The following is a 57,124-nucleotide window of genomic DNA, read 5'->3' on the forward strand; positions in this document are numbered from 1 at the left end:
CGATGAGCAACCTGGGCGTTCTACTTGCCAAGCGCGGTGATAGCCAGGAGGAGGCGGAGCAGTGGTTCCGACGTGCAGCCGACACCGGCCACACCAGGGCGATGTACAACCTGGGGATTCTGCTTGAACAGCGCGGCGATAGCCAGGAGGAGGCGGAGCAGTGGTATCGGCGTGCAGCCGACACCGGCCACACCGGGGCGATGAGCAACCTGGGCGTTCTACTTGCCAAGCGCGGTGATAGCCAGGAGGAGGCGGAGCAGTGGTTCCGACGTGCAGCCGACACCGGCCACACCGACGCAATGAACAACCTGGGGATTCTGCTCAAACAGCGCGGCGATAGCCAGGAGGAGGCGGAGCAGTGGTATCGACGCGCAGCCGACACCGGCCACACCGACGCGATGTACAACCTGGGGATTCTGCTCGAACAGCGCGGCAGCCAAGACGAGGCGGAGCAGTGGTATCGACGCGCAGCCGGCACCGGCCACCGGCCGGCGATGAGCAACCTGAGGGCTCTGCTTGAACAGCGCGGCGACGGTGAGCAGCCCGAGGGGTAACACCGGGATGGCATCGCGGCGGGCCTGCACAGGGTTGGGAACGCTGCGACCGCGCCATCCGCGCTGCCCATCTGTGCCACGCCCGTGGCAGGTCAGTGGCGGCTAGGTGCGTCTGGTGAACGATGGCCGCGCGGGTAGCGTGACCGAGGGCGATGTGGCCGCCTGCGGCGTCAGCGAGGACGCCGGGCTGGCGGGCGTCGTCGACGCCGGGCTCGGCCGCGAAGAGGCAGCACGGCGACAGCGGGCGTGGTGGTCAGCAGGGTGAGCAGGGCAGTGCCGACGTCGCTGCTCGTGGCCGCGTAGACGGCGGCGAGCAGACAGCCGGCACACCGACGGTGCGGTCTTCGTCGGCGACATCGGGGTCATACCCCGGTGGCACCCGGCACCCGACCCCAAGCCGATTCGCGAAGTTTGTGTGTCGCGCACAACTTGCTGCTAATCTGGGGAGCGCAGGAGGCCCTTTCGGGGGTTCCCGCAGCCGCCTTAGGGCCCGCTCACGCGGGCCCTTCGTGCATCTGAGGGGCGGTCGGGGACCAGCACCAGGAGTGGTAGCGGCGCGGCTCGACCCACGACCACAGCCGTTCGTTCGCGGCCATCTCGCGCGGGTCCGCTACGGTACCGCTGGCTATTCGGCGGAACAGGAATGTCACCAGGTCGACGGCCTGCACGAGCCGTGAGGCATGCGATGGGGCGAAGTGCAGTGTGTCGACGATGTGGGTGAGCCGGCGAGATCGGTAGCCGCCGGTTCCAGCAGTCCGGTAGCGGCTCAGGTCGGAACGATGGGTTGCCGGGTTGTCGACCTCGTCGGCGATGACCAGGACCAGCTGCTCGCGCATCGCCGCGTACCCGTCGATGCGTTCGAGCAGGTGTGACAGCACCACCTCGTGTGCCGGCTTTGGTGTGGCGTACCGACGGGTGAGGCCATGGCGGTCGACCCCTCGCAGGATGATCGTGACCTCGTGCGAGCCGATGGCCTTGAGCGCGGAGTTGTACACCGCGATTCGGGCCCGGGGCGGCAGACCTGTCCACGGCGCTCGGCCCTGGAACAGGTCGTAGCCATGAAGCTCAGACTCCGCCGCGACGCCGTAGGCCTTCGCCGCGTCGAGCATCACCTCGTCCAAGGCTGTGCTCAACGGGATGGCCACGACGTCGGGGACAAGTAGCGCGCCCATCCAGTACCAGCGATCGGTGTACGACTCGTCCAGGTAAGTCAGCAGCACCCGCAGACAGTAAGCGCGCGATCACCACACGCCGCGCGACGCGCCGGCGGATCCTCACCGCCGGCTGGGGTGCCGCAGAGGCACCGGTCACGCCTGGCTGAGGTCGAGAATGCTCCAGCCGGCGGGCAGCACGGCGGCGGCCGGATTGGGGTCGGTGGTGGCCAGATGGGCCTGGTGGGCGATGGCAGTGCGGGCGGCGTGCCCGAGGGCGATGTCGCCGTCTGCGGCGCGGGCGAGGACGCCGGCTTGGCGGGCGTCGTCGACGCCGGGTTCGGCTCCGAGGGGCAGCACGGTGATGGCGGGTGTGGTGGTCAGGAGGGTGAGCAGGGCCGTGCCGACGTCGCTGCTGGTGGCGGCATAGGCGGCGGCGAGGCAGGCCGCCGGCACGCCGACGGTGCGGTCTTCGTCGGCGACCTCGGCGATCAGCTCGCCGACGGCGAGCTGCCCGTCGACGTACGCGGCGAGGGCGGTGGCGTCCAGGACCACGGCGACCTGGTTGTCGCTCACGCGCCCTCGTCGAGCATCCGCTGCCCCTCGGCGAGGGCGTCGTCGGGGATCGGCGCGGCCAGGCGGTCGCGCCAGCGGGCCTTGCCGGCTTCGGTGACCTCGATGCCGGCGCGGCGCAGCACTTCGTCGAGTTGGGTGCCGGCCATCTGGGCCCGGACGGCTGCGGTGATGGCGGCGCTGACGTTGGGCTGGCCGTCGAGCCACTCGGCGACGTCGTCGGGCACGCTGATGGAGCGTTTCGCGGTCATGGTGGCAGCGTACTCCCGCTGGTAGCACCGGCGGTGCTACCGGCCACTCCAAGCGGGTAACAACCGGCAGTAACCTCAGGTCAGGCTGCGGCGTCGTGGATGACGTGGTCGATCGCGCGGCGTAGGTCGGCGGCTCGGACGGTGACGGTGGTGTCGTCGGTGGCCGGGGTGAGTCCCGCGTCGACCAGTTCGCAGATCAGGGCGCTCGGGGTGATCCCGCGTCGGTGGGCTTCGGCTTCCAGGCGGGTGGACACCTCGGGGGCGCCGGGTCGAGTGGACCCACGCCGGGGTCGCTGGGTCACGGTGGCCCCGGACAGCAGGTGGCCCCCGACCGCCGTCCGGCCGGGGCCCCAACGCCTTGTCTAGCGGGATGCCTTCGCGAAGGTCACGAACCCACGCCACGCGCCGGGAGCGAACATCAGCGTTGCGCCGTCGCGGTCCTTGGTGTCCCGTACGAGGACGACGCCGGGCAGGTTGTCGGCCACCTCGACACACGCCCCGCCGTTGCTGCCGCTCTTGGTGCTCTTGTGCCACTGCGCGCCGGTCATGTCCATGTCGCTGCCACTTCCCTGATGAGTTTGAGCGATAGCATCCGAGGTAGAGCCTCGCCCACTATGCGCGCCCACCTGCTCTCCAGGGTAGCAATTTCCGCCGCATCTTCCGTGATGTGAGCCCGGACCTGACCGTCCTCGTGTGCGACCCGGGCCCCGTCCGGAAGCTCGGCCATGATGAACGGCCCGCCCATCCCGAGATACATCGGAGTATCGAGTGGAACCACGTGCACCTGCACGGAGGGCAGATCGGCGCACGCGGCGATGTGCTCGCACTGCTCGCGCATGATTGCGCGGTCGCGGCCGACGCGTCTCCGGAGGGCAGTCTCGTCTACGACCGCGATGAGGTGCGGTGGCCGGCCCCGCTGCAAGATCGCCTGGCGTGCCATGCGCGCCGTCACCAACTCGTCGACCTGCTCGGGTAACAGCGCCTCCATCGACAGCGTCGCCCGCGCGTACGCCTCGGTCTGAAGTAGACCCGGCACCCACGCCAGCTCGAACCACCGCAGCTCGACCGCCTCGCGCTCGATGTCCGCCCACCGCCGGAACCATGCCGGTTCGCGGCGCTTCAACGCGTCCGGCCAGAGGTCGAGCACGTCCCGCCCGAGGATCGAAGCGACCCGCACCCGGTGCCGGGCGCGCGGGATGCGTCCGTGACTCACCCACCGCGCCGCTGTCTTCGGGTCGACGCCCACCTGGGCTGCCAGGCTTTCGGCGGTCTCGCCTGCGTCGAGCATCGCGACCTTCACCGCGTGATTCATCCCCGTTACCCCTCTGTAGCGCACTCGGGACGTCCCGACGGTCCCGTTGCCATGATCTAACGCTGTGTACCCGTCCCGCAACTGCCTGCAAGAGTCGTGTGTAGAGCGACGCCGCCGGTCGAAGAGGACACCCGCCGGTCGCGTTTGCTGGGGGGCCGTCTCTTTCGAGGGGTGAGAGGCGGCCCCTCTCCAACGCCACGACGTCAGGGGAGCACCGTGCCCGATAAGCCGAAGCCTGCCGACCCGCCACCGGCACCGGAACCGAAGCCGGCCGCCGAGCCGCCGCCCGCGCGCCCGTACCTGCCCGGTCCGATCGGCCCGGTCGTCCCGCCGTGGCGGGGTCCCGGCCGCCTGGCGAACGTCACTCCCGGGCACCGCTGGCGGGAGCGGAGGCCCGCGCGGTGACCCCGCCGCTGGTTCGCTCCGGCGACGTGCTGCGCCTGTCCCGCGCCGCAAGCGTGCAGTTCGTCCGGCCGATCACGGTCCGGGTCATCCGGGTACTGACCGACTGGCACACGTACGACGGGTGGGTGTGGGTCGACGCGTACGTGCTCGACGCCGCAGGCGACGCGGTCTCCCGGCGGACCCTGTTCCTCCAGCCTTCCGGTGCCGGGCGCCTGAAGGCCCCGGTCCGCACGCCGGCAGCCCGCACGCCGGTAGCCCGCGGGCCGGTCCCGCGAAGGGTGTCGACCTCGTGACCGGTGTGATCCCGGGTCGGCACACGCCCCTGCCCCCGACCTGGCTGTGCCGGGTGGACGCGCACCCGTGGCCCTGCGGGGAGGCGAAACTCGCCCTGCTGGCGAAGTACGCCGACGACCGGCCCCGACTGCTGACGCTGCTCGCGGGCTGGAAAGTGGAGGCGGAGGACCACCTCGCGCAGCTCGACAGCGGTCGCCCGGTCGACGTGACCGACCGCTTCCTCACCTGGGCCCGCCCGCCCACCGACTGACCTTCATCCGCCCGGGACCCGCCCGGCGTCGGCTGTCCCGTCCCCCCGGCGAGGCACCGGCCCGGGGCGGGGGCGTGCATCCGTTCGTGGCCCTGGCCTGCCCGTGCGCCCCGGGTCCCGCCCGGTCGGTCAGCTCTCCTCGATGCCGTTCAGCAGCTCGTCGGCCACCTCAAGGGCGATCTTCTTGCGTTCGTCGTCGCTGATGTCCGGTGTCCGCACGGCGAACCAACTGCTGTGCACGGCGAACAGGACGAGCGTGGCCCGCAGTTGGGCCCGGGGTGAGTCGTCGCCCTGGCAGATCGCGTCGGCCAGGCGGAACATCCGCTCGCGCATCTGTTGGCCGGCGACGAGGCTCTTGAGCACGGTCTGGTTCTGTTCGAAGAAGCGCATCACCACGGACTGCCCGGGGGCGAACATCGTGTCGGCGTACTGGCTGACCAGGGCGTGCCGGGTGGCCTGGGTGGCCGGCTGGTCGCGGGCCCAGTCGATCAGCTCGTCCATCCGGTGCAACCGGTCCTCGACGTAGCTGTTGACGATCTCCTCCTTGCTCTTGAAGTGGTAGTAGAGGGCGGCCTTGGTCACCCCGAGGCGCTCGGCGATCTCGCGGAGCGAGGTCTTCTCGTACCCCTGCTCGGTGAAGAGCTCCAGCGCGACAGCCTGAATGCGCTCCCGCGTGCCACCTGTGCTCTGACTCACCATTACCACCCAACTCGCTTGACGGGGTCCGGCTGTCCAACTTACCGTGCGGCTAGTAAGGTGACTAGCCGGGCGGCAAGTAAGTGCGACATATCTCGGGGGAGCTTACCCATGACTCAGGAAACCCAGGCGACGGCGAAACCCAACATCCGGGTGGTGCTGTTCGGTCTGATGATCGCGATGATGCTCGCGATGCTCGACAACATGATCGTCAGCACGGCGCTGCCGCGGATCGTCAGCGAGTTCGGTGGCGTCAACCACTTCACCTGGGTGGTCACCGCGTACGTGCTCGGCACCACCGTCTCCACCCCGATCTGGGGCAAGCTCGGTGACCTGTACGGCCGCAAGGCGATCTTCCTGACCTCGGTGGTCATCTTCCTGATCGGGTCGGCGCTCTGCGGGATGTCCGGTTCGGCGCTGCTCGGCGGCACCGGCAACGGGATGGTCGAGCTGATCGCCTTCCGGGCCGTGCAGGGGCTCGGTGCCGGTGGCCTGATGGTCGGCGTGATGGCGATCATCGGTGACCTGGTGCCGCCCCGGGAGCGGGGCCGCTACCAGGGCATGATCGCCGGCATCATGGCGATCGCCATGGTCGCCGGCCCGCTGGTCGGCGGCTTCATCACCGACAACCTCTCCTGGCGCTGGGCGTTCTACGTCAACCTGCCGCTCGGTGGGCTCGCGCTGCTGATCCTGGCGACCACGATGCACCTGCCGAAGTACCGCACCGAGCACCGGATCGACTGGCTGGGCGCGGGACTGCTGTCCGTCGGCATCACCGCGATCGTCCTGGTCACCACCTGGGGCGGGAACGAATACGACTGGGCGTCCCCGCAGATCTTCGGTCTCGCCGCGCTGGCGCTGGTGAGCCTGGTGGCCTTCGCTCTCGTCGAGCGTCGGGTCGCCGAGCCGATCCTGCCGCTCGGCCTCTTCGCCAACCGCAACTTCGCGCTGATCTCGATGATCGGCTTCCTGCTCGGCTTCGCGATGTTCGGCGCGATGAACTTCCTGCCGCTCTACCAGCAGACCGTGCAGGGTGCCTCCGCCACCAACAGCGGTCTGCTGCTGCTCCCGCTGATGTTCGGCATGCTGGTGGTGTCGCTGGTGGTCGGCCGGGCCATCACCCGGACCGGGCGCTACCGGGTGTTCCCGATCGTCGGTGGTGTGGTGATGGCCGTCGGCATGGCATTGCTGTCCCTGCTGGAGGTCGACACCGGCAAGGTCGAGTCGTCGCTCTACATGCTGGTCCTCGGTGCCGGCATGGGCTTCCTGATGCAGACCTCCATGCTCATCGCGCAGAACAGCGTGGAGCAGAAGGACCTCGGTGCGGCCAGCGGCGCGGCCACCTTCTTCCGCTCCATCGGCGGTTCGTTCGGCATCTCGCTGTTCGGCGCGATCTTCGCCAACCGGCTCGCCGACTCGCCGGCCGGCAGCGCGTTCGAAGGTGGCACCGGCGAGGGCCGGGGGATGGACCTGACCAAGCTCAAGGAGTTGCCGGCGCAGGCACGTGAGGTGGTGCTCGGCGGCCTCTCCGACGCCATCTCGCACGTCTTCTTCTGGGCCATGATCATCACGATCGCGGTGCCGGTGCTCGCCTGGTTCATCCGGGAGATCCCGCTGCGCACGGCGAACGCCGTCCCGCCGCCGGAGGCCACCGGCGAGGAGCAGGCCGAGGTCGCCCTCGGCAAGGCCCCGGTCTCCTGACCCGATCCCGTCCCGTTCGTCGCGGCCGGTCCATCCCCTCCCGGGGGTACGGGCCGGCCGCGTGGCGTCAGGGCCGGCCGCGCGGCGTCAGGGGTGGCGGCGGACCAGGGCGGTGAGGCGACGCCAGGCGCGGGCCAGGTGGCCGGTCCGGCGGGGGCGGGCCGGGGTGGCGAGCAGCCGGTGGGCCAGCGCGGTGGTGTCCGGGTCCACGGTCGGGGTGGCCAGCGCCAGGTGGGCCAGGGAGATGGCGATCGGCACCGGCCGGCCCTGGGCGACGGTCGCCACGTCGGCGAGGCGCTCGGCCACCAGCCCGGCCACGTCGGGGCGCACCGCCGGGTCCACCCAGGCGGCGGTGACCAGGGCGAACAGTGCCGCCTCGGTGATCCAGTCCTCGACGCCCCAGATCAGTTCCACCAGCACCCGACGGCGGGTCGAGGTGGCCCAGGGTTCGTCGGTGCGGTGGTGCAGCAGGCCCAGGCAGGCCCAGACCTGGACGCAGCGTACCCACAGTGACGGGTCCTGGCCGGTGAGCACCCGGCCCAGCGCGGTCGGCGGTGCCTCGGGCGGGTGCACCAGCAGGCCCAGCAGGTCGGCCAACTCCAGGGTGGCCAGCCCGACCGCCGCGTCGTAGGCGGCCGGTGGGTGCGGCCAGGCCGGGTGGGCGAGTTGGCGTACCCGGTCGGCGGCGACGGTGGACGGGGCCGGCAGGGTGGGCGCGGCGGTGGTGCCGTCGTAGCGCCAGAGCCGGCACTCGGTGGCCCGGCGTGGCTCGCGTGGGTCCGGCTCGGCGACGCCGGTGACCTCGACGTGCAGGCCGGGCACGGCGGCGGTGACGGTACGCATCGCGCTCGGCGGTTCGACCGAGTCGAGGCGGACCGCCGCGTCGGGGAAGCCGTCGGCGGCGAGCGCCCGGCGCAACGCGTCGACCATCGCGCCCGTCGCCGGGGTGACCTGCCCCAGCCAGGGGCGTCCCCGGCAGGACTCGGCGAGGTCGGTGTGCTCGTGGGTGTCGTCGGGGTGGTCGCGGGTGAAGTCGGCGAGGGCGACCAGGTGCCCGACGTCGCCGTCGCGCAGGAACCGCAGCCGGTGCGCGGTGTGCACCGCGCAGTCGAAGCTCGGGTCGCGGGCCAGCGCCCGGTCGATCCAGCCGAGGGCCTGGTCGAGCTGGCCGTGGTCGGCCAGGGTGCCGGCGATGTCGGCATAGACGGCGAGGTCGTCGGGGTCGTGCGCGACGGCCCGTTCCAGGGCGGCCAGGGCCTCCCGGGTGCGGCCGGCGCTGCGGTAGGCGTACCCGAGCCAGACCTCGCCGAGCTTGGACGGCGCCTCGCGTACCCCGCGGCTGGCCCAGGTGACCGCGAGGGTGACCTCGCCGAGCCGCCGGGCCAGCGCGGACGCCGCCCCGAGCAGCAGGGCGTGCCGGGGGTGCGCGGCGACCGCGTGCCGGGCCAGGGTGAGGTACGGCTGCAGGGGTGCCCGGCCGGTCCGGGGCACCGGGTCGGGCACGGCGGCGCAGACCTGCATGAGGATCCGGGCGCAGCGGTCCGGGTCGAGCCGTTGCGCCAGCTCGGGGTCGGTCACCCAGGGCACCCCGGCCCAGTCGACGCCGGGGGCGTGACCGGTGGCGGCGACCAGCAGGTCCAGCCCTTCGGCGGGCCGGCCGGCGGCGGCGAGCAGGTGGGCGCGGGCGACCACGGCCCCGACGTGTGCGCGGTGGCCGAGCGGGAAGAGGTCGAGGTCACCGCCGGCCGCGGTGGCGATCCGGGTGAGCGTCTCGTGGGTGTCGGGCAGGGTCGGTGCCAGCACCAGCGCGGCGGCGAGGTGGTCGGCGGCGTGGGCCAGGTCGCCCTCGTCGAGCGCGATCCGGGCGAGGGCGAGTTCCTCCGCCGCGGTCAGCGCGGGTGGCTCCTCCGACACGTCGGCCTCTCGCTCGCAGGGGGGTTGCCAGGGCTGGGCAAGCGTAGGGGATGCCGGCAACAAGTGTGGATCTCCTGCGCGTTAGTGCTCGCAGCAATGGTGAGAATGGCTCGTTCGTGCAAGACTGAACATGAAACGCGCGGCAAATGCGCAAGGAGGGGGAGTCTCCGTGACACATCCAGGGGCCGGGATGGCCGCCGACATCGCCGAGCAGCCGGCCGGTTACGCGCGGCTGCTCTCCGCCGAGCACGCCGGGGCGATCGCCCGGGTCGCGGCGGCCGTCGCGCGACGCCGCCCCCGGCACGTCGTCTTCACCGCCCGGGGCACCTCCGACCACGCCGCCCTCTACGGGGCGTACCTCACCGAGATCCGGCTCGGACTGCCCGCCGGGCTCGCCTCGCCCAGCGCGGTCACCGTCTACGGGGCCCGCCCCGACCTCTCCGACGCGCTGGTCGTCGGGGTCAGCCAGAGCGGCGGCTCACCCGACCTGACCGAGGTGCTGCGCACCGCCCGCGAGGCCGGCGCGCTCACCCTGGCGGTCACCAACGACCCCGACTCGCCGTTGGCGCAGACCGCCGAGCTGGGCGTCGACATCGCCGCCGGGCACGAGCGGGCGGTCGCCGCGACGAAGACCTACACCGCCGAACTGCTCGCCCTGCTGCTGCTGGTGGAGGGCATCCGGGCCGGGGGCGGGGTGCTGCCGGCCGACCAGCGGGCCGCCCTGGAACGCCTCCCCGAGCTGGCCGAGCACACCCTCGCCGACCCCACCCCGGCCCAGCTCGCCCCGCGCTACCGGTTCGCCGGCCAGCTCGTCACCACCGGCCGGGGGTACGCGTACCCGACCGCCCGGGAGGCGGCGCTCAAGCTGATGGAGACCTCCTACCTGCCGGCGCTGGCCTTCTCCGGCGCGGACCTGCTGCACGGCCCGCTCGCGATGACCGACCCGGACGTGCCGGTGCTGGCCGTGGTCGGCTCCGGCCCCGGCGGCCGGTCCATGGGTGAGGTGCTGCCCCGCCTCGGCGAACGCCGCGCCGACGTGGTGGTGGTCGGCTCGGCCGAGGTCGAGGGGGTCACCCGGATGGCCGTGCCCGAGGTCGACGAGCGGTACGCCCCGCTGCTGGACATCCTGCCGTTGCAGCGCCTCGCGCTCGCCCTGGCGCTGGCCCGGGGTGAGGACCCGGACGCCCCACGCGGGCTGAAGAAGGTCACCGCGACGATGTGAGCCGGGCCGGCCAGCGGGACGGGGTCGGGGTGGGCGTGGCACGCTGTGTCTCGTGTCCACGCTGCGCGACCTCGCCGAGGAGCACACCCAGCTCCGCCCGGCCGACATCGACCACCTGCACCGCATCGCCGGGGACTGGCAGTTGCTGTCCGACCTGTCCTTCGCCGACCTGTTGCTGTGGGTGCCGGTGGACGACGACGGCACGTTCCTCTGCGTCGCCCAGGTCCGCCCGACGACCGCCCCGACCGCCTACCTGGACGACCAGGTGGGGCGGATCGTGGGCGGGCCGGAGGTGGCCCACCTGGAGGTGGCGTACCGGCAGGGCCGGATCTGGCGGGAGGGCGACCCGGTCTGGTACGGCGACGTGCCCGCCCGGCACGAGGCGATCCCGGTCCGGCTGCGCACCGCCGACGGGGAGGCCGGCGAGGTGATCGCGGTGGTCGGCCGGGACACCAACCTGTCCACCGCCCGTACCCCCAGCCAGTTGGAGCTGAACTACCTCACCACCGCCGACGACCTGGCCCAGATGATCGCCGACGGCACCTTCCCGCCGCCCCGGCACCCGGGCGAGACCACCTCCGCGCCCCGGGTCGGCGACGGGCTGGTCCGCCTCGACGCGGGCGGCAAGGTCACCTACGCCAGCCCGAACGCGCAGTCGGCGTACCGCCGGTTGGGTTACGCCTCCCACCTGGTGGGCGAGGACCTGGCCAAGCTGCACCGCCGGCTGGCCAGCGACCCACTGGACGGCACCGAGGCGGCCAACGGCATCCTCGCCGCGCTGCGCGGCGAGGGCCCGCCCCGGCGGGAGATCGACGCCCGGGGGGCGACGATGCTCACCCGGGCCCTGCCGCTGATGCCCGCCGGGGTGCCGATCGGCGCGCTGGTCCTGGTCCGCGACATCACCGAGGTACGCCGCCGCGACCGGGCCCTGATCACCAAGGACGCCACCATCCGGGAGATCCACCACCGGGTGAAGAACAACCTGCAGACCGTCGCCGCGCTGCTGCGCCTGCAGGCCCGGCGGGTGTCGATGCCGGAGGCCCGGGTCGCCCTGGAGGAGTCGGTACGCCGGGTCGCCTCCATCGCCCTGGTGCACGAGACGCTCTCCATGTCCAGCGACGAGGCGGTCGAGTTCGACGGGATCGTCGACCGGGTGGCGAGCGCGGCGACCGAGGTGGCCGCGACCGAGGTGAGCGTCGGGATGCGCCGGACCGGCAGCTTCGGGGTGCTGCCCGCCGAGATCGCCACCTCGCTGGTGATGGTGCTCAACGAGTTGCTGCTCAACGCCGTCGAGCACGGCTTCCCGCCGGCCGAGGAGGGGGTCGACGTCCCGGAGTCGGAGGCCCGCCCGGAGGTGGTCGTCACGGCGCACCGGCAGCGTAAGCAGCTGCACGTCTCGGTGGCGGACAACGGGCGCGGCCTGCCGGCCGAGTTCGACGCCGCCAAGGGTGGGCGGCTCGGTCTGCAGATCGTCCGGGCGCTGGTGACCGGGGAGCTGCGGGGCAGCATCGAGCTGCGTCCCGGCCCGACCGGCGGCACCGAGGCGGTGCTGGTGCTCCCGCTGGCCAAGGCCTGAACCGGCCGCCCGACGGCCCGGTTGCCCGGTGGTGACGCCGGGATGAATGTGAGTAGAGCGACGTACGATCTGCGGCCCGGTGAGGCTTTCGGTCGATTGGCGGGCATTGACACCTTGCAGCCGACTGAATAGTTTTCTAGCTTCACCACCAAGCAGACACGGCCAGCTCACCGTGCCCGGCTTCCTGGACGCGTCCGGCGACATCCGCTCGCCCTGTCGGGGAGCGCGTGCGCCCGGTGGGCGGGGGAGACGAAGCGATGACCTCACCGCCTGCGGTCGATCCGGCTGCGGTGCTGTCGCCGACCGCCGAGTTCCGGGTGCCGCGTCAGACGTCGAAGTGGACCCCCCGCAAGCCCTCCGACGAGGCGCACCGGCCCGCGTACGCCCCGGTGCCGTTGCCGCCGACGGACGCCGAGCTGTTCTCCTACCGCAAGCGGCGACTGGCCGCCCTGATGGTGCCGTCACTGGTCAGCTTCGGCTGCCTGATCACCAGCCAACTGCTCTTCGTCCGGCTCACCCCGTGGCTGTGGCTGCTCGCCCCGCTGCTGTTCTTCACCGTCGTCTACTACCTCATCTCGCTGGCGGTGAACCTCTTCACCCCGGGCTTCGACCTGGCCCGCCACCAGGAACTGGTGCGCACCTGGCGGCCGGCCCGCTACCCGAGCGTCGACGTGTTCCTGCCGGTCTGCGGCGAGCCTGCGCACGTGCTGCGCAACACCTGGGAGCACGTGCGGGCGATGGGCCGCCACTACCGGGGCGAGGTCACCGTCTACGTGCTCGACGACTCGCCCAACGAGGCGATGGAACGGATGGCGCTCGCCTTCGGCTTCGTCTACCAGCGGCGACCCAACCGGGGCTGGTTCAAGAAGGCCGGCAACATGCGGTACGCCTTCGAACGCACCATGAGCGACTTCATCCTGGTGCTGGACGCCGACTTCGTCCCGCGTAAGGACATGCTCGACCAGATGCTGCCCTGGTTCGACGCCGAGCCGAACGCGGGCATCGTGCAGTCGCCGCAGTTCTTCCGGGTGCACCTGGGGCAGACCTGGGTGGAGCGGGGAGCCGGGGCGGTGCAGGAGCTGTTCTACCGGTCGGTGCAGGTGTCCCGACAGGCCCACGACTCGGCGATCTGCGTGGGCAGTTGTGCCGTCTACCGCCGCGACGCGCTGTTCTCCATCGGCGGGTCCACCCTGATCGAGCACTCCGAGGACGTGCACACCGGCTTCGACCTGCGGATGAAGGGGTGGAACCTGCGGTACATCCCGGTCGTGCTGGCCGCCGGGCTCTGCCCGTCGGACGTGGACTCGTTCTTCACCCAGCAGTACCGCTGGTGCGCCGGCTCGATGAGCCTGCTCGGGTCGAGGAAGTTCTGGTCGACGAAGTTGCGGCTGCGGGCCCGGCTCAGCTACATCTCCGGCTTCTGCTACTACCTGCACACGGGGCTGTTCACCTTCGTCGCGCCGGTCATCCCGGTGTTGATGCTCACCGCGTTCGCGCACCAGATCGCGCTCGCCAACTACCTGCTGATCCTGCCCAGCGTGGTCTACAACATGATCATCTTTCCGTTCTGGCACCGCAGCCGCTACGGCCTGGAGAGCTGGACGGTCAAGATGCTCTACGGCTGGGCGCACGCCTTCGCCATCATCGACATCGTCCGGGGCCGGCGGATGGGCTGGCAGCCCACCGGCGGCACCGCCAAGAAGAGCAAGACCCGACGGCTGTGGACCGCCATGAAGGTCTGGACCGCCGGCACCGGCCTGGTCTGGGCCGGTGTCGCCGGCTGGCGGATGCTCGTCGAACCCGAACCGTGGATCTTCGTACCGGCCCTGCTCAGCGCGGTCTTCTACCTGGCCGTCGTCGGGCAGGCGCTGCTGGTCGACCCGGAACGCGACGTCGAGGTCGTCCGGTGAGGACGAAATACCTCGTCACCTTCCTGCTGGTGGTCGCGCTGGCGTTCACCGAGTTCGCCGTGCTGCGCCGGGTCGACATCAAGGTCGCCGGGTCCGCCGGCGGGCCGGGCGGGGCCGCCGCTGCCGAGGAACAGATTCCGGCGTACGACGTCACCGCGCTGAAGTCACCCAAGGGCAAGTACCTCGGCGTCACCGTGACCGGCGGTGCCGAGATGGGCCGGGTCCGCGCCTTCGCCGAGGAAACCGGCAAGACCCCCAACCTGGTGGCGATCTTCGAGAGCTTCGACGACAGGTTCGCCGCCAGCGAGGTCCGCGAGCTGCACAACTACGGCGCGCTGGCGGTGATCCGCTGGGAGCCGTACGACGTGCCGCTGCGGGACATCGCCGCCGGCAAGCACGACGCGTACGTCAAGGAGTTCGCCGCCGCCGTGCGCACCCTGAACCTGCCGATCGCCCTCACCTTCGCCCACGAGATGAACGGGCACTGGTACTCCTGGGGGACGAAGCAGACCAAGGCCAGCGAGTACGTCGCCGCCTGGCGGCACCTGCACGACATCTTCACCCAGCAGGGCGCCACCAACGTGATCTGGACGTGGACCCCGAACGTCGTCAACTACCTGCGCAAGGTCAGCATCAGGGCGCTCTACCCCGGGGACGCCTACGTCGACTGGGTCGGCATGGACGGGTACTACACCAACCGTGGCCTCAAGACGTTCCAGGACCTCTTCGTCCCCACCATCACCCAGATCCGCACCTTCACCAGGCGTCCGCTGCTGATCGTGGAGACCGGGGCCGAACCGAGCAGCCGACGACCGGCCCAGATCACCGACCTGCTCACCAACGTGACCAAGCGCAAGGACCTCCTCGGGGTGGCGTACTTCAACATCAACGGCTCCGGGAAGTGGAACATCGACCGGGACGACGCCGCGCTGCGCGCGTTCCGCCGGTCCGCCGCCAAGGACACCTTCGGCTTCGACATCCGGACCGTGAAGTGACCGCGCCGGCTATCCAGTGGACCGGGCAGGCCGACCCGGCGGAGGTCACCGGTCACGCCGTACCCCGGCGGGCGGCGGGCCGGGGCGGCGGCTGGTGGGCGCTGCTGCCGACCGTCGTCGCGCTCGGCCTCGGCTGGTGGCGGCTGGACGCCCGGGACCTGTGGAACGACGAACTGGTCACCTGGCACGTCACGTCACTGTCGGTCGAGCAGTTCCGGATGCTGGTCGGCAACATCGACCTGGTGCACGCCGGCTACTACGTGATCATGTCGGTGCTGACCACGCTGACCGGGGACTCGACGACCGCCCTGCGGCTGCCGTCGGTGCTCGCGATCGGGCTCACCGCCGGGCTGGTCACCCTGATCGGGCGGCGACTCTTCGACACCCCGGTCGGGGTGCTGGCCGGCCTGGTCTTCGCCCTGCTGCCCACCGTCTCCCGGTACGCCCAGGAAGCCCGCTCGTACGCCCTGGTCACCCTGGCGGCGGTGGCGGCCACCTGGCTCTTCCTGCGCGCGGTGGACCGGCCGACCCGGGGCCGCTGGTGGGCGTACGGCGTGCTGCTGGTGCTGGTCGGCTGGCTGCACTTCGTCGCGCTGCTGGTGGTGGTCGCGCACCTGTTCCACCTGTGGCGGTCGGTGCGCGGCGAGGAGCCCCGGTGGCGGTGGGCGGCGTCCACCGGCATCGCCGGGCTGTTCGTCCTCCCGGTGCTGATCCTCGGCAGCCGGCAGTCCGGGCAGATCTCCTGGGTGGAGAACGACGGCGACGCCGTGCTGCGCTTCCTGGCGAACCTGACCGGCACGACGGCCGCGTTGGCGCTGGTCGCGGCGTTCGCCGCCCTCGCGGTGGCGGTGGCCGGCCGGCAGTGGCGGAACACCGTGCTGATGCTGCTGATCTGGGCCGTGCTGCCCCCGGTCGCCGGTTACCTGACGTTCAGCGTGGTGCACCTGTTCCTGGCCCGGTACTTCCTGTTCACCGTGCCGGCGTGGGCGCTGCTCGCCGCGTTCGCGGTCTGCCGCACCGCCCGGCTGGCGATCCGGGGGCGGGTGCCGGCGGCCTGGCTGGCCGGCGCGTTGGTGCTGCTGCCGGTGCTGGCCTGGCAGACCCTGCCGGCGCAGGAGCGGGTGCGCTCCAACGAGGCCGACGGGCAGCCCCGCTACCTCGACGCGGTCCGCTACCTGGGCAAGCAGGTCAAGCCGGGCGACGGGGTCGCCTACAACGACGGGTTCGGTGGCTCCAGCGACGTGGCCCGCAAGGCCACCGACTACGGGCTGCGCGACCAAGTGCACCCCCGGGACGTCTTCGTGGCCGTACCGGCCCGGCAGACCGGCTGGCTGACCGCCCGCGAGTGCCGGGAGCCGTTGCCCTGCCTCGGCGACACCAGGCGGATCTGGCTGGTGGAGACGGGCCACCTCAACGACCCGCTGGCCGGACTGCCACCGGCCCGTGAGGCCCTGCTACGGCAGCGTTTCCTCATCCGGCACGTCGAGCGGTTCGACCGGGTCCGGGTGGTCCTGCTGGAACGCAAACCGGCCTGACGGGGGAGCTGCGCCGGGCACCCGCCCGGCGTCCGCCGGGCCGGGCGGGTGTGGTCAACGCCGACGGACGAGCAGCGCCACCGTCACCCCCGGCCGGGGTCGGACCTGCTCGACGGTGAACCCGGCCCGCAGCGCGTCGCCCTTGCCGCCCGGCACCGCCGCGAGCGGATCGTCGTGTCGCCCGGCCACCACCAGCCAGACCCGGTCCACGCCAGCCAGGCACCCGGTGGGTCGGGGGCACTCGTCGACCCACAGATCGGCTCGGTCCCGCCGCCCGCTGGTGACCAGCACGTCCCGGGGTCGCACCCCGGCGGCGGACCCGGCTGTCCGGTCCCCGGCTGTCCGGGCCAGGTGGTAGTCGATGCCGAGGTCGAGGAAGAGCCAACCGTCGCGGGGCGAGTAGACCACCGCGTCACCGGGCCGCTGCCCGGCGGCGATCACCGCCGCCGCCCCCCGGTAGTCGACGGTCGCGCTGCGCGGCCAGCCGTGGCTGTGCCGTACCGCCGCCTGGTCCGGTAGCCCGAGCAGCGCGGCCAGCGCCACCACCGCCACCGCTCCCGTGCGGGCCGTGGGCGGCGGCGCGGCCAGGGCGGCACCGGCGAGCAGGCAGGCGAAGGGCACCGTGAAGAACAGGTAACGCGGCACCCACAGGGGTACGGCCAGCGCGGCGACGAAGAGCAGCAGGACCGGCAGCACCACGCAGGCGTCGGGGAGCAGACCGCGCCGCCCCGAGCGGGCGGCCCCGAGCGCGGCGAGTCCGACCAGCAGCCCGCCCACCACGCCGCTCTGCGCCAGCCCGCCCGGCAACGCCGCCAGGTCGGCCAGCCGGGCCGGGGCGACCCAGTCGAGCTGGTGGGACCGCTGCCCCTGCGCGGTGACCAGTAGCGGTGACAGCACCACCCCGGCGACCAGCACGGCCACCGCCCACCACCCCAACCGCCGGTCCCACCGCCCGCTGTTACCCGGTCCGCCTTCGCCTGGTCCGCCTTCGCCTGGTCCGCCTTCGCCTGGTCCGCCTTCGCCTGGTCCGCCTTCGCCTGGTCCGCCTTCGCCTGGTCCGCCTTCGCCCGGCCTGCTGTCGCCCCGCCCGCTATCTCTCGGACTGCTGTTGCCCGGTCGGTTGTTGCCTGGTTGGTTGTTGCCCGGTCGGCTGTTGCTGTTGGCGGGCGGACCGGTGGGGTCGGCGGTCGGACGGCCGTGGACCCGGGCGGTCAGCACCACCACGGCGTGCGCGGCGAGCAGGCCCAGGGCGAGCAGATGGGCCAGACCGAGCCCGGCGACGGCTGCGGCGTAGCAGGACCAGCGCTGCCACCCCGGGCCGTCCAACGCGCGGGCCAGCAGCACGGTGGCCAGCACCGCGAAGAAGGTCACCAGCGCGTAGGGCCGGGCCTCCTGGGCATACCGGGAGGTACCCGGCAGGACCGCGAAGAGCAGGCCGGCGACCAGGCCGGCACGTGCCCCGAACAACCGCCGACCGAGTACGGCCGTGAAGCCCGCCGCCCCCGCCATCGCCAGCACCGAGGGCAACCGCAGCGCCGCCACCGAGTCGCCGAACACCCCGGTCCAGCCGTGCACCAGCAGGTAGTACGCCCCGGTCGCCGCATCGACGGTTCGGGTGAGCCGGAACACGTCCCCGACACCTCGGGTGGCCGCGCTCCAGGTGGCCAACTCGTCGCGCCAGGGCTGGGCCTGGCTGATCCTGTAGCAGCCGGCGGCCAGGGTGACCAGCAGCGGAACCGCCCAGACCAGCGCACCCGTCCACGAACCCGCTGACGATCCTGCCGCCAACCGCCAATGCCGCTTTCCGGACATTGTGCCCACCGGTCGAGGGTCCCACATCCGTCCCGACGATGCCGCCGGAGCCGAATCCCACCGTGTCCGCTGTCGAGCGGTGATGGTGCCGCCCTCGGGGCTTGGCCCGGCCGGCGTCCAACGGGACGGCATCCTCCTGGCGGGCAGGGTGGTAGTGGTTCGCTTCCTTTAGAGCTGATGCCGTAAACGATTCACGGTCGCCGACCCCGCCGGCCCCGCCGACCCCTCGACCCGCCGACCCGCCGACCCGCCGACCCGCCGACCCCGGATTACATCCGCTCTCGATCCCTATCCCTTTCCCTATCCCGGTCCCGGTGACCGGCACCGATCCCGCCGTCAGCCACTGATCCCGATCCCGACCCGTCGGTCGTCGGCGGTCGGAGCGGACCCTTCTTTTCGTGGATGGTGTTCATCAATGCTCTGCATGGTCTGTCGGCCGGAGTGGCGATTCGTCTACGTCATCAGCTCGACAGGGCGTCCATGAGACATCAGCGGGGACGGCTATAGGGGGATCGAGCTGCCGATCTACCGCTCGCCGGCCGGCCCCCTGGTCTGCCCACCGGCCCTCCGCTGGCCCTGCCGGCCCGCCGGGAGCCGGGGAGGCGGGCAGGGGCGGTGACGGTGGGGATGCGGCCCGTGATGTGGGATCCCGCACGTGGTCATTGGCCCACCTCCGCAGGGTGTGGGAGCATGGCTGCATGACCGCCGCTGTCGTCCGCCGCTTCGTGGCCCGTCGCCACGTCGACTACGGCCGCGTGCGCAGCGCGATCTGTCCGGCCCACTGACGACGCCCGACTCATTCGTCTCGGGCGCGTGTTCCGCGCCGGCCGTTCCGACACCGTTGTCCTCGGCCCTTCCCGGGCCGGCTGCCGCCGCGAGCGCGCTCCCACCGAGGCACCGCAGAGACAACGGAGGACGCCGCGATGGCGGTCAGCAGCACCCCGGCCCGTCCCGGGACCCCGACGGCCACCGCCGTTCCCGCCACCCGTGCCCCCCGTCGTCCCCGTGGCGAGGGACAGTGGGCCCTCGGCCACCGTGAGCCGCTCAACCCCAATGAGCGGATCAAGAAGGACGACGACCCGCTGAACGTCCGGGCCCGGATCGAGAACATCTACGCCCACGGTGGTTTCGCCTCCATCGACCCACAGGACCTGCGCGGCCGGTTCCGTTGGTGGGGCCTCTACACCCAGCGCAAGGCCGGGATCGACGGCGGGCGCACCGCCGTGCTGGAGCCGCACGAGCTGGAGGACGAGTTCTTCATGCTCCGGGTCCGGGTCGACGGCGGCCAGCTCTCCCTGGCCCAGTTGCGCGTCATCGCCGACATCTCCCGGGAGTTCGCCCGGGACACCGCCGACATCACCGACCGGCAGAACATCCAGTACCACTGGATCCGGGTCGAGGACATGCCGGAGATCTGGCGTCGGCTGGAGTCGGTCGGCCTGCAGACCACCGAAGCGTGCGGGGACTGCCCCCGTATCGTGCTGGGCAGCCCGGTCGCCGGGGTCGCCGAGGACGAGGTGCTCGACCCGACCCCCGCGCTCGACGAGATCGTCAGCCGGTACGTCGGCGACAAGGCGTACTCGAACCTGCCCCGCAAGTTCAAGACCACGATTTCCTGGCTGGTCGACACCCCGTACGAGGCGAACGACATCGCCTTCCTCGGGGTGGAGCACCCGGAGCACGGCCCCGGCTTCGACGTCTGGGTCGGTGGCGGCCTGTCCACCAACCCGATGCTGGCCAAGCGGCTCGGCGTCTGGGTGCCGCTGGCCGAGGTGCCGGACGTCTGGGCGGGGGTGGTCGGCATCTTCCGCGACTACGGCTACCGCCGGCTGCGCAACCGGGCCCGGTTGAAGTTCCTGGTCGCCGACTGGGGCGTGGAGAAGTTCCGCGAGGTGCTGGAAAAGGAGTACCTGGGCCGTACCCTGCTCGACGGCCCGGCCCCGCAGCTGCCCGACAAGCCGGTCGACCACATCGGCGTGCACCGGCAGCGCGACGGGCTCAACTATGTCGGGGCCGCCCCGGTGGTCGGGCGGGTGTCCGGCGGGCAGTTGACCAAGCTCGCCGACGTGGTCGAGGCGCACGGCAGCGACCGGGTGCGGCTCACGCCGTACCAGAAGCTGCTGGTGCTGGACGTGCCGCCGGCGCGGACCGAGTCCCTGGTCGACGAGCTGCGCGGGATCGGCCTGGAGGCCCGGCCGTCGGCCTGGCGGCGCGGCACCATGGCCTGCACCGGCATCGAGTTCTGCAAGCTGGCCATCGTCGAGACCAAGGCGCGCGGCGAGGAGCTGGTGGCCCGGCTGGAGGAGCGGCTGCGCGACTTCGACGCCGACATCTCCATCCACCTCAACGGCTGCCCGAACGCCTGCGCGCGCACCCAGGTCGCCGACATCGGCCTCAAGGGCCAGCTGGTGGTCGGCCCGGACGGCCGGCAGGTGGAGGGCTTCCAGGTGCACCTCGGCGGCGGGTTGGGGATGGCCCAGGGCCAGACCGCCGGGTTCGGCCGCAAGCTGCGTGGCCTGAAGACCACCGCCGACGAGCTTCCCGAGTACGTGGAACGACTGGCCCGCCGCTACCTGGCCGGCCGGACCGAGGGCGAGACGTTCGCCAACTGGGTGATCAGGGTCGACGAGGAGGAACTCCGATGAGCGAAACCCGATCCGCGCCGCTGTACTGCCCGTACTGCGGCGAAGAGGACCTGCGGCCGAACGAGGCCGGACACGGCGCCTGGGAGTGCCACGCCTGCGCCCGGGTCTTCACCGTGAAGTTCAACGGCCTGCTGAGTCGGGCGGTGGCCCGGTGACCCGCCTGCTGTCCGCCACGGGCCTGGGCCTGGTCGGTTCCGGCGGCCCGAAGCTGACCGATCGGGCCCGCCGTGACCCCACCCGGCGTGACCCGGCCGAGTTGCGGGCGTTGGCCGAGCGGGCCGGCCGCGAACTGGAGGGCGCCCCGGCGCTGGAGATCGCCCGCTGGGCGGCCGACACCTTCGGCGACCGGTTCTGCGTGACCAGTTCGATGGCCGACGCCGTGCTCGCCCACCTGGTGTCCCGGGTCGCCCCCGGGGTGGACGTGGTCTTCCTCGACACCGGGCTGCACTTCCCGGAGACGTTGCGGGTCCGCGACGAGGTGGCCCGCCGCCTGCCGGTGAACGTGCGTTCGATCCGGCCCCGGCAGACCGTCGGCCAGCAGGACGGCGAGTACGGCCCCCGACTGTTCAACCGCTCCCCGGACGACTGCTGCCAGCTGCGCAAGGTGGAGCCGTTGGAGCGGGCCCTGTCCGGTTACGACGCCTGGGCCGCCGGGCTGCGCCGGGACGAGTCGCCGACCCGGGCGAACACGCCGGTGGTGACGTTCGACCCCCGGCGCGGCAAGGTCAAGGTGAACCCGATCGCCGCCTGGTCGCAGGCCGACGTGGACTCCTACATCTCCCGCTACGACATCCCGGCCAACGAGTTGCTCGGCCGGGGCTACGGCTCGATCGGCTGCTGGCCGTGCACCCGCCGGACCAAGGCGGGGGAGGACCCCCGGTCCGGCCGGTGGGCGATGTTCGAGAAGACCGAGTGCGGTCTGCACCTCTGACCGGCCCGGAGCGCGTTCCGGTGGCCGGCGTGGGACTCACCACGCCGGCCACCGGCCTGTCCGGTGCCGCCGTCGCGCCCACCGTGGTGCGGCCCGGTGCCGCCGTCGCGTCCGGCGCGGCGCGGCCCGGCTCCGGGGTGCCGGTGGTGCTGGTGGCGCACGGCAGCCGGGACCTGCGGGCGGCGGCGGCGACCCGGGCGTTGGCCGGTGCCGTCGAGGCCGCCCGGCCGGGCACCCCGGTGTTGCCCAGTTGGTTGGACCACACCGATCCGGGGCCGACGGAGGTGCTGCGGGGGCTGGCTGCCGCCGGTCACCGGACGGCGGTCGTGGTGCCGCTGCTGCTCACCGCCGCCTACCACCGTCGGGTGGACGTCCCGGCGGCGGTCACGGCGGCCCGGCAGGTCGCGCCCGGGCTGACGGTACGGGTGACCGACGTGCTCGGTCCGGCCGACGGGACGGTGGACGCGGGGCTGCTGGCCGGGCTGGCCGGCCGGTTGGCCGAGGCCCGACCCGGGCCGGTGGACGCGTTGGTGCTGGCGGCGGCGGGCACCCGGGATGCGCGGGCCCGTGGTTCGGTGGGGCGGGTCGCCGCCGCCCTGGCGGACGGTTTCGGGGTGCCCTGCACCGTGTCGTACGCCTCGGCGGCCCCGCCGACCGCCGACGTGGCGGTGACCCGGCTGCGCGGGGCGGGTGCCCGTCGGGTGGCGGTGGTGGCGTACTTCCTGGCCCCGGGGCTGTTCCACGACTCGGTGGTGGCGGCGGCCGACCGGGCGGGTGCGGTGGCCGTCAGCGGACCGTTGGACGACTCGCCAGAGTTGGTCGACCTGGTGCTGCGCCGGGTCGACGCCACCGCTGTGGAGTGATGTGCGTCACCGCCCGGGTGCTACTTTCCGTGATTGCGCCGACACCGGCATTTCGGTCCGTTTGATTACGCAGAGTGTGGAAAGCAGAACGCCCCGGCGGGGTGTGAACCCGGCCGGGGCGAACAGCGTGTGATGGTTTTCAGGCGGAGTGAGCGCGCAGCACCCGGAGCCCGCCACGGCGCTTGACCGCGCGGCGCTCCTCCTCGCTCATCCCGCCCCAGACGCCGGCGTCCTGACCGGACTCCAGTGCCCACTGGAGGCACTGGTCGGTCACGGAGCAGCGCCGGCAGACGGCCTTGGCCTGCTCGACCTGAAGAACAGCCGGGCCGGACGTCCCGATCGGGAAGAACAGCTCCGGGTCCTCGTCGCGGCAGACGGCATTGTGACGCCAGTCCATGGCGGCAACACTCCTCATTCTGGATGGATGGCAGATAACGCTGGTGCTTTTCTTATTTGCGTCCGCAGTGCCGGTCGTCACGGTTCGCGTACGACTATTCAGCATTGCGTGAGCAGACTCGTTCAGCGCCTGGGCCTGCTGGAACTGCTCAACCGGCCGAGCATGTCCTGGCAATGTCCCGGTAACTCAAGTTCGCTTGTGAATACTTTCACGAACGAACGCGATGTCAAGGGGTGACGCTCGGAAAAACTCCGCTCGGTGAGCAAGCTCACGACCCTTTTGTCGGGTTTTCAGGCTTCCCTGTTACCCGGCGTACCACAGTCGAGGATCAATATAGTACAGTCCGCGTGACATTGCTGACATTTCCGGCACTCCTCCTCGGTGTGGCGGCCACCGCGCCGCGCGGTGTCCCGACCGCTCGACCTAGGGCGTTACCCGAGACCTAGCAGATTACTCTCAGTGCGCCGGGAACGGAGGTGAATCTGACTTTGTGTCGCTCGCCGAGGTAGTCCCCGTCCAACTGGAAGGCCTGCGGGCGGGCCGAGACCAGCGTGAACTCGCCCAGATCGTGCAACCGCAGCACCTGCTTGCCGCGCGGATCGGGGTGTCGGGACAGCAACTGTGTCACTGTGCGTGTCGTGCTGGCGACGCGCAGCTGACGTAGCGCCAGCACGTCCAGCCCGAGATCGAACGACGCCTCCGGGTTCGGGTTGACCTCCCGGTCGCCCAGGTACGTCCACGGCGCGGTGTTCTGGATGATCACCGTGCCCAGCTCGCCCTCGGCTGGCTCCCCGGGCCGCTCCAGGCTGATCGCCGGATGCCGGCGGTGCGAACCGAGGAAGTAGTGACTGAGGGTGGAACGGAAGTAGAGCGACGGCGAGGACACCCGGCCCCGTCGCCGGGCCTGCTCCACCCGGTGGATCACCGCCGCGTCCAGGCCGAAGCCCGCGCAGAAGGTGAAGTAGCGGTCGTCGGCCCGCCCCAGCCCGATCGTGCGGGACCGGCCCAGCCGAAGCCCCTCCAGGATCATGCTGGTGCCGTCCGCCCACTCCCGGGGCAGCCCGAGGGCCCGGGCGAAGACGTTCGTCGAACCACCCGGCACGGTGGCCAGCGCCGGCAACCGCTCCGCCGGGGAGCCACCGGTGCGGATCGTCGGCGGATCGGCGGTCATCAGGCCGTTGACCACCTCGTTGACGGTGCCGTCACCACCGAGCGTGACCACCAGGTCGACGCCCTCCTGGGCGGCCTCCCGGGCCAGGTCGGTGGCGTGACCCCGACGTCGGGTGTACCGCACCGACAGGTCTACTTGGCTGCGCAGCGCCCGGACCAGCACGTCCCGGCTGCGTTCGCTGGTGGTGGTGGCCTTCGGATTGACCACCAGGACGGCCCGCATGGCCGGCACTTTACGTGATCGGGTGGGGGTATCGTGGCCCGCGTGACGATCGACTCCGCGCCGGTTCCCGACACCCTGCGCTGGGCGGTACGCCTGCTGCGGGCCGAGGCCGTCGCGCTGGCGGCACTCGCCGGCTGGCTGGTCTGGGCCGACCTCACCGCCACCCGGACCGACCTGGTCTCGGCACTCTTCGTGACGGGGTTCGCCGTCGGCGGGGCGGCGGCGCTCTGGGCGTTGGGTGGGGCGCTGGCGGGCCGCCGGGCCGGTGCCCGCGCCCCGGCGATGGTGCTGGAGTTGATGCTGCTGCCGGTCGGTTGGTTCATGATCTCCGGCGGGCTGGGCTGGCTCGGCGTGCCGCTGATGGTGCTCGGTCTCGGCGTCTGCGCGCTGCTGGTCAGCCCACCCACCACGAAGGCGCTGGGTTTCGGCTGACCGACCCGGTGGCGACGACCGGCACGGGCCCACCGGTCGAGAGCCGACTCGAACCGGGGTCCACCGTGCCGGGTGGGCCGCCGTGAGCGACCGGGACGCCCCGCCCCCGGCGACGGGCTCAGTAACCGGAGCGGCGGGTCAACAGTGAGATGGTGGCCCGGCCGTCGGTCGACTCGGCCGCCGCCGCCGTGGTCAGCGCGGTGAGCACCTTCCAGGCGAACGAGGACTCGCCCGGGAGGGCGGCCCCGCGCACGGTCGGCACCGTCACCTCGACGGTCAGCGCGTCCTCGGTGACCGCGAAGCGGCACTCCAACTCGGCGTCGCGGGTGGCGATGGCGAGCAGCATCGCGCACGCCTCGTCCACCGCGATGCGCAGGTCCTCGATCTCGTCGAGGGCGAACTGGAGACGGGCCGCGAGGCCCGCCGTGGCGGTGCGCAGTACGCCCAGGTAGCCGCCGTCGGCGGGCACGGTGAGGTGCACCACGTCGTCGTCGGTCGCTGGCTGGCCGGTCAGTTGAGTCACGCCTCATCCCCCCGGTCCGGGACTCTACCCGGCCGGGCATCCGGACGCGTGGCCGACGTCACCCCTACCGCGGCGAGCGCGCGCAGGGCCGCCCCGTCGAGCCGATAGGGCACCCACTCGGTCATCGGCCCGGCCCCGATCGAGGCGTAGAACCGGGCGGCCGGGTTCCAGTCGATCATCCACCAGTCGAGCCGCTGGTAACCGCGTTCGACGCAGATCCCGGCGAGGGTGGCGAGCAGCGCCCGACCGGCCCCGGTGCCCCGGTGGGTCGGGCGGACGTACAGGTCCTCCAGGTAGATGCCGTGCACACCGGCCCAGGTGGAGAAGTTGAGGAACCACAGCGCGAAGCCGACCGGCTGGTCGTCGTCGTCCACGGCGACGTGCCCGAACAGGGCCGGTGCGGGGCCGAACAGCGCGGTGTCCAGCTGCGCCGTGGTGAGCCGGCACCGGTCGGCGGCCCGTTCGTAGTCGGCCAACTCGTGCACCATCGCGACGACGGCCGGCACGTCCTCAGGACGTGCCGGCCGGATCGTCGGTGCCGTGGCGGGCACGGTCACGCCTGCTTGGTCTCCCAGAAAATCTTGGAGATCTCGTCGATCTTCTGGAGCAGCTCGTCGGCCTTGGCCGGGTCGGTCGCACCCTTGGCGCCGGCGGCGCCGGCCGCCTTGGTGGCCTCGTTGAACAGCTGGTGCAGGTGCGGGTACTTCTCGAAGTGCGGCGGCTTGAAGTAGTCGGTCCACAGCACCCACAGGTGGTGCTTGACCAGGTCCGCGCGCTGCTCCTTGATCAGGATCGCCCGGGTGCGGAACTCCGGGTCGGTGTTCGCCTGGTACTTCTCGCAGATCATTTTGACCGACTCGGCCTCGATCCGGGCCTGCGCCGGGTCGTACACGCCGCACGGCAGGTCGCAGTGCGCGCTGGCGGTCACACGGGGTGAAAGGATGCGGGCAAGTCGCATCAGGGTCCTCCATGGGATGTTTGCGATGATCCGAGCCGACACTACTCCTGAGCACGTCCCCGGCAGGGGCGGAGGGGAAACCTCGTGACGGTCGACGGGTCCGGTTCCCCCCCACGGCTGTCCGCCCCGCTCACCGCCGTGGGCGTGACCGGGCCGTCCATGTCGCCGACCCTGCGCCACGGCGACGCCGTCCTGGTCCGGCGGGGCGGTCGGCCGGTCCGCCCCGGTGACGTGGTGGTGGCCGTCTTCCGGAGCCGCCCGGAACTGCTGGTGGTCAAGCGTGCCGTCCGCCCCCAGGAGGGCGGCTGGTGGTTGCACGGTGACAACGCGCTGGTCACCGACGACTCCCGGGCGTACGGGGTGGCCGACGTGCTGGGCCGGGTGGTGCTGCGCTACTGGCCCCGTCCCGGCCGGCTGGCGACCACGCCGATATGACCCTCCTCACAACCGGGTACGGGTCGGCTGACTATGCTCGGGAGGTGCCCGGGTGACCCCCGTACCGCGTGTCGCCGCTCCGCCTCACCTCGCGCCCTCGCGCCGGCCGCTCCGTCTGCTCGACAGATCCTGGAGTCACCATGTCTGCGTCCACCGTGGATCCCGCTGATCCCGTCTTTCTGCTGCACCGGGGCGGCAAGCTCGCCGTCGCCCCGACGGTCCCGCTGAGCACCCGCGAGGACCTCTCCCTGGCGTACACCCCGGGGGTGGCCCGGGTGTGCGAGGCGATCGCCGCCGACCCGGCCCTGGCCGACGACTACACCTGGGTGTCGCACACCGTCGCGGTGGTCACCGACGGCTCCGCCGTCCTCGGGCTCGGCAACATCGGCGCACGTGCCTCGTTGCCGGTGATGGAGGGCAAGGCGGTGCTGTTCAAGCAGTTCGCCGACGTCGACGCGGTGCCGATCTGCCTGGACACCCAGGACGTCGACGAGATCGTGGCGACGGTGCGGGCCCTCGCCCCGTCGTTCGGCGGGATCAACCTGGAGGACATCAGCGCCCCACGCTGCTTCGAGGTGGAACGGCGGCTCGACGAGATGCTGCCCATCCCGGTCTTCCACGACGACCAGCACGGCACCGCGATCGTGGTGCTGGCGGCGCTGCGCAACGCGGCGACCCTGCTGCACCGCAAGCTCGGCGACCTGCGGGTGACGGTCAGCGGGGCCGGTGCCGCCGGGGTAGCGGTCACCCACATGCTGGTCGCCGGGGGAGTGGACCCCGCACAGGTGGTGGTCTGCGACTCCCGGGGCGTCATCGGGCCGCACCGCACCGACCTGACCGCGACCAAGGCGCACCTCGCCGAGACCACCAACGCCGAGGGCCGCCGGGGTGACGTCGCCGAGGCGCTGCGCGGCGCGGACGTGCTGATCGGCGTCTCCGGCGGGCGGATCACCGAGGCGGCGGTCGCCGGGATGGCCCCGGGCGGCATCGTCTTCGCGCTGGCCAACCCGACCCCCGAGGTCGACCCGGAGGTGGCCGCCCGGCACGCGGCGGTGGTCGCCACCGGGCGCAGCGACTACCCCAACCAGATCAACAACGTGCTCGCCTTCCCGGGGGTCTTCCGGGGCGCGCTGGACGCGCGGGCCACCCGGATCACCGACGGGATGAAGGTGGCCGCCGCCGACGCGATCGCCGGGGTGGTCGACGGGTCGCTCAGCGCGGACGCCATCGTGCCGTCCCCGCTCGACCCCCGGGTCGCCCCAGCCGTGGCGGCGGCGGTCGCCGAGGCGGCCCGCCACGACGGGGTCGCCCGCGCCTGAATCGACCGGTCGCGTGCCGCACGACGCGCCCCGAGCAGGTGCGAAGGGTCCGGGCCGACGGCCCGGACCCTTCGTGAACGATCGTTACGCTGTTACGGTGCGGATCATGCGTGCCGCCTATGCTTCCCGGTTCGACGCCGACAACCCGCTCGCCGCGCTCACCGTCGGTGACCGTCCCGAGCCCGCCCACCCGGCCGACGACTGGGTGACGGTGCAGGTGCGGGCCAGCTCGCTCAACCACCACGACCTGTGGTCGCTACAGGGCGTGGGGCTCGCCGACGGTCAACTGCCGATGATCCTCGGCTGCGACGCGGCCGGCACCGACCCGGACGGCAACGAGGTGGTCATCTACCCGGTGCTGCCCACCCCCGGCGACCCGCGCGGGGTCTCCATCCTCTCCGAGCACTACCAGGGCACCCTCGCCGAGCGGGTGGCCGTACCCCGGATGAACCTGCTGCCGCTGCCGGCGGGCCTGTCGGCGACCGACGCGGCCTGCCTGCCGACCGCCTGGCTCACCGCCTGGCGGATGCTCACCACCCGGGGCCGGATCGCCGACGGCGAGGCGGTGCTGGTGCAGGGGGCCGGCGGGGGTGTCGCCACCGCGGCGGTCGCGCTCGGCCTGGCGCTCGGCAAGCGGGTGTACGCCACCAGCCGCGACGCCGCCAAGCGGGAACGCGTCGCCGCGCTGGGGGCGACCGCGGTGGAGCCCGGCGCCCGGCTGCCGGAGCGGGTCGACGTGGTCATCGAGACGGTCGGTGCGGCCACCTTCGACCACTCGTTGAAGTCGGCCGCCCCGATGGCCCGGATCGTGGTCGCCGGCGCGACCTCCGGCCACCTGCCGCCGGTGAACCTGCGCCGGGTCTTCGCCATGCAGCTGGAGATCCTCGGCACCTCCATGGGCACCCCGGACGAGCTGACCGAGCTGCTCGCCTTCTGCGCCGAACACGAGGTGCGCCCGGTGGTGGACAGCGTGGTCCCGTTCAGCCGGGTGGCCGACGCCTTCGCCCGGCTGCGCTCCGGCGAGGTCTTCGGCAAGGTCGTCGTCGACCACACCGCCTGACCGCCCGGCGGTGCCGGGCCGCCTGACCACCTGACCGACGGGCGGTGCCGGGCCGCCGGGCCGCCTGACTGCCCGGCGGTGCCGGGCGGCCCGTGGGGCCGGCCGCCGGTCGGGCGACCGGCGCGGTCAGAGGCGGTCGTCGAGGACGGCGACGTCGCCCCGGGCCGCCGAGGCGGGAAGTCGCCCCTTGGCGGCCTCGTCGCCGTAGAGGGACCAGCGGAGGAACTCGATCGTGGTGTCGGCGACCACCCGCAGGGCCGGGCCGTCACCGAGCAGCGCCCGACCATGGTCACCCCGGGGCAGGCTGAGCATCGCCTTGGGCCAGGGCACCGCGTCATAGACGGCCTTGCCGGCGGCGTAGTCGACCACCTCGTCGGCCTCGCCGTGCACGAAGAGCTGCGGGGCGGCGGCCCCGGCGAAGGCGGTGCCCACGCCCAGACCCGTCCCGGCGAGCACCACCCCGGCCTTCAGCCGCTCGTCGCGGCCGGTGGTGAACAGACCGATGGTGGTCACCCCACCGGCCGAGTGGCCGGCCGCGCCCACCCGGTCGGTGGCGAGCCGGCCGCGCAGCGGGTCACCGGCCCTCGCGTCCAGGGCCAGCACCTTGTCCAGCACGTACGACACGTCGGCGGGCTGGTTGAGCACGTCGAGGACACTGCCGTCGGTGCCCTTGCCGGTGTGCGGGAAGGTCGGCGCGGCCACCACGAAACCGGCCGCCGCCCAGCGGGTCAGCAGCACCTGGTAGTCGACCGGCCGCCCGTCCAGGCCGTGGCTGAACGCCACCACCGGGAACCGTCCGGTCGCCGCCGTCGCGTCGCGCCGGGCCGCCTCGCCGGCGGCGCCCCGGGCCGGATACCACAGGGTCACCGGCAGCGGGCGGTCGCCGCCCCGGTTGAGCTTGAGCTGTCGTACGCCGACCGCGAACGCCTCGGCCGGCGCGGTGCCGGCGGGGACGCGCGGTGCCGGCGCACTGGTCTTCGGCGGTTCCGGTGGGGCGACGGCGCGGTCGGGGGTCTGCGTCGAGCAGCCGGCCAGGCCGGCGGCGAGCAGCGCGGCGGTCAGCAGGACCGGGGTGAGGCGACGGGACATGAACCCGATTGTGCCTCGCCCGCCGGGCCACCCGACCGGCTACGGCCGCCCCGGCGGGACGGTCAGCCCGCCGACCCGCCCCGGCCGTTCAGGGCCCACCGGTCGTCGAGGGTGGTGACGCCGGGACGGGCGGCGCCGGTACGCAGCCGGCGGCCGGCGTCCCGGTCGTCGTAGAGGGTCCACCGGAGGAAGTCGGTGGTGGCGGCGAGGACCTCGGCGAAGCCTGGGCGGCCCGGGGTCAGGTATTCGCCGTGGCCCTGCCCGAGCACGCTGAGGAACCCCTTCGGGCCGGTCGCCCGCCGGTAACCGGCCTGACCGACGGTCAACGGCACCACCGGGTCGGCGGTGCCGTGCACGAAGAGCAGCGGGGCGGCCGGCCCGGCGAAGGCACCGGCCAGTCCGCCCCCGGCGATGATCACGCCGGAGCGCAGTCGGGCCGGGTGACCGGAGGTGAACATGCCGGCGGTGGTGAAGCCGCCCGCCGAGTGGCCGGTCGCGGCGAACCGGCCGACGTCCAGGTGCCCGGCCAGCGGGTCACCGGCGCGGGCGTCCAGCCGGACCAGGTGCCGGATCACCCGCCAGGCGTCGGCGGGCTGGTTGCGGACGTCGGCGCGGCTGAACCGGGCCGCCCGCCGGTTGGTGAACGGGTAGGTCGGCGCGGCCACCACGAAACCGGCGGCGGCCCACCGGACCGCCAACGCGGCGTGCAGCGCGGGGAGGCTGTGCAGGCCGTGGCTGTGCACCACCACCGGGAACCGGCCCGGGGCGACCCGGCCACCCACGGTCGGGTACCACAGCGTCACCGGCAGTGGGCGCGGCCCGGACGGGTCGACGGTGAGGGTGCGGACCGCGACCGGCAGGGCCTGCTCCGGGGCGTGCCGGGCCGGCGGTGGCGGTGCATCGGTGGCGGCGGTGGCCGGGCCGCAACCGGCGAGCAACGCGGCCAGCACCACGGCGCACAGCCGCCTCACCCCCATGCCTGCACGGTAGGTGGTCGGTGGCCCGGTCCGGCCCCGCCGTCCGGACCGATGGTGGTCACCACCCCGGTCGGTCGGCCTCCACCGCTCAGCCCGCCTCGGCCAGCACCGCCCGGGTCTGCCGGGCGATCTCCCGTTCCTCGTCGGTGCCGACCACGCAGACGCTGACCTGCGCGCCGGCCGGGGAGATCACCCGGTCGCCGGTGCCGGTGTTGCGGTCGGGGTCGACGGCGATGCCGAGCCGCTCCAGCCCGGCCAGGGCGGCGGCCCGCACCTCGGGGGAGTGCTCGCCCACCCCGGCGGTGAAGGTGATCGCGTCCGCCCCGCCCAGCAGCGCGTGGTAGGCCCCGACGTAGGCGGTGATCCGCCGGCAGTAGACGTCGAAGGCGAGGACGGCGGCGGGATCCGCGGCGGCCCGACGGGACTGCACCTCCCGCATGTCGTTGGCCCCGGTCAGCCCGAGCAGCCCGCTGCGGTGGTTGAGCAGGTCGTCGATCTCGTCGACCCCCATCCCGCCCTCCCGGCGCAGGTGGAAGATCACCGTCGGGTCGAGGTCGCCGCTGCGGGTGCCCATCACCAACCCCGCAAGCGGCGACATCCCCATCGAGGTGGCCACGCTGCGTCCGCCGTCCACCGCGCAGGCGCTCGCCCCGTTGCCCAGGTGCAGGCTGATCGTGCGTAACCGGTCGTACGGCCGGTCGAGCAGCTCGGCGGTGCGCCGCGACACGTACGCGTGGGAGGTGCCGTGGAAGCCGTACCGGCGGATGTCGTGGCGGCGGGCGGTGTCCAGATCGATGGCGTACGTGGCGGCGGACGCGGGCAGGGTGTGGTGGAACGCGGTGTCGAAGACCGCCGCCTGGGCGACCTGCGGCAGCAGCTCCCGGGTGACCTCGATGCCGGCCAGGTTGGCCGGGTTGTGCAACGGGGCCAGCGGCACCAGCTCCCCGATCGCGGTGACGACCGCGTCGTCGATCCGGACCGGTGCGCTGAACCGGCGGCCACCGTGCACCACCCGGTGCCCCACCGCGGTCAGCCCGGTCAGGTCGAGCCGGCCGAGGATGTCCCGCACGGCGGTGGCGTGGTCGGCCGGCCCGCCACCCGGCTCGCCGACCCGTTCCACCGTGCCGGAGTCGAGCACCGACTCCCCGTCGTAGTGCCGGTACTTCACCGACGACGACCCGCAGTTGAGCACCAGCACCCGGTCGGTCACGACCCCTCCTCCGGCGATCCGGCCGCCTGGATGGCGGTGATCGCCACCGTGTTGACGATGTCGGCGACCTTCGCGCCCCGGGACAGGTCGTTGACCGGCCGGCGCAGGCCCTGCATCACCGGCCCGACGGCCACCGCCCCCGCCGACCGCTGCACCGCCTTGTACGTGTTGTTGCCGGTGTTGAGGTCCGGGAAGACGAACACGGTGGCCCGCCCGGCGACCGTGCTCTGGGGCAGCTTCGTCGCCGCGACCTGCGGGTCGATCGCCGCGTCGTACTGGATCGGCCCCTCGACCAGCAGGTCGGGCCGGCGCTCGCGGACCAGCCTGGTGGCGGCGGCGACCTTTTCCACGTCGGCCCCCGCGCCGGAGTCCCCGGTCGAGTAGGACAGCATCGCCACCCGGGGCTCGATGCCGAACCGGGCCGCCGTGTCGGCCGAGGAGATGGCGATGTCGGCGAGCTGGGCGGCGTCCGGGTCGGGGTTGACCGCGCAGTCGCCGTAGACCAGCACCCGGTCGGCGAGCAGCATGAAGAACACGCTCGACGCCACCGAGACGCCCGGCACGGTACGGATGATCTCGAAGGCGGGACGGATGGTGGCGGCCGTGGTGTGGGTGGCCCCGGAGACCATCCCGTCGGCGTGCCCGGTGGCCACCATCATGGTGCCGAAGTAGTTGGGTTGGGCCACGATGTCGTGGGCCAGTTCGGCGGTGACGCCCCGGTGGGCGCGCAGCTGCGCGTACCGGGTGGCGAACTCGTCCCGCCAGGCGCTGCCGGCCGGGTCGACCACCTCCGCGCCGGTCAGGTCGATGCCCAGCTCACGGGTGCGGCGGGCCACCTCGTCGGGGCGGCCGAGCAGGGTCAGGTCGGCGACCCCCCGGCGGAGCAGGATCTCGGTGGCCCGCAGGATGCGCTCGTCGGAGCCCTCCGGCAGCACCAACCGGCGACGGTCGGCGCGGGCCCGGTCGATCAGGTCGTACTCGAACATCAGCGGGGTGACCCGCTCGGAGCGGGTCACCCGCAGCCGGCGGGCCAGGTCGACGGTGTCGACGTGGCGCTCGAACGCGCCGAGCGCAGCCTCCACCTTGCGCGGGTTGGCCGGGCCGGGCCGGCCCTCGATGTGACTGGACGCCTCGACCGTGTCGTAGCTGTCGCTGGTCACCGAGAGCACGGCGAAGCCGGTGTTGAGCCGTTCGACCAGGCGCATCACCCGGGGGTCGGGCTGCTCGCCGAGGGTGAGCACCACCCCGGCCAGCGAGACCTGCCCGGCGACGTGCGCGGTGCTCGCCGCGACCAGCAGGTCGGCCCGGTCACCCGGGGTGATCACCAGGGCCCCCTCGGTGAGGTGGTCGAGCAGGATCGGCACGTGCGCCGCGCCGACCACGTAGTCGAGCACGTCCCGGCCGAGGGCGGCGGCGTCCCCGGCCAGCAGGGTGGCGTCGAGCGCCGCCGCCACCTCGGCCACCGTCGGCGCCGACACGCTCGGCACCTCCGGGATGGCGTACGCGGGGACCGGCAGCTCCGGCAGGGTCAGCGCCCCGGTCACCCGGTTGGCGATCACCGCCAGCACCGTCGCGCCCAGGTCGGCCAGATCGTGGTACGCCCCCCGCGCCGCCGCCGTGACCGCCTCCGGCTGCTGCCCGAAGCCGTCCACCACGGGCACCACCACGCTGCCGAACTCGGTGGCCAACCGGGCGTTGAAGGCCAGTTCGCGGGGCCCGGCGGTGTCCCCGCCGTCGGCGAAGTCGCTGCCCACCACGATCACCGCCGGGCAGCGTCGTTCCACCGCCCGGTACCGCTCGACGAGCCGGGAGATCAGCTCCTCCCGCCGTCCGTCGGCGACCAGGGCCGACGCCTCGGCGTACGTGGTGCCGGTCAGCTCGTCGTCGGGCAGGTCGATCCGGTAGCGGTCGTGCAGCAGGGCGAGGATCGGGTCGGGGCCGGCGTCGGAGACCAGCGGCCGGAACACCCCGATCCGTTCGACCTGCCGGGAGAGGAGTTCCGCGAGGCCGAGGGCGATGGTCGACTTGCCGCCGCCGGACCCCACGCTGGTCAGGTAGACGCTGCGGGCCACGCCCCCACCCTAGGAGATCACGTCGTCCCCCGCCCGGGACCTTCGTCCCGTACCGGTGCCGCCAAGCGGTGCCGGCCGGCACCCGCCAGCGGCCGTCGGTGCGACCCGAGTCTCATTCGTGGGACGCGCTAGGAGCTGAGTGATCCTCGTGCCTAAACTCGCATCCCATGACTGCCGACCCTCTGAGCAGGAAAAATGCTCCCTCCGAGAGATCGAAGCCTGAGGGCGCAATTGGCGGTCAGTCGGCTCAGGATCCACATCGTACCAACGGCGTGACGGGCCTCGATGGGCCGACCGTGACGATCAGCCGCGCCGACGGGCCCACCGCGACGATCGCCGCCGTACCCCAGCTGACCCCCGTCTTCGTCGACCCCAGCGGCCGACGTCACTCCCGACTGCGCTGGCTGGCGTACGCCCTCGGGTTGGTGGGCCTGATCTACACCGGGCTGGTGGGCGTCAGCTTCGCGGGCGGCATCGCGCCGCACGCGGTGCTCCCCTTCGTCGACGAGGTCGCGCAACCCGAACGGTCGCCGTCGCCCTCCCCGTCGCCCGCGACGGGCACCCCGCCCGCCCCCGCCACCACCGTGCCGCCGGCCGTCGCCCCCCGCACGCCCGGGGCGGGCACACGCGCCGCCGTCCCGGTCACCCCGTCCACGGTCCGCCCCACCACCGGCACCGCCTCGCCGTCGCCGAGCGCCACCGGTTCGCCGAGCCGCAGCCCGGCCTCCGCGTCGGCCTCACCCCGGCCCACCCGGCCCGGCCCGGAACCGACGACGCCGAACCCCCCGGACCCGACCGACGAACCACCGTCCCTGCCCGACCCGCTGCCCGGCGGCGTCGACGGCGCACGCCTCGATGGTTGAGCCGGCCGGCCGTCCGGGGCGCCGTCGCGTCGTCCGGTCCGCCAGGCGACGCCGGGCGGTGCCACCACCGAGCTGGATCCTGCTGGGTACGGTGCTGGCCCTGCTGGCCGGCGTGCTGCTCGTCGGCGCGTACGCCAACGCGTCCTTCGCCCCGGACCGCCGGGAGAGCACCGCCGGGCAACGGGAAGTGCCCACCTCGGTGGTGACCGGTGGCCCGATCATCAGCGCCAGCAGCGACATGGTCCGCTCCTACCGGCTGCCGCCGCGCACCATCGCGTTGACCTTCGACGACGGCCCCGACCCGGTCTGGACCCGGGAGGTGCTGCGGGTCCTGGACGCCCACCAGGTCAAGGGCACGTTCTTCGTGCTGGGCACCCAGGTCGCCCGGCACCCCGAGGTGGCCCGTGAGCTGGCCGACGGCGGTCACCAGCTCGGTGTGCACACCTTCACCCACCCCGACCTCGCCGAGCTGCCAGCGTGGCGGCAACGCCTGGAGTACGCCCAGACCCAGCTCGCCGTGGCCAGCGCCACCGGCCTGCGGACCTCGCTGGTCCGCTTCCCCTACTCCTCACACCCGGGCGCCATCGACAACCGGGACTGGCCGGTGATGACCGCCGCCGGTGACCTGGGCTACCTGACGTTGCTCAACGACACCGACAGCCAGGACTGGTCGCTGCCCGGGGTGGACCGGATCATCGACAACGCCACCCCCGACGACGGGGCCGGTGCGATCACCCTCTGGCACGACGCCGGTGGTGACCGGGCGCAGACCGTCGCCGCCCTCGACCGGTTCATCCCGATGATGAAGCAGCGGGGGTACCGGTTCGTCACCGCCACCGAGGGGTTGAACCTCGCCTTCGCCGCCGCCGGGGCGGACCACCGGGTGGACGCCGCCGTGCCCGCCACCGCCGCCGACCGGTGGCGCGGCCGGATGTTGATCTGGGCGGTGCAGGGCGCCGACAGCATGCTGACCGTGTTCGGCGGGCTCTTCGTCGTCGTCGGCCTGCTCACCGTGGGCCGCACGTTCGTGCTGTTCGTGCTGGCTGGGCGGCACGCCCGACGACGGCGGGCCAAGGGTTGGAGCTGGGGGCCGCCGGTCACCGCGCCGGTCTCGGTGATCGTCCCGGCGTACAACGAGAAGGAGGGGATCGCCGCCGCGGTCCGTTCCCTCGCCGGTGGCGACCACCCCGGTGGGATCGAGGTGGTGGTCGTCGACGACGGCTCCACCGACGGCACCGCCGACATCGTCGACGCGCTCGGCCTGCCCAACGTCCGGGTCGTCCGCAAGCCCAACGGCGGCAAACCCAGCGCCCTGAACACCGGCCTGGCGCTGGCCCGGCACGACCTGATCGTGATGGTCGACGGGGACACCGTGTTCGAGCCCGACGCGGTCCGCCGGCTGGTGCAGCCCTTCGCCGACCCGCAGGTCGGCGCGGTGGCCGGCAACGTCAAGGTCGGCAACCGGCGCAGCCTGATCGCCAAGTGGCAGCACATCGAGTACGTCATCGGGTTCAACCTGGACCGGCGGCTCTACGAGACGCTGCGCTGCATGTCCACGGTGCCGGGCGCGATCGGCGGGTTCCGGCGGGAGGCGCTGCGCTACGCCGGGGGGATGACCGACGACACCCTGGCCGAGGACACCGACATCACCATCGCCCTGGGCCGGGCCGGCTGGAAAGTGGTCTACGAGGAGACCGCCCGCGCCTGGACGGAGGCCCCGGCGACCATCGGCCAACTGTGGAAGCAGCGTTACCGGTGGAGCTACGGCACCATGCAGGCGATGTGGAAGCACCGGCGTTCGGTCTTCGACCGGGGCGCGTCCGGCCGGTTCACCAGGCGCTGCCTGTTCTTCCTCAGCCTGTTCGGGGTGCTGCTGCCCCTGCTCGCGCCGGTGATCGACCTGCTGGCCCTGTACGGCCTGTTCTTCCTCGACCGTAAGGCCACGGCGGTGGCCTGGCTGGCCATGCTCGGGGTGCAGGCGGCCACCGCGGTGGTGGCGTTCCGGCTGGACCGGGAGAAGCTGGGGGTGCTGTGGGTGCTGCCCCTGCAACAGTTCGTCTACCGGCAGCTGATGTACCTGGTGATGGTCCAGGCGGTGGTCACCGCGCTGACCGGTGGTCGGCTGGGCTGGCAGAAGCTGCGCCGCACCGGCCTGGAACCGGCCGTCCGCAACGGCTGACCGCCGCCGGTCCCCGGTACGGGGTGGGTCGTCCGCGTCCCGCGTTCCGCCCGCCCCGGGGCCTGCCCGGGGCGGCCCCGGTCAGTCCTCGTCGAGGTCGTCGAGGCGGGCCAGCCAGGTGGCGAAGCGCTCGATCGGCGTCTCGAACTCGGGGTTGAGGTCGACGAAGTCGCGCAGTCGTTCCCCGAGCCACTCCAGGGTCACCTGCTCGTCGCCGCGCCGCTGCACCAGTTCCTCGATGCCACGATCGGTGAAGTACACCGGGGCTCCTCGTTCCTTGCTGACGGGCCCGGCCCGCCCCCCTGACAGGGGGGCGGGCCGGGTGGGTCGGAATGGGTCAGGGGCGGGGCAGGGCGGCGTCGATCAGCCCGGTCTGCTCCACCTCGTGCATCTTGGCCGAGCCGACCGCCGGGGCGGCGGCGGCGGGGCGGGAGATGCGACGTAGCCGGACGTCGGCCAGGTGCTCCAGCAGGTTGAGCGCGACGAAGCTCCACGCCCCCTGGTTGGCCGGCTCCTCCTGCACCCAGGCGAAGTCCTCCGCATTCGGGTACGCCGCGAGCGCGTCGCGGATCTCCTGCACCGGCAGCGGGTAGAGCTGCTCGATCCGGATGATCGCGGTGTCGGTGACGCCCCGCTCCTGCCGGGCGGAGAACAGGTCGTAGTAGACCTTGCCCGAGCAGAGCAGCACCCGCTTGACCTGCTCCCGCGCGGGTGCGGCGGTGTCGGCCAGCACCGGGGCGAAGGTGCCGGTGGTGAAGTCCTCCACCGGGCTGACGCAGAGCTTGTGCCGCAGCAGCGACTTCGGCGTGAACACCACCAGCGGCTTGCGCTTGGGCGACAGGGCCTGCCGGCGCAGCAGGTGGAAGTAGTTCGCCGGGGTGGTCGGGATCGCCACCCGCATGTTGTCCTCGGCGCACATCTGCAGGAACCGCTCGGGACGACCGGAGGTGTGGTCCGGGCCCTGCCCCTCGTGGCCGTGCGGCAGCAGCAGGGTCACCGCGGAACGCTGGCCCCACTTCACCTCGCCGGAGGAGATGAACTCGTCGATCACCGACTGGGCGCCGTTGACGAAGTCACCGAACTGCGCCTCCCAGCAGACCAGCGCGTTGACGTTCTCCACCGAGTAGCCGTACTCGAAGCCCATCGCCGCGTACTCGCTCAGCAGCGAGTCGTGCACGAAGAACCGGGACCGCTCGCCGTCGGCGGTGAGCGACTTGAGCGGCAGGTGGTCCTCGCCGGTCTTGGCGTCGACGATCGAGGCGTGCCGCTGGACGAAGGTGCCCCGGCGGGAGTCCTGGCCGGCGAGCCGGACGGTGACCCCGTCGTGCAGCAGCGAGCCGAAGGCGATGATCTCGCCGTACCCCCAGTCGATGTTGCCCTCGGCGGACATCCTGGCCCGCCGGTCGAGCAACTGCTGGATGCGCTTGTGTGGGGTGAAGCCCTCGGGGAGGTTGACGTGCGCCTCGCCGATCGCCTTGACCACGGCGGCGTCGGTGGCGGTCGCCACCTGCGGCTCCGGCTCGGCCTCGCGGCTGGGCCGGCTGACCTGGCGCGGGGTGGTGGCGGCGTCGCGGGTGGCCTTGAAGACCCGCTCCAGCTGCGACTGGTAGTCGCGCAGCAGCTCCTCGGCGTCCTCGACGGTGATGTCGCCCCGGCCGATCAGCTCCTCGGTGTAGAGCTTGCGGACCGACCGCTTCGAGTCGATGATCTTGTACATCTGCGGGTTGGACATCGACGGGTCGTCGCCCTCGTTGTGCCCGCGCCGCCGGTAGCAGACCATGTCGATCACGACGTCCTTGTTGAACGCCTGGCGGTACTCGAAGGCCAGCCGGGCGACCCGGACCACGGTCTCCGGGTCGTCGCCGTTGACGTGGAAGATCGGCGCCTGGATCATCCGGGCCACGTCGGTGCTGTAGAGGCTGGACCGGCTGTACTCCGGGGCGGTGGTGAAGCCGACCTGGTTGTTGACCACCACGTGCACGGTCCCGCCGGTGCGGTAACCGCGCAGCTGGGACAGGTTGAGCGTCTCGGCGACGACCCCCTGGCCGGCGAACGCGGCGTCACCGTGCACCGCCAACGGCAGCACGGTGTAACCCTCCAGCTTGAGGTCGATCCGGTCCTGCTTGGCCCGGACGATGCCCTCCAGCACCGGGTCCACCGCCTCCAGGTGCGACGGGTTCGCCACCAACGACACCTTGACCGAGTGGTCGCCGGCCGGGGTGGTGAACTTGCCGTTCTGGCCCAGGTGGTATTTCACGTCGCCGGAGCCCTGGGTGGAGCGCGGGTCGAGGTGCCCCTCGAACTCCGAGAAGATCTTCTCGTACGGCTTGCCGACGATGTTGGCCAGCACGTTGAGCCGGCCCCGGTGCGCCATACCGATGACGACCTCGTCCAGCCCGTCCTCGGCGGACGCCTCCAGCACCTCGCCGAGCAGTGGGATCAGCGACTCGCCGCCCTCCAGCGAGAACCGCTTCTGGCCGACGTACTTGGTCTGCAGGAACGTCTCGAACGCCTCGGCGGCGTTGAGCCGGTTGAGCACGTGCTTCTGCTCGTCGGCGGCCGGCTTCTCGTAGCGGCGCTCGATCCGTTCCTGGATCCAGCGGCGCTCCTCCGGGTCCTGGATGTGCATGTACTCGATGCCGAGCCGACGGCAGTACGAGTCGCGCAGCACGCCGAGGATCTCGCGCAGCTTCATCCGCTGCTTGCCGGCGAAGCCGTTGACCGGGAAGGTGCGGTCCAGGTCCCACAGGGTCAGCCCGTGCTGGAGGACGTCCAGGTCGGGGTGCTTGCGGATGGTGAATTCCAGCGGGTCGGTGTCGGCCATCAGGTGGCCCCGGACCCGGTAGGCGTGGATCAGCTCGTGCACCCGCGCGGTCTTGTTGATCTGGCCCTCGGAGTCGACGGCCACGTCCCGCATCCAGCGCACCGGCTCGTACGGGATGCGCAGCGAGGTGAAGACCTCGTCGTAGAAGCCGCGTTCGCCGAGCAGCAGCTCGTGCATGACCTTGAGGAACTCGCCGGACTGCGCGCCCTGGATGATCCGGTGGTCGTACGTGCTGGTCAGCGTGATGATCTTGCTGACCGCCAGCTCGGCCAGGGTCGCCTCGCTCATCCCCTGGTAGGGCGCGGGGTACTCCATCGCGCCGACCCCGATGATCGCACTCTGCCCCTGCATCAGCCGGGGGATCGAGTGCACCGTGCCGATGCCGCCCGGGTTGGTCAGCGAGATCGTGGTGCCGCTGTGGTCCTCCATGGTCAGCTCGTTGCGGCGGGCCCGCCGGACCACGTCCTCGTACGCCTGCCAGAACTGCCGGAAGTCCATCTGCTCGCAGCCCTTGATGGACGGCACCACCAGGTTGCGGGAGCCGTCGGGCTTGGTCAGGTCGATGGCGATGCCCAGGTTGACGTGCTCGGGGCGGACCATCGCCGGCTTGCCGTCGACCTCGGCGAAGGAGTTGTTCAGCTCCGGGTGCTCGACCACGGCCCGGACCAGCGCGTACCCGATCAGGTGGGTGAAGCTCACCTTGCCACCGCGCCCCCGGGCGAGGTGGTTGTTGATCACGATGCGGTTGTCGACCAGCAGCTTGGCCGGCACGGCGCGCACGCTGGTGGCGGTCGGCACGGACAGCGAGGCGTCCATGTTCTGCACGATCCGGGCGGCCACCCCGCGCAGCGGCGTGGTGCCCGCGGAGCTGGCCGCCGGTGCCTTCGCCGGGGCGGGCTTCTCGGTCGACGCCGGCTTGCCGGCGGACCTGGTGGCCGACTTCGTGGCGGTGGCCGGCTTGGGGGCGGTGGCCGGCTTCGTGGTCGCGGTCGGTGCGGCAGCGGCGGTCGGCTTCGCGGTCGTGGTCGGCTTCGCGCCGGCCGCCGGAGCCTTCGCTGCCGGTTCGGCCTTGGTGGCTGCGGCCGGCTCCGGCGCTGCGGCCGGTTGGGGCGACGCGGCCCTACCGTCGGCCGGGCGCGGTGTCGCGGCGCCCGGGGCAGGTCGGTAGTCGGTGAAGAAGTCGTGCCAGGCCGAGTCGACGCTTGATGGGTCGGCGAGGTAGCGCTGGTACATCTCCTCGACGATCCACTCGTTCGGGCCGAAACCCGCCAGTGGGTTCTCCTGCGAAGTCTGCTGGGTCGACACGGCCGGTAATCGCCTCTTTCACGCGGTTTTGTGTGTCACGCGGTGCCGCCGTCATGCGAAGTGTCGTGGGACGGAGACGAGTCCCAGGCTACGCCGTGAAAATACGATAGGCATTTCCGCCTCGGCCAGGTGGTCCTTTTCACAAAAATTGTAGGAAGTCAAACAGCTCTTCGTGTCCACCTGGCTCCGGACTGTTCTGATGATCCGGATCGGAGTCAGCTGGTCACCCGCGCCGGGCGGGCCACCGGCTCCCACCCGGGCCTCCCGGTTTCCATCCGGGCCTCCCGGATGGGGGCACCGGGCGGAGACGGAACGGCCCGGCGTGACGGTCGTCACGCCGGGCCGGGCCGGTCGGAGCACGGTCGGTCAGGAGATGTCCCGCCGCCGCATGGTGAGCGTGCCGATCGCGCCGGCCACCACCGCGTACCCGATCAGGACCACCGCGCCCGCCCAGCGGGGCGGGTTGCCGGGGATCTCGGTCCCGCTGACCATCAGCGACGACGCCAGCGACGGCACCAGCACCTGGAGGTCGTTGATCCAGTCACCCCAGCGGGCGGCCAGGATGCTGATCGCGATGGCCGCGCCGACCGCGCCACCCAGGTAGAGCAGGATGCCGGTGACCGTGGCACCGATCTGGCTGCGGATCAGCACCCCGATCCCGACGCCGAGCACCGACCAGAGCAGATAGGCCAGGCCGTTGAGCGCGGTGGCCCGCCAGACCGCGCCGCTGCCGAGCTGGGAGCCCAGGTCGACGCTGCTCATCACCAGTGCCCCGAAGATCAGGTTGAACCCGGTGGTGACCAGCCAGAACAGCACGGCCAGGACGGCCGCGGCGGCCAGCTTGGCCAACATCACCGCGGTGCGGTGCGGCACGGTGAGGAAGGTGGTGGTGACCGTCTGGTGGAAGAACTCGCTGGTCACCACGATGATGCCGAGCAGCATCACGATCATCAGACCGAAGAACTGCCCGTTGGTGTAGACGTTGGCGGCCAGGCTGTCCACCGACTGCGCGGCCTGGATCTGGTCGGCCTGGTCGGCCGGCACGTCGCCGAAGTTGTTGTTGGCCAGCGCGTCGGTCTGCAACCAGTTGATCAGGGCGGTGAGTGCCCACAGCGGCACCGTGATCAGGCCGAAGATCCACCACGTGCTGGTGGTGCGGATCTTCAACAGCTCGGATCGGACCAGGTTCATCGGATGCCCGCCTTCCCGGCCGTCAGCTCCAGGAAGACCCGTTCCAGGTCGGGTCGTTCCGGGGTCAGTTCGTGCAGCTCGACCTTCGCGGCCAGCGCGGCCCGGCCGATCGCCGGGGCCTCCAGCCCGCTGACCAGCAGCACACCGTGCTCGTCGGTCTCCACCGTCGCGGACTGCTCACGCAGCGCCACGGTCAACTCCTCGGCCTGCGGGGTACGCACCCGAACCCGGCCGCCCTGCGCCATCGAGCCGAGTACCTGCTCCACCGGCCCCTGCCGGATCAGCTTGCCGGCCGCGATGATCACCACGTCGTCGGCGAGGAGCTGCATCTCGGACAGCAGGTGGCTGGAGACCAGCACCGTACGCCCCTCGTGGGCCAGCCCCTTGAGGAAGCCCCGCATCCAGCGGATGCCCTCCGGGTCCAGACCGTTGGCCGGCTCGTCGAGGATCAGCACCCGGGGGTTGCCGAGCATCGCGGCGGCGATACCGAGCCGCTGCTTCATGCCCAGCGAGTACCCCTTGAACTTGCGCTTCGCCGCCGGAGTGAGCCCGACCAGGGCCAGCGCCTCGTCGGCCCGGCTCTTCGGCAGGCCCGCCGCCGCACAGATCACCCGCAGGTGATTGATCCCGGTACGACCCTTGTGCGCGCTGGACGCCTCCAGCACCGCGCCCACGTGCCGCAGCGGGTCGGTCAGGTCGGCGTACCGCTGGCCGCCGATCGTCGCCGTGCCACCGCTCGGGGTGACCAGGTTCAGCAGCATCCGCAGAGTGGTCGTCTTACCCGCCCCGTTCGGGCCGAGGAAGCCGGTCACCCGGCCGGATTCGACCGTGAAGGACAGGTTGTCGACCGCCCGTACGTTCTTGTACTGCTTGGTCAGTCCGGACACGACGATCTGGCCGGTGCTGGGGCTCCACTGCCCGTCGGACATCGTTCTCCTCCCGTGCGGCGGCGCCTCGCGCGCCGCAGTCTGCGGCGTCGTTACGCAACGCGCCGCTGACCAGCCTGACTGGCCTGGTCAAGATATGCCATCAGCCCGGGTCGGTAAGTCGTGCTCCGTCTCAGGCAGGAGGCGGTCGTCCTCAGGGACGAGACACGGGCGGCAGCGCCACCCAGGTGGCGCGGGCCCGACCGAGCAGCGCGCCGGCGCTGCCGTAGAGGCTGGTGTGCACCACCGCCAGCCGTCCCTCCGCGGTGATCACCTTACCGGTGACCACGCACTCCTCACCGGGTTCGGGAAGCGCGTCGAGCGCCACGGCGATCCGGCCCAGCACGTACGGCCGGCCGGGGGCGATCACCGCCCAGCCCCCGGGGCAGTCCAGCGCCGCCCAGGCGGTCGGCGCGGTCACCCGTCGGGGGGTACGCCACGACGCGGCGGTCCGGCCGTCGGGCAGCCGACCGGGAAAGATCCGCAGCCCGTCCGGGTGCTCCGGGCCGCAGACGTAACAGCCGGGGAAGGGGTGGTCCACCAGTCCCGGGTAGCCGGCCGAGGCGGCACGCGCGGTCACCGGGTCCACCGGGGCGACCGGGTCGGGCAGGTCGCCGGCCGGGCGTACCTCGGCGACCAGGTGCCCGTCGGGGTCGTACACGTCGCCGTCGGTGAGGGTGAGCGGGATGTCCAGCGGCGGCGGACGACGCAGCGTCACCTCGACCGGCCGGTCCGTGTCGTACGCCCCGGCGAAGACCCCGGCGCTCCACCCGCCGTTGCCCGAACCGGGCGGGCCGTTGTACCGGGATTCGATGATCATCGCCACTCCGCACGTCGTCGTCCGCCCCGGATGGCCGGACGCCCGCAGGCAGCCTCGCACGCCCCACCCGCACCACTGCACGCGCCGCCGGACCCGGGCCCACCCGACTGCCGACCGACATCCGGGCCGGCCCCGGCGGCCCCGCAGGTCACTGCGGGGGCGGCCCGCCGACCGGCGTTCACCGGATCGACACCCGTCAGGCGGGGACCCGGCCACCCGGGGCACCTACACAGGTCCCATGGCTGTTCTGCATGCCGCTGGCGCACCCCTGACGACCAGTGGATACACCCTGCTGATCGCCGACGACCCGACCCAGGTCGCGGCAGCGCAACGCCTGCGCCACGAGGTGTTCGCCACCGAACTCGGCGCGACCCTGCGTCCGGATGCCGCCGGACTGGACACCGACGACCTCGACGCCCACTGCGACCACCTGATCGTCCGTGAGGAGCGCACCGGCGCGGTGGTCGGCACCTACCGGCTGCTGCCACCGGGCCGCACCGGGCGTCGGTACGCCGCCGGGGAGTTCGACCTGACCGCGTTGGACCCGCTGCGTGACCTGCTGGTCGAGACCGGGCGTTCCTGCGTCCACCCGGACCACCGCTCCGGCGCGGTGATCAACCTGATGTGGGCCGGGCTGACCCGCTACCTGCACCTGCGCGGCTCCAACTGGCTGGGCGGCTGCGCCTCGGTGCCGGTCGACGACGGTGGCCGGGCCGCCGCGCAGGCGTGGGCGCTGGGCCGCGCCGGTCACCTGGCCCCGCCGCTGCTGCGGGTCCGTCCGCTGCGGCCCTGGTTCGCCGAGCCGGGCGCGGCGGCGGCGGAGACCGCCACCGGGGACTCCGCCGGGCGGGCACTGGTCCCGCCGCTGCTGCGCGGCTACCTGCGGCTGGGCGCGTGGATCGCCGGGGAACCGGCGTACGACCCCGACTTTCGCTGCGCCGACTTCTACGTGCTGTTCGCGCTGGACCGGATGAACCCGCGCTACCTGCGGCACTTCCTGGGCGGGGCGGCACGGTGAGCGCCGAACTGTGGCGTCCGACCGCCGGCTGCGGCCCGGACTGCCTGCCGGGAGCGCGGCGGGTGGAGGTGTCGCCCGGGCGACAGGTGGCCCGACTGCTGGGCGTGCTCGGGATGCTGCTGGTCGGGGCCGTCCTGGTCGTACTGCTGCCGGTGCTGCCGACGGCGGGGCGGGCGGCGGCACTGCGGGGCTGGGCCCGGTGGACCGCCGGTGCGCTCGGGGTGCGGCTGGCGGTACGCGGGCGGCTGCCCCGGCGGCGGGCGCTGCTGGTCGCCAACCACGTCTCCTGGCTGGACATCCTCGCGGTGCTGACGGTCGCTCCGGCCCGGCTGCTGGCCAAGCGGGAGGTGCGGAACTGGCCGCTGCTCGGGCTGCTGGCCCGCGCCGGGGGCGCACTCTTCGTGGACCGGTCGCGACCCCGGGACCTGCCCCGCACGGTGGACCGGCTCGCGGCGACGCTGCGGGCCGGTCACCCGGTCGCGGTCTTCCCCGAGGGTACGACCTGGTGCGGCGTCGCTCCCTCGGCCGGCTGTCGACCGTCGCGGGGATTCCGGCCGGCGGTCTTCCAGGCGGCGATCGACGCCCGGGTCCCCGTGGTGCCGCTGCGGATCAGCTACCGCTCTGCTGCCACCGGGGCGACGACCACCACCGCCGCCTTCCTCGGCGACGAGACCCTGTGGCGCTCGGTGCGTCGGGTGCTGGCCGCCCGGGACCTGGTGGTGCACGTCGCGGTGACCGCCGCCCTGCATCCGGCCCCCGGCGCGGACCGTCGGCTGCTGGCCCGCGCCGCCGAGTCGGCCGTGCACCTGCTCCCGCCCCGCCCGGTCGTCAGCCGGCCCACCCTGGCCGCTGTGCCCGGGGTCGCCCCGCCCGGGTCCGCGTCCGCGCCGGCCGCCGGGAAGGGCCTCGGCCTGGCCGCCTGACCCGATCTCATCCGAGGGCTGCTTCGACGGCATGATCCACTCGGGTGGGCCGTTGTTGCGGCGCCCTGGCGACCGGTTACCGCAACATCGGCCCAAGTGAGTGAAGCGGAGGTGGGGGCGAGGCGGGGGTGGGCATTGGTGGGTTTGCGACTCGCGACAGTCTTGTTCTATCGCGATGTATCGCGTTACGCTTCCTCCGTGCAGTGGCGCGGCCGTCGGCCGCGACCCCGGAGGGAGACGTCATGACCAACTGGACGGTCGACAGACCACAACGGATCACCATCGAGGGGCCGGTCACCCAACTCGACGTACGACTGATCACCGGCCGGCTCAACGTGGTCGGCACCGACGGCCCGGCCCGGGTCGACGTCACCCGGGTCAGCAGCCGGCCGGTCATCGTCGAACACCGCGACGGCGTGCTCCGGGTCGGCCACGAGCGCCACCCGCGCTGGCCCGGGTTCCTCTGGTGGCTCGGCCAGCTCGGTCGCCGGTTCCGGGCCGAGGTGTCCATCGCCGTCCCGGCCGCCGTCCTGGCCGACCTGCACCTGGTCGACGGCGCACTGGTCGCCTCCGGGCTGGTCAACGACACCACCGTCAACGTGACCTCCGGGCAGATCACCCTGATGGGGCTGGCCGGGCGAACCAACGCGCGGATCGTCTCCGGCCCGGTCGAGGCCCTCGGGGTCACCGGTGACCTCACCCTGGACACGGTCTCCGGCGAGGTGACCCTCGCCGAGAGCGCGGCGGGCCGGGTGCACGCCAACACCATCTCCGGGGCGATCACCTGCGACCTGGACAACCCCCGGCGCAGCGAGATCCGGCTCACCACCATCTCCGGGCCGATCACCGTACGGGTCCGTGAGGACAGCGACCTCGCCGTCCACCTGCACACCACCTCCGGGCGGATCACCAGCGGCTTCCCGCAGGTCGGCGGCGGGGTCGGCGTCGGCCCGGTCAAGGACAGCCACGGGGTGCTCGGGGCGGGCGAGGGTAAGCTCTGGGCGTCCGCGACGTCCGGCAGCATCGCGCTGCTCGCCCGGCCGGTGGACGCCGACCAGGAGGAGCTGCCGTGACCGCCGTGTTCAGTCACGGGCGGCTGCGGCTCTATCTGCTCCGGCTGCTCGACGACGGCCCCAAGCACGGCTACGAGCTGATCCGGCTGCTGGAGGAGCGCTTTCTCGGCCTCTACGTCCCCAGCGCCGGCACCATCTATCCCCGGCTGCAACGGCTGGAGGCCGACGGCCTGGTCACCCACACCGCCGCCGGGGGCCGCAAGGTCTACGAGATCACCGAGGCGGGCCGGGCCGAGCTGCGCCAGCGCGCCGACGAGGTGACCACCCTGGAATCCGACATCACCGCCTCGGTGGAGGATCTCTCCGCCCTGGCCGGGGAGATCCAGACCGAGGTACGCGGCTCGGTGCGCGACCTCAAACGCGAACTGCGCGAGGCCACCCGGCAGACCCGGCTGACCCGCTGGGACCGCCCGACCCCGACCCCGCAGCCCCGCCCGGCGACCCCCACCTCGCCGTCGCGTCCGGCGGCCCCCGCCGACGGCGACTCCCCACTGCTGGCGGAGTTCGACCAGCGGCTGGCCGCGTTCACCGTCGAGGTCGGGGCGCTGGTCCGGGCCGGACGGCTCAGCGACACCCAGCTCCGTACCGCGATCCGGGTCCTCGACGGCGCGTTGGACGGGCTGAGCCGGCTACTGCGCTGACGGCCACGTGTCGCGGGCGTCGCCCCGGTCGTCGTGCTCTCCGCCGGCCGCGACCGGGGCACCGGACGGCTTCACAGGATTTTTGCAGCAACCGTCCAGCGCCGCCGCAGCGACATCACGGATGATGGCCAGCATGGCCGCTACCCAGACTGAGGCGCGACTGCTCGTCGTCGAGGACGACCCCAACATCCTCGAACTGCTCTCCGCCAGCCTCCGCTTCGCGGGGTTCGACGTGGCGACCGCCACCAGCGGCAGCGCGGCCCTGCACGCGGCCAAGGACCACCGCCCCGACCTGGTGGTGCTCGACGTGATGCTGCCCGACCTGGACGGCTTCGAGGTCATCCGGATGCTCCGGGAGGGCGGCACGCGTACCCCGGTGGTGTTCCTGACCGCCCGGGACGCCACCGACGACAAGATCCGGGGGCTCACCCTGGGCGGCGACGACTACGTCACCAAGCCGTTCAGCCTGGAGGAGCTGACCGCCCGCATCCGGGCGGTGCTGCGACGCACCGCGACCGGCGAGCAGGCCCCGTCCCGGCTCACCTTCGCCGACCTGGAGCTGGACGAGGAGACCCACGAGGTGCACCGGGCCGGCCAGCGGGTGCAGCTCTCGCCGACCGAGTTCAAGCTGCTGCGTTACCTGATGCTCAACGCCAACCGGGTGCTGTCCAAGGCGCAGATCCTCGACCACGTGTGGAACTACGACTTCCGGGGCGACGACAACATCGTCGAGTCCTACATCTCCTACCTGCGCCGCAAGGTCGACAACACCCAGCCCCGCCTGATCCACACCCTGCGCGGCGTGGGCTACGTCCTGCGCAAGCCGGCGGCGTGAATCCGCTCGACGAGGCGAAGGGACGGATCCGGAGCGTTCCGCTGCGGGTCAAGCTGGTCGCGGCGGTCCTCACCCTGGTCGCCGTCGCGCTCGTGGTGATCAGCTCGCTCACCACGTACTTCCTGCGGGAGTACCTGATCGGGCAGGTCGACGGCGAGTTGCAGTCGGCCAGCGTCCAGGTCGGCCGGGCGCTGCCGGACCTGGAGAGCGGACGGGTCAAGGCCGCGCTGCCCACCGACTACGTCGTCGCGCTCGCCGACGAGGACACCTCCCGGTTCATCGGGTACGACCCGGCGCTCGAACCGGACGACCTTCCCCCGGTCCCGGCGGACCTGCCCGGGTTCCGGGCTGACGAGGGCGAACCGTTCACGGTCCGCTCGCAGGACGGCCGGGAACGGTGGCGGATGCTCTACCGGGAGCTGTCCGACGGCCGGGTCCTCGCCGTCGGGCAGCACCTCACCGACGTCGACCTGGCCGTCAAGCGGCTGATCTGGATAGACATGCTGGTCGGCGGGGCGGTGCTGATCCTGCTCGCCTCGATCGGCGCGGCCATCGTGCGGACCAGCCTGAAACCGCTCGTGGAGATCGAACGGACGGCTGCGGCGATCGCCGGTGGCGACCTGACCCGCCGGGTGCCCGACCCGGAGGAGGGGCAGGAGTGCGCCACCTCCGAGCTGGGCCGGCTCTCCCGGGCGTTGAACGCGATGCTGGCCCAGATCGAGGCCGCCTTCACCGCCCGCGCCGCCTCGGAGATGGCCGCCCGTACGGCCGAGGCCGGCGCCCGGGACGCGGCGCACGCCGCGCTGGCGTCGGAGGCCCGCGCCCGGCGGTCGGAGGAGCGGATGCGGCAGTTCGTCGCGGACGCCTCGCACGAACTGCGTACCCCGCTGACCACCATCCGGGGCTTCGCCGAGCTGTACCGGCAGGGCGCGGCCCGCGCCCCCGAGCAGACCGCCGACCTGCTGCGCCGCATTGAGGACGAGGCGGCCCGGATGGGGCTGCTGGTGGAGGACCTGCTGCTGCTCGCCCGGCTGGACCGGGAACGCCCGCTGTCGCTGGCCCCGGTGGAGCTACCGGTGCTCGCCTCCGACGCGGTCGAGGCGGCCCGGGTGGTCGCTCCGCAACGGCGCATCGAGCTGGAGATCGCGCCGGGCTCCGGCCCGCTGGTGGTGCACGCCGACGACGCCCGGCTGCGGCAGGTGATCGGCAACCTGATGACCAACGCGCTGACCCACACCCCGCCGGAGGCGTCGGTGACCCTGCGGCTGCGTTCCGAGGCCGGGAACCTGGCCGTGGTGGAGGTGGCCGACACCGGGCCGGGGCTCGCCCCGGAGCAGGCCGAGCGGGTCTTCGAGCGGTTCTACCGGGCCGACGCGGCCCGGACCCGCCGGGCCAGCGGGATCACCAGCACCGGGCTGGGGCTGGCCATCGTCGCCGCCCTGGTCACCGCGCACCAGGGCACGGTGGAGGTGGCCGAGACGCCCGGCGGCGGGGCGACCTTCCGGGTCCGGCTGCCGCTGCTGTCCGAGTCCGGCGGTGACGGTGAGTGATCCCGCTCCGGGCCGGGAGTGGCTTTCAGAAAACTTCCAGGGGGATTCCAGGCTGGTGACAGTGGCACAGGGAAAACTAGTGGCATGACCGAGTTCGAGACCGACCCGCAGCGTCGGCCGGCTGCCACCGACGCCGAGCCGTCGCACCCCTCCGCCGAGCCGTCCCGCGTCGAGCGCGGCGAGTCCGACACCACCGCCTCTCCGGGCGACGCCGCCGGCACCGCGGGGGCGCCGGCCGGCACATCCCACCCCGGATCGCCGTACGCGCCACCGTCGTCGCCGTACGCGCCGCCCGCCGCGAGCGCGTACCCGCAGTCGTCGTACCAGCCTGCGGCGGCCTCCGGTGACCAGGCGTACCGGCCCGGCTATCCGGCGTCCACCGGCTACCCGCAGGCGGGGCAGTACCCGTCGGCCGGTTACCCGCAGCCCGGCCAGCACCAGTCCGGCTGGGCCGGCGGCTACCCCGGCCAGCACCGCCCCGGCCAGCCGGGCGCGGCGGCGCAGTCCGCCGGTTATCCCGGTCAGCCCGGTTCCGCCGTCGGCGGTCAGCCGGGTGCCGGTTACCCCGGCCAGCCCGGCGCGCAGTCGTCGGGGGGTTACCCGGGGCAGCCGTCCGCCGGCTACCCGGGTCAGCCCGGCCCCGGCGGGCCGCAGCAGCCCGGCCAGCCGGCCCCGCCGTGGGCGTCCGGCCCGGCGCCGCAGGCCGGCAGGGTGGCCAAGTTCGTCGGCGCGGGGGTGGCGGTCTTCGCCCTGATGCTCGGTTCGGGCGTGGCCGGCGGGGCGCTCGCCCTGGCGGTCGACGGCGACGGGGGCGGCATCACCCGCAACTACTCGGCCGCCCCCGTGATCAACAGCGCCGACCTGCCGAAGATCGCCGCCTCGGTGCAGGACAGCGTGGTCTCGATCATGACCGACAGCGGTGAGGGATCGGGCGTGGTCCTCAGCTCCGACGGCTTCGTGCTGACCAACAACCACGTGGTCGCGTCCGCCTCCGGCAAGACCGTCCGGGTGGTGTTCGCCAACGGCCAGTCCGCCTCCGCCGAGATCCGCGGCACCGACCCGAAGACCGACCTCGCGGTGGTCAAGACCAGCGGCCTGGACAACCTCAAGGCGGCGAAGTTCGGCGACAGCGACGCCATGCAGGTGGGCGACCAGGTGCTCGCCCTGGGTAGCCCGCTCGGTCTGCAGGGTTCGGTGACGGCCGGCATCCTCAGCGCCCGGGACCGCACCATCCAGGCCGGCAGCGGCGACAGCCCGCAGCAGGCCCCGCAGGGTGGCGCCAGCTCGATCTCCGGCCTGCTCCAGACCGACGCCCCGATCAACCCGGGCAACTCCGGCGGCGCGCTGGTCAACACCCGGGGCGAGGTGATCGGCATCAACACCGCCATCGCCACCGCCGGGCAGGGCAGCACCGGCAACATCGGGGTCGGCTTCGCCATCCCGAGCAACAAGGCCAAGAACGTCGCCGAGAAGCTCCAGCGGGGTGAGAAGGTCAGCCACCCGTCCCTCGGCGTCAGCGTCAACGCGGCCGAGGACGGCGGGGCCCTGGTGGCCGCCGTCACCGGGGGCAGCGCCGCCGAGAAGGCCGGCATCCAGCGGGGAGACGTGATCACCAGGTTCGGCGACAAGGTGATCAACGACTCCAACGATCTGGTCGGCGCGGTGCAGGCCGGCAAGGTCGGCGACCGGGTCCAGGTGACCTACAAGCGAAATGGTACGGAGGCGACTGCAACCGTGACGCTCGCCGAGACGTCATAGTCCTCAGACCTACCTCCTCCGGGCGGCGGGCGGCGGAGCCAAGGGGGTTGGCTCCACCGCCCGTCGCCGTACGCACCCCGGCCGGGCCCCACCCGACCGGGGTGCGTTTGGTTGTCCGGCCAGCGGGAAATCGCCGCCGATCCCGGGTCGGGACGAGGTTCCGTAGCGGGACAACGGGGGAGGATTCGTGGCCGTGACCCACCGTCCGTCGGAACGCCCACCGTCCGGGCCGCCACTGCGGATCGCGATGCTCGTTCCGCCCTGGCTGTCGGTGCCGCCGCCCGGTTACGGCGGGCTGGAGCAGGTGGTGCACGGGCTGGTCGACATGCTGGCCAGCCACGGCCACCAGGTGACCCTCTTCGGGGCGGGCCGGCAGCACGGCACCGCCGCCGACTTCGTCTCCACCATCGACGAGGTGCAGTACGACCGGCTCGGTGAGTCGCTGCCGGAGCTCGCCCACCTGGCGCGGGCCAACCAGTTGATCTCTGCCGCCGACTTCGACGTGATCCACGACCACACCACGATCGGGCCGCTGGTCGCCGGCCGGCGTGCGGTGCCCACCGTGGCGACCGTGCACGGCAACCCGGTCGGCGAGTACGGCGCGGTGCTCAGCGACACCGACCACGGGGTGGGCCTGGTGGCGATCTCCCACGCCCAACGGCGGGCCAACCCCGGCCTGCCCTGGGTCGGCACGGTGCACAACGCCCTCAACGCCCGGGACGTGCCGACCAAGCGGCAACCCGGCCGGGGCCCGGTGCTCTGGCTGGCCCGGTTCAGCCCGGACAAGGGCCCCGACACGGCGATCCGGGCCTGCCGGGCGGCCGGCCTGCCGCTCACCCTGGCCGGCAAGTGCAACGAACCGGCCGAGCGCCACTACTTCGCCGAGGTGGTCCAGCCGATGCTGGGCGACGACGTCGACGTGATCATGAACGCCGACCGGGAGGCGACCCTGCGGTTACTGGTCGACGCCCGCTGCCTGATCATGCCGATCCAGTGGGAGGAACCGTTCGGCATGGTGATGGTGGAGGCCATGGCGACCGGCACACCGGTGGTGGCGCTGCGCCGGGGCGCGGTGCCGGAGGTGGTGGTCGACGGGGTGACCGGACTGGTCCGCGACCGGGCCGAGGAGCTGCCGGCGGCTCTGCGCGAGGTGGTCCGGCTCGACCCGGCGGCCTGCACCGCCCACGTGGCCGACAACTTCTCCACCGGGCGGATGGCGCGCGGCTACGAGGCGATCTACCGGGCCGTGGCACTCGGCGTGGCCCCGCCCGTGCACCGGCCCGTCGCACTGCGTACCCGCTGAGCGGGGTGCGGGGCGGTGCAGCGGACGGTGGTTCCGGTGCCGGCGCGGGGTGTCAGACGGCGGTCGCGGCCAGTTTCCGGGCGGCGGCTTCGAGTTGCCGGCCGTACGCCGCGGTGATGCCACCCTCGTCGATCCGGCGGGTGACCTTCTCGCGGAGCGCGGTCGCCTGCGCGGGCACGTCGGCCTGGCCCTCGGCGGCGGACCGGGTCAGGTTGGCGAGCACGTTGCGCAGGTCCAGGCCGACGTCCTCGCGGACCTCGCCGGTGCGGACCCCGTCGTCGATCAGCTGACGCATCCGGTCGGCCGCCTCGGTCAACCCGCCGCCGCCCTGCCCGCCGTCGGGGGTGGTGGTGGGCTGTGGGCGGGGCGGTGTGGGCGTCGTGGTGGCCCGCCGGGGCGCCGGCTGCGCGGTGGGGCCCGCCGGTGGCTGGGTGCGCGGCGGCGACGGCTCCGTCGCCGGGGCCTCGGTCTGCCGGGCGACCGGCGGGGTGGTGTGGGTCCCCGGCTCCAGTAGCGGGGCGAGCAGGAGGACCGCCGCGACGGTGAACACCACCAGCGCGCCCACCGCCACCAACGGCCGCCGCGACGGCGGCAGCTCCGGCTCCGGCTCGTCGGGCCCGGTCGCCGCACCACCGTTACCCGCGCCGCCGGCACCTGCGCCACCGTTGGCCGTGCCACCTGTGCCACCTGCGCCGTTGTTCGCCGCGCCGTAGGCGGTGTGCCGGCCGGCCGCCGCGCCAGGGCCCGGCGGCCCGCCTGCGGGGGACCGGTCGCCGGCTGCGCCGCCGGACCCCGCCCCGGCCAGCTCGGCCCCCGGGATGCCGGTGCCGGCCGCACCGACGCCGGCCACTGCGCCCACCCCCGAAGCCGCGCCGACGCCGCCCGCCGCACCGACCCCCGACGCCGTGCCCGGCGTGCCGGCCAGTGCGGGCAGGGTGACCGTGGGGGAGAGCATGGTGGCCGCCTGCGGATCACCGGGCAGCAGCTGGTCCCGCAGCGCGGTGGCGACCTGGTGCGCGGTCGGCCGGTCGTGCGGGTCCCGGGCCAGGCAGCGCAGGCAGACGTCCACCACCACCGGAGGCAGCCCCGGTACGCCGTCCAGCGACGGTGGTGTCTCGTCGACGATCGCGTCGGCGAGCTGTTCCCAGGTCTCCGCCGGGTACGGCGGATGGCCGGTCAGCGTCTCGTAGAGCAGCACGCCGAGGGAGTAGACGTCGGTCGACGGCTGGGCCGGCGCCCCGTCCAGGCGTTCCGGGGCCACGTACGCCGGGGTGCCGAAGGTGCCCCCGTCCTCGTCGTCGTCGGGGGTGCCGACCTGGGTGGCGATGCCGAAGTCGAGCACCTTCGCCCCGGTCCGGGTCATCATCACGTTCGCCGGGGTGATGTCCCGGTGCACGATGCCCAGCCGGTGCGCCGCCGCCAACGCCTCGGCGACCTGGGCGCCCACCTCGACCGCCTCCGGCCAGGGCAGCGGGCCCTCGCTCAGCCGGTGCTCCAGCTCCTCGCCGGTGAGCAGCTCCATCACCACGAACGAGGTGATCTCGCCGTCCGGGGCGAGCGCCTCGCCGTAGTCGTGCACCGCGGTCACGTGCGGGTGGACCAGTTGGGCGGCCGACCGGGCCTCCTCGCGGACCATGTCCCGGAAGCGGGCGTCGGCGGCCAGCGACGGCGCGAGCACCTTGACCGCGACGACCCGGTCCAGCACCTCGTCGCGGGCCCGCCAGATCACCGACATCCCGCCGGCCCCGATCCTGTCGAGGAGCCGGTACCTGCGGGCCAGCAACCTACCGGCGTTCAGGGCTGCCATCAGTGTTCGCACCTGCCTGGGGTTCGGGGTGGTGTCAGGTTGCGCGAATGTGTCCCCCCTGTCAACGGTTGTCCATTTGTCCGGTGACCCTCTGCAGTGGCCGTTTCGCCCACCGCCACCGGTTCCTGATCGACGCCGGTGACCAGCGGCTGCGCCGGCAGGCACGGGCGGTGGCGTGCCAGGATGAACGACATGAGTGGCGGTCCGGTGGCGTTCGTGCTCGGCGGCGGGGGAGTGCTCGGCGCGGTCGAGGTGGGCATGCTGCGTGCCCTGTTCCGGGCCCGGATCCGCCCCGACGTCGTGCTCGGCACCTCGATCGGCGCGGTCAACGGCGCTTTGGTCGCCGCCGACCCGTCCGAGGCGGTCACCGACCGGCTGGTCCGGCTGTGGGCGTCCCCGGAGGCGAGCGAGGTGTACGGCGACTCGGTCGCCCGGCAACTGCGCCGCTTCGCCGCCCGTACCCACCTGCACTCGCCCCGGCCGCTGCGCAAGCTGCTGGAGGGGGAGCTGGGCGCGGACACCACCTTCGCCGACCTGAAGGTGCCGTTCCGCTGCTGCGCGGCCAACATCGAGCGGGCCGCCGAACACTGGTTCCACACCGGACCGCTGGTGCCGGCGGTGCTCGCCTCCGCCTCCGTACCGGGGCTGCTGCCGCCGGCACAGATCGACGGCCAGCACTACATAGACGGCGGGATCGTCAACTCCATCCCGATCGGCGAGGCGGTCGCGGTCGGCGCGACGCAGATCTTCGTCCTCCAGGTGGGGCGGATCGAGCGGGAGCTGACGCCGCCCCGCCGACCGTGGGAGATCGCCCAGGTCGCATTCGAGATCGCCCGCCGGCACCGGTTCGCCCGGGAGATGGCGGCCCTGCCCGAGGGGGTACGGGTGCACGTGCTGCCGACCGGCGGGCTGGAACCACGCGACGACAGCCCGTGGGCCTACCGGGACATGGCGGCGGTGGGACGGCGGATCAGCCGCGCCTACACCGCCTCCCGGCACTACCTGGCGAGCCTGGACCGCTGATGCCGCTGCCCCCTCGGTGGGTACGCCGGCTGTTGTTCGCACCCGGGGTGATCCTGCTCGCGGTCACGGTGCTGACCGCGGTGCCGGTCTGGGCGCTGCTCGCGCTGGCCGCGTCGCCGTTCGTGCCGGGCCGGTTGCGCCCGCTGCGGCTGCTCTGGATCGGGTGCGTCTACCTGGTCTGGGACGCCGCCGCACTGGTCGCCCTCTTCGTGCTGTGGCTGGCCTCCGGGTTCGGTCGGTGGAAGCGCACGCCGTCCTTCCAGCGGGCACACTACGTGCTCGCCGGCTGGTTCCTGCGGGTGCTGTTCTGGCAGGCCCGGTGGACGCTGCGGCTGAGCATCGACGTGGTCGGCACCGACCCGGACACCGCCCTGCCGGGCCGGCCGGAGCTGGTGCTCTGCCGGCACGCCGGCCCGGGTGACTCGTTCATCCTGATCCACTCCCTGGTCAACTGGTTCCAGCGGGAGCCCCGGATCGTGCTCAAGGAGGCGCTCCAGTGGGACCCGGCGATCGACGTGCTGCTCAACCGCCTGCCCAACCGGTTCGTCGCCGCCGGTGACGGCCGGGACGCGGCGGTCCGGCAGATCGGCCACCTCGCCACCGGCCTGGACGACGACGACGCCTTCGTGA

Annotated in this window: 53 protein-coding genes (1 of these 53 running past the window's edge); 29 read left to right on the forward strand and 24 right to left on the reverse strand. The window is 72.8% G+C overall.

Annotated elements, in window-relative coordinates:
• Positions 1-554 (forward strand): tetratricopeptide repeat protein (locus AB0K25_RS28830; RefSeq protein ID WP_363823714.1); only part of this gene is annotated, 554 nt, incomplete at its 5' end.
• 494 nt (positions 555-1,048) lie between these two features.
• Here the strand turns inward: AB0K25_RS28830 and AB0K25_RS28835 are convergent.
• From AB0K25_RS28835 to AB0K25_RS28860, 6 genes are all read right to left on the reverse strand, one after another.
• Positions 1,049-1,774: a DUF3800 domain-containing protein gene (locus AB0K25_RS28835; protein ID WP_219464528.1), complete on the reverse strand. Its 726-nt coding sequence runs from the start codon at positions 1,772-1,774 to the stop codon at positions 1,049-1,051.
• An 87-nt stretch (positions 1,775-1,861) separates the two neighbouring features.
• Complete coding sequence (locus AB0K25_RS28840; protein ID WP_219464527.1) at positions 1,862-2,281, reverse strand: hypothetical protein; 420 nt, start codon at positions 2,279-2,281, stop codon at positions 1,862-1,864.
• Positions 2,278-2,529, reverse strand: a complete 252-nt coding sequence (locus tag AB0K25_RS28845; RefSeq protein WP_219464526.1) for a hypothetical protein — start codon at positions 2,527-2,529, stop codon at positions 2,278-2,280. Before AB0K25_RS28845 ends, AB0K25_RS28840 begins: the two co-directional genes overlap by 4 nt.
• Before the next feature lie 80 nt (positions 2,530-2,609).
• The gene (locus AB0K25_RS28850; protein ID WP_219464525.1) at positions 2,610-2,783 is read right to left on the reverse strand and encodes a hypothetical protein; all 174 of its coding nucleotides are present in this window, start codon (positions 2,781-2,783) and stop codon (positions 2,610-2,612) included.
• Positions 2,784-2,891: 108 nt separating this feature from the next.
• A complete protein-coding gene (locus AB0K25_RS28855) occupies positions 2,892-3,077 on the reverse strand; it encodes a DUF397 domain-containing protein (RefSeq protein WP_219470345.1) in 186 nt (61 codons plus the stop codon).
• The gene (locus tag AB0K25_RS28860) at positions 3,074-3,841 is read right to left on the reverse strand and encodes a DUF5753 domain-containing protein (RefSeq protein ID WP_219464524.1); all 768 of its coding nucleotides are present in this window, start codon (positions 3,839-3,841) and stop codon (positions 3,074-3,076) included. The genes AB0K25_RS28855 and AB0K25_RS28860 overlap by 4 nt, the downstream gene beginning before the upstream one ends.
• A 401-nt stretch (positions 3,842-4,242) precedes the next feature.
• Here AB0K25_RS28860 and AB0K25_RS28865 point away from each other — a divergent pair, with 401 nt between their 5' ends.
• A complete protein-coding gene (locus tag AB0K25_RS28865; protein ID WP_308290905.1) occupies positions 4,243-4,539 on the forward strand; it encodes a hypothetical protein in 297 nt (98 codons plus the stop codon).
• Complete coding sequence (locus AB0K25_RS28870) at positions 4,536-4,790, forward strand: flavin reductase (protein WP_308290904.1); 255 nt, start codon at positions 4,536-4,538, stop codon at positions 4,788-4,790. Before AB0K25_RS28865 ends, AB0K25_RS28870 begins: the two co-directional genes overlap by 4 nt.
• Positions 4,791-4,919: 129 nt before the next feature.
• Here the strand turns inward: AB0K25_RS28870 and AB0K25_RS28875 are convergent, their stop codons facing one another.
• Positions 4,920-5,489, reverse strand: coding sequence for a TetR/AcrR family transcriptional regulator (locus tag AB0K25_RS28875; protein ID WP_219464523.1), 570 nt, complete (start codon positions 5,487-5,489; stop codon positions 4,920-4,922).
• A gap of 108 nt (positions 5,490-5,597) precedes the next feature.
• Between AB0K25_RS28875 and AB0K25_RS28880 the strand changes: the two genes are divergently transcribed.
• Positions 5,598-7,187: an MDR family MFS transporter gene (locus AB0K25_RS28880; RefSeq protein ID WP_219464522.1), complete on the forward strand. Its 1,590-nt coding sequence runs from the start codon at positions 5,598-5,600 to the stop codon at positions 7,185-7,187.
• 87 nt (positions 7,188-7,274) lie between these two features.
• Here AB0K25_RS28880 and AB0K25_RS28885 read toward each other — a convergent pair whose 3' ends face one another.
• Complete coding sequence (locus AB0K25_RS28885) at positions 7,275-9,101, reverse strand: tetratricopeptide repeat protein (RefSeq protein ID WP_363823717.1); 1,827 nt, start codon at positions 9,099-9,101, stop codon at positions 7,275-7,277.
• A 190-nt stretch (positions 9,102-9,291) separates the two neighbouring features.
• On the opposite strand from AB0K25_RS28885, the gene AB0K25_RS28890 reads away from it, so the two are divergent.
• The 5 genes from AB0K25_RS28890 (at position 9,292) to AB0K25_RS28910 (ending at position 16,339) form a co-directional block, all read left to right on the forward strand.
• Positions 9,292-10,323, forward strand: a complete 1,032-nt coding sequence (locus tag AB0K25_RS28890; protein WP_363823746.1) for an SIS domain-containing protein — start codon at positions 9,292-9,294, stop codon at positions 10,321-10,323.
• 52 nt (positions 10,324-10,375) lie between these two features.
• Positions 10,376-11,899 carry a PAS domain-containing sensor histidine kinase gene (locus tag AB0K25_RS28895; protein ID WP_219464521.1) on the forward strand — a complete coding sequence of 508 codons (1,524 nt, stop codon included), beginning with the start codon at positions 10,376-10,378 and terminating at the stop codon, positions 11,897-11,899.
• 257 nt (positions 11,900-12,156) lie between these two features.
• Complete coding sequence (locus tag AB0K25_RS28900; RefSeq protein ID WP_219464520.1) at positions 12,157-13,809, forward strand: cellulose synthase catalytic subunit; 1,653 nt, start codon at positions 12,157-12,159, stop codon at positions 13,807-13,809.
• Complete coding sequence (locus AB0K25_RS28905; protein ID WP_219464519.1) at positions 13,806-14,804, forward strand: glycosyl hydrolase; 999 nt, start codon at positions 13,806-13,808, stop codon at positions 14,802-14,804. Before AB0K25_RS28900 ends, AB0K25_RS28905 begins: the two co-directional genes overlap by 4 nt.
• Positions 14,801-16,339, forward strand: a complete 1,539-nt coding sequence (locus tag AB0K25_RS28910; protein ID WP_219464518.1) for a glycosyltransferase family 39 protein — start codon at positions 14,801-14,803, stop codon at positions 16,337-16,339. The genes AB0K25_RS28905 and AB0K25_RS28910 overlap by 4 nt, the downstream gene beginning before the upstream one ends.
• A gap of 54 nt (positions 16,340-16,393) precedes the next feature.
• On the opposite strand, the gene AB0K25_RS28915 is transcribed toward AB0K25_RS28910, so the two are convergent.
• The gene (locus tag AB0K25_RS28915) at positions 16,394-18,151 is read right to left on the reverse strand and encodes a glycosyltransferase family 39 protein (RefSeq protein ID WP_363823747.1); all 1,758 of its coding nucleotides are present in this window, start codon (positions 18,149-18,151) and stop codon (positions 16,394-16,396) included.
• A gap of 923 nt (positions 18,152-19,074) precedes the next feature.
• Here AB0K25_RS28915 and AB0K25_RS28920 point away from each other — a divergent pair.
• The 4 genes from AB0K25_RS28920 to AB0K25_RS28935 all read left to right on the forward strand — a co-directional run bounded on the left by AB0K25_RS28920 (position 19,075) and on the right by AB0K25_RS28935 (position 22,590).
• Positions 19,075-20,796 (forward strand): nitrite/sulfite reductase, encoded by a 1,722-nt coding sequence (locus AB0K25_RS28920; protein ID WP_219464517.1) that lies wholly within the window; start codon positions 19,075-19,077, stop codon positions 20,794-20,796.
• Positions 20,793-20,951 (forward strand): IS1 family transposase, encoded by a 159-nt coding sequence (locus AB0K25_RS28925; protein ID WP_208568333.1) that lies wholly within the window; start codon positions 20,793-20,795, stop codon positions 20,949-20,951. Before AB0K25_RS28920 ends, AB0K25_RS28925 begins: the two co-directional genes overlap by 4 nt.
• Positions 20,948-21,727, forward strand: coding sequence for a phosphoadenylyl-sulfate reductase (locus AB0K25_RS28930; protein WP_363823721.1), 780 nt, complete (start codon positions 20,948-20,950; stop codon positions 21,725-21,727). Before AB0K25_RS28925 ends, AB0K25_RS28930 begins: the two co-directional genes overlap by 4 nt.
• A gap of 86 nt (positions 21,728-21,813) precedes the next feature.
• Complete coding sequence (locus tag AB0K25_RS28935) at positions 21,814-22,590, forward strand: CbiX/SirB N-terminal domain-containing protein (protein ID WP_308291116.1); 777 nt, start codon at positions 21,814-21,816, stop codon at positions 22,588-22,590.
• Positions 22,591-22,729: 139 nt separating this feature from the next.
• On the opposite strand, the gene AB0K25_RS28940 is transcribed toward AB0K25_RS28935, so the two are convergent.
• Entirely contained in the window at positions 22,730-22,987 is a 258-nt protein-coding gene (locus tag AB0K25_RS28940; protein ID WP_067311984.1) for a WhiB family transcriptional regulator, read from the reverse strand.
• Positions 22,988-23,429: 442 nt separating this feature from the next.
• On the reverse strand, positions 23,430-24,380 hold the full coding sequence (locus AB0K25_RS28945) for a diacylglycerol kinase family protein (RefSeq protein WP_363823723.1): 951 nt from the start codon (positions 24,378-24,380) through the stop codon (positions 23,430-23,432).
• A 42-nt stretch (positions 24,381-24,422) separates the two neighbouring features.
• Between AB0K25_RS28945 and AB0K25_RS28950 the strand changes: the two genes are divergently transcribed.
• Entirely contained in the window at positions 24,423-24,812 is a 390-nt protein-coding gene (locus tag AB0K25_RS28950; protein WP_219464513.1) for a hypothetical protein, read from the forward strand.
• 118 nt (positions 24,813-24,930) lie between these two features.
• Here AB0K25_RS28950 and AB0K25_RS28955 read toward each other — a convergent pair whose 3' ends face one another.
• From AB0K25_RS28955 to sodN, 3 genes are read right to left on the reverse strand one after another with little or no spacing between them, the layout of a single operon-like run.
• Positions 24,931-25,335 carry an ATP-binding protein gene (locus AB0K25_RS28955; RefSeq protein ID WP_208568337.1) on the reverse strand — a complete coding sequence of 135 codons (405 nt, stop codon included), beginning with the start codon at positions 25,333-25,335 and terminating at the stop codon, positions 24,931-24,933.
• The gene (locus tag AB0K25_RS28960; protein ID WP_308290903.1) at positions 25,332-25,892 is read right to left on the reverse strand and encodes a GNAT family N-acetyltransferase; all 561 of its coding nucleotides are present in this window, start codon (positions 25,890-25,892) and stop codon (positions 25,332-25,334) included. The genes AB0K25_RS28955 and AB0K25_RS28960 overlap by 4 nt, the downstream gene beginning before the upstream one ends.
• Positions 25,889-26,293: a superoxide dismutase, Ni gene (sodN, locus tag AB0K25_RS28965; RefSeq protein ID WP_091241196.1), complete on the reverse strand. Its 405-nt coding sequence runs from the start codon at positions 26,291-26,293 to the stop codon at positions 25,889-25,891. Before sodN ends, AB0K25_RS28960 begins: the two co-directional genes overlap by 4 nt.
• A gap of 84 nt (positions 26,294-26,377) precedes the next feature.
• Between sodN and AB0K25_RS28970 the strand changes: the two genes are divergently transcribed.
• The 3 genes from AB0K25_RS28970 (at position 26,378) to AB0K25_RS28980 (ending at position 29,107) form a co-directional block, all read left to right on the forward strand.
• Entirely contained in the window at positions 26,378-26,728 is a 351-nt protein-coding gene (locus tag AB0K25_RS28970) for a S24/S26 family peptidase (RefSeq protein WP_307799415.1), read from the forward strand.
• A gap of 140 nt (positions 26,729-26,868) precedes the next feature.
• Positions 26,869-28,047 (forward strand): NADP-dependent malic enzyme, encoded by a 1,179-nt coding sequence (locus AB0K25_RS28975; protein WP_219464511.1) that lies wholly within the window; start codon positions 26,869-26,871, stop codon positions 28,045-28,047.
• A gap of 97 nt (positions 28,048-28,144) precedes the next feature.
• The gene (locus AB0K25_RS28980; RefSeq protein ID WP_357535074.1) at positions 28,145-29,107 is read left to right on the forward strand and encodes a zinc-binding dehydrogenase; all 963 of its coding nucleotides are present in this window, start codon (positions 28,145-28,147) and stop codon (positions 29,105-29,107) included.
• A gap of 126 nt (positions 29,108-29,233) precedes the next feature.
• Here the strand turns inward: AB0K25_RS28980 and AB0K25_RS28985 are convergent, their stop codons facing one another.
• The 4 genes from AB0K25_RS28985 to pta all read right to left on the reverse strand — a co-directional run bounded on the left by AB0K25_RS28985 (position 29,234) and on the right by pta (position 34,455).
• Positions 29,234-30,196, reverse strand: a complete 963-nt coding sequence (locus AB0K25_RS28985; protein ID WP_363823726.1) for a chlorophyllase — start codon at positions 30,194-30,196, stop codon at positions 29,234-29,236.
• 62 nt (positions 30,197-30,258) lie between these two features.
• A complete protein-coding gene (locus tag AB0K25_RS28990; RefSeq protein ID WP_219464509.1) occupies positions 30,259-31,173 on the reverse strand; it encodes an alpha/beta hydrolase in 915 nt (304 codons plus the stop codon).
• Between the two features lie 88 nt (positions 31,174-31,261).
• The gene (locus AB0K25_RS28995) at positions 31,262-32,383 is read right to left on the reverse strand and encodes an acetate kinase (protein WP_363823728.1); all 1,122 of its coding nucleotides are present in this window, start codon (positions 32,381-32,383) and stop codon (positions 31,262-31,264) included.
• Positions 32,380-34,455 (reverse strand): phosphate acetyltransferase, encoded by a 2,076-nt coding sequence (gene pta / locus AB0K25_RS29000; protein ID WP_363823730.1) that lies wholly within the window; start codon positions 34,453-34,455, stop codon positions 32,380-32,382. The genes AB0K25_RS28995 and pta overlap by 4 nt, the downstream gene beginning before the upstream one ends.
• A 272-nt stretch (positions 34,456-34,727) precedes the next feature.
• Here pta and AB0K25_RS29005 point away from each other — a divergent pair, with 272 nt between their 5' ends.
• The gene (locus tag AB0K25_RS29005) at positions 34,728-35,318 is read left to right on the forward strand and encodes a hypothetical protein (RefSeq protein ID WP_363823732.1); all 591 of its coding nucleotides are present in this window, start codon (positions 34,728-34,730) and stop codon (positions 35,316-35,318) included.
• On the forward strand, positions 35,311-37,497 hold the full coding sequence (locus tag AB0K25_RS29010; RefSeq protein ID WP_363823734.1) for a glycosyltransferase: 2,187 nt from the start codon (positions 35,311-35,313) through the stop codon (positions 37,495-37,497). Before AB0K25_RS29005 ends, AB0K25_RS29010 begins: the two co-directional genes overlap by 8 nt.
• An 81-nt stretch (positions 37,498-37,578) precedes the next feature.
• On the opposite strand, the gene AB0K25_RS29015 is transcribed toward AB0K25_RS29010, so the two are convergent.
• The 5 genes from AB0K25_RS29015 to AB0K25_RS29035 all read right to left on the reverse strand — a co-directional run bounded on the left by AB0K25_RS29015 (position 37,579) and on the right by AB0K25_RS29035 (position 44,563).
• Positions 37,579-37,758 carry a DUF6104 family protein gene (locus AB0K25_RS29015; protein ID WP_091241170.1) on the reverse strand — a complete coding sequence of 60 codons (180 nt, stop codon included), beginning with the start codon at positions 37,756-37,758 and terminating at the stop codon, positions 37,579-37,581.
• A 76-nt stretch (positions 37,759-37,834) separates the two neighbouring features.
• The gene (locus tag AB0K25_RS29020; protein WP_219464503.1) at positions 37,835-41,626 is read right to left on the reverse strand and encodes a multifunctional oxoglutarate decarboxylase/oxoglutarate dehydrogenase thiamine pyrophosphate-binding subunit/dihydrolipoyllysine-residue succinyltransferase subunit; all 3,792 of its coding nucleotides are present in this window, start codon (positions 41,624-41,626) and stop codon (positions 37,835-37,837) included.
• A 366-nt stretch (positions 41,627-41,992) separates the two neighbouring features.
• Entirely contained in the window at positions 41,993-42,817 is an 825-nt protein-coding gene (locus tag AB0K25_RS29025; RefSeq protein ID WP_208568347.1) for an ABC transporter permease, read from the reverse strand.
• On the reverse strand, positions 42,814-43,746 hold the full coding sequence (locus AB0K25_RS29030) for an ABC transporter ATP-binding protein (protein WP_219464502.1): 933 nt from the start codon (positions 43,744-43,746) through the stop codon (positions 42,814-42,816). Before AB0K25_RS29030 ends, AB0K25_RS29025 begins: the two co-directional genes overlap by 4 nt.
• Positions 43,747-43,897: 151 nt before the next feature.
• Positions 43,898-44,563 carry a hypothetical protein gene (locus AB0K25_RS29035; protein WP_219464501.1) on the reverse strand — a complete coding sequence of 222 codons (666 nt, stop codon included), beginning with the start codon at positions 44,561-44,563 and terminating at the stop codon, positions 43,898-43,900.
• Between the two features lie 238 nt (positions 44,564-44,801).
• Between AB0K25_RS29035 and AB0K25_RS29040 the strand changes: the two genes are divergently transcribed.
• The 8 genes from AB0K25_RS29040 (at position 44,802) to AB0K25_RS29075 (ending at position 53,664) form a co-directional block, all read left to right on the forward strand.
• Positions 44,802-45,581: a GNAT family N-acyltransferase gene (locus AB0K25_RS29040; RefSeq protein WP_219464500.1), complete on the forward strand. Its 780-nt coding sequence runs from the start codon at positions 44,802-44,804 to the stop codon at positions 45,579-45,581.
• Positions 45,578-46,504 (forward strand): lysophospholipid acyltransferase family protein, encoded by a 927-nt coding sequence (locus AB0K25_RS29045; RefSeq protein ID WP_363823737.1) that lies wholly within the window; start codon positions 45,578-45,580, stop codon positions 46,502-46,504. Before AB0K25_RS29040 ends, AB0K25_RS29045 begins: the two co-directional genes overlap by 4 nt.
• A gap of 242 nt (positions 46,505-46,746) precedes the next feature.
• The gene (locus tag AB0K25_RS29050; protein WP_219464498.1) at positions 46,747-47,577 is read left to right on the forward strand and encodes a DUF4097 family beta strand repeat-containing protein; all 831 of its coding nucleotides are present in this window, start codon (positions 46,747-46,749) and stop codon (positions 47,575-47,577) included.
• Complete coding sequence (locus tag AB0K25_RS29055; protein ID WP_219464497.1) at positions 47,574-48,218, forward strand: PadR family transcriptional regulator; 645 nt, start codon at positions 47,574-47,576, stop codon at positions 48,216-48,218. The genes AB0K25_RS29050 and AB0K25_RS29055 overlap by 4 nt, the downstream gene beginning before the upstream one ends.
• Positions 48,219-48,351: 133 nt before the next feature.
• Positions 48,352-49,053 carry a response regulator transcription factor gene (locus AB0K25_RS29060; protein WP_091068807.1) on the forward strand — a complete coding sequence of 234 codons (702 nt, stop codon included), beginning with the start codon at positions 48,352-48,354 and terminating at the stop codon, positions 49,051-49,053.
• A complete protein-coding gene (locus tag AB0K25_RS29065; protein ID WP_219464495.1) occupies positions 49,050-50,603 on the forward strand; it encodes a HAMP domain-containing sensor histidine kinase in 1,554 nt (517 codons plus the stop codon). Before AB0K25_RS29060 ends, AB0K25_RS29065 begins: the two co-directional genes overlap by 4 nt.
• An 84-nt stretch (positions 50,604-50,687) precedes the next feature.
• A complete protein-coding gene (locus AB0K25_RS29070; protein WP_357535059.1) occupies positions 50,688-52,361 on the forward strand; it encodes a trypsin-like peptidase domain-containing protein in 1,674 nt (557 codons plus the stop codon).
• Between the two features lie 247 nt (positions 52,362-52,608).
• Positions 52,609-53,664: a glycosyltransferase family 4 protein gene (locus AB0K25_RS29075; protein ID WP_208568493.1), complete on the forward strand. Its 1,056-nt coding sequence runs from the start codon at positions 52,609-52,611 to the stop codon at positions 53,662-53,664.
• A gap of 52 nt (positions 53,665-53,716) precedes the next feature.
• Here the strand turns inward: AB0K25_RS29075 and AB0K25_RS29080 are convergent, their stop codons facing one another.
• Positions 53,717-55,471 (reverse strand): serine/threonine-protein kinase, encoded by a 1,755-nt coding sequence (locus AB0K25_RS29080; RefSeq protein ID WP_363823739.1) that lies wholly within the window; start codon positions 55,469-55,471, stop codon positions 53,717-53,719.
• Positions 55,472-55,663: 192 nt separating this feature from the next.
• Between AB0K25_RS29080 and AB0K25_RS29085 the strand changes: the two genes are divergently transcribed.
• Positions 55,664-56,494 carry a patatin-like phospholipase family protein gene (locus AB0K25_RS29085; RefSeq protein WP_208568494.1) on the forward strand — a complete coding sequence of 277 codons (831 nt, stop codon included), beginning with the start codon at positions 55,664-55,666 and terminating at the stop codon, positions 56,492-56,494.
• On the forward strand, positions 56,494-57,124 hold the 5' portion of the coding sequence (locus tag AB0K25_RS29090; protein ID WP_219464489.1) for a 1-acyl-sn-glycerol-3-phosphate acyltransferase. 389 nt of this gene lie beyond the right edge of the window; only the first 631 of its 1,020 coding nucleotides appear in the window; its start codon is at positions 56,494-56,496; its stop codon lies off the right edge, out of view. Before AB0K25_RS29085 ends, AB0K25_RS29090 begins: the two co-directional genes overlap by 1 nt.

Origin of the sequence: Micromonospora sp. NPDC049257, assembly GCF_040678915.1 — a bacterium.
Classification (GTDB): Bacteria; Actinomycetota; Actinomycetes; order Mycobacteriales; family Micromonosporaceae; genus Micromonospora; species Micromonospora antibiotica.

Coding starts and splice junctions, on each gene's coding strand:
- AB0K25_RS28845 (WP_219464526.1), bottom strand. CDS start 2,529: ATGACCGCGAAACGCTCCATCAGCGTGCCCGACGACGTCGCCGAGTGG.
- AB0K25_RS28855 (WP_219470345.1), bottom strand. CDS start 3,077: ATGACCGGCGCGCAGTGGCACAAGAGCACCAAGAGCGGCAGCAACGGC.
- AB0K25_RS28860 (WP_219464524.1), bottom strand. CDS start 3,841: ATGAATCACGCGGTGAAGGTCGCGATGCTCGACGCAGGCGAGACCGCC.
- AB0K25_RS28875 (WP_219464523.1), bottom strand. CDS start 5,489: ATGGTGAGTCAGAGCACAGGTGGCACGCGGGAGCGCATTCAGGCTGTC.
- AB0K25_RS28880 (WP_219464522.1), top strand. CDS start 5,598: ATGACTCAGGAAACCCAGGCGACGGCGAAACCCAACATCCGGGTGGTG.
- AB0K25_RS28890 (WP_363823746.1), top strand. CDS start 9,292: ATGGCCGCCGACATCGCCGAGCAGCCGGCCGGTTACGCGCGGCTGCTC.
- AB0K25_RS28900 (WP_219464520.1), top strand. CDS start 12,157: ATGACCTCACCGCCTGCGGTCGATCCGGCTGCGGTGCTGTCGCCGACC.
- AB0K25_RS28915 (WP_363823747.1), bottom strand. CDS start 18,151: ATGTCCGGAAAGCGGCATTGGCGGTTGGCGGCAGGATCGTCAGCGGGT.
- AB0K25_RS28920 (WP_219464517.1), top strand. CDS start 19,075: ATGGCGGTCAGCAGCACCCCGGCCCGTCCCGGGACCCCGACGGCCACC.
- AB0K25_RS28925 (WP_208568333.1), top strand. CDS start 20,793: ATGAGCGAAACCCGATCCGCGCCGCTGTACTGCCCGTACTGCGGCGAA.
- AB0K25_RS28940 (WP_067311984.1), bottom strand. CDS start 22,987: ATGGACTGGCGTCACAATGCCGTCTGCCGCGACGAGGACCCGGAGCTG.
- AB0K25_RS28945 (WP_363823723.1), bottom strand. CDS start 24,380: ATGCGGGCCGTCCTGGTGGTCAATCCGAAGGCCACCACCACCAGCGAA.
- sodN (WP_091241196.1), bottom strand. CDS start 26,293: ATGCGACTTGCCCGCATCCTTTCACCCCGTGTGACCGCCAGCGCGCAC.
- AB0K25_RS28975 (WP_219464511.1), top strand. CDS start 26,869: ATGTCTGCGTCCACCGTGGATCCCGCTGATCCCGTCTTTCTGCTGCAC.
- AB0K25_RS28985 (WP_363823726.1), bottom strand. CDS start 30,196: ATGTCCCGTCGCCTCACCCCGGTCCTGCTGACCGCCGCGCTGCTCGCC.
- AB0K25_RS28990 (WP_219464509.1), bottom strand. CDS start 31,173: ATGGGGGTGAGGCGGCTGTGCGCCGTGGTGCTGGCCGCGTTGCTCGCC.
- AB0K25_RS29010 (WP_363823734.1), top strand. CDS start 35,311: ATGGTTGAGCCGGCCGGCCGTCCGGGGCGCCGTCGCGTCGTCCGGTCC.
- AB0K25_RS29025 (WP_208568347.1), bottom strand. CDS start 42,817: ATGAACCTGGTCCGATCCGAGCTGTTGAAGATCCGCACCACCAGCACG.
- AB0K25_RS29030 (WP_219464502.1), bottom strand. CDS start 43,746: ATGTCCGACGGGCAGTGGAGCCCCAGCACCGGCCAGATCGTCGTGTCC.
- AB0K25_RS29035 (WP_219464501.1), bottom strand. CDS start 44,563: ATGATCATCGAATCCCGGTACAACGGCCCGCCCGGTTCGGGCAACGGC.
- AB0K25_RS29040 (WP_219464500.1), top strand. CDS start 44,802: ATGGCTGTTCTGCATGCCGCTGGCGCACCCCTGACGACCAGTGGATAC.
- AB0K25_RS29050 (WP_219464498.1), top strand. CDS start 46,747: ATGACCAACTGGACGGTCGACAGACCACAACGGATCACCATCGAGGGG.
- AB0K25_RS29060 (WP_091068807.1), top strand. CDS start 48,352: ATGGCCGCTACCCAGACTGAGGCGCGACTGCTCGTCGTCGAGGACGAC.
- AB0K25_RS29070 (WP_357535059.1), top strand. CDS start 50,688: ATGACCGAGTTCGAGACCGACCCGCAGCGTCGGCCGGCTGCCACCGAC.
- AB0K25_RS29075 (WP_208568493.1), top strand. CDS start 52,609: ATGCTCGTTCCGCCCTGGCTGTCGGTGCCGCCGCCCGGTTACGGCGGG.
- AB0K25_RS29080 (WP_363823739.1), bottom strand. CDS start 55,471: ATGGCAGCCCTGAACGCCGGTAGGTTGCTGGCCCGCAGGTACCGGCTC.
- AB0K25_RS29085 (WP_208568494.1), top strand. CDS start 55,664: ATGAGTGGCGGTCCGGTGGCGTTCGTGCTCGGCGGCGGGGGAGTGCTC.